This is a genomic window from Streptomyces albidoflavus, from assembly GCF_000719955.1.
GTDB lineage: Bacteria > Actinomycetota > Actinomycetes > Streptomycetales > Streptomycetaceae > Streptomyces > Streptomyces albidoflavus.
The window spans coordinates 1-57,671 of sequence record NZ_JOII01000032.1 but is presented as its reverse complement, the minus strand read 5'-3'; the positions used below and the strand labels follow the sequence as shown (position 1 = coordinate 57,671).

At 72.3% G+C, this 57,671-nt stretch carries 45 protein-coding genes, 4 tRNA genes and 1 pseudogene (1 of these 50 running past the window's edge); 9 read left to right on the top strand and 41 right to left on the bottom strand.

Annotated features, from left to right (window positions below):
- The 5 genes from IF45_RS34460 to IF45_RS0125690 form a co-directional block, all read right to left on the bottom strand.
- Positions 1 to 180 carry the 5' end (the start) of a ComEA family DNA-binding protein gene (locus IF45_RS34460; protein ID WP_030309831.1) on the bottom strand. 471 nt of this gene lie to the left of the window's left edge, so the window shows 180 of its 651 coding nt (coding positions 1-180); its start codon is at positions 178 to 180; its stop codon lies off the left edge, out of view.
- Positions 181 to 849: 669 nt separating this feature from the next.
- Positions 850 to 1,698 carry a DegV family protein gene (locus IF45_RS0125705; RefSeq protein ID WP_030309830.1) on the bottom strand — a complete coding sequence of 283 codons (849 nt, stop codon included), beginning with the start codon at positions 1,696 to 1,698 and terminating at the stop codon, positions 850 to 852.
- Between the two features lie 130 nt (positions 1,699 to 1,828).
- The gene (locus IF45_RS0125700; RefSeq protein ID WP_003948007.1) at positions 1,829 to 2,572 is read right to left on the bottom strand and encodes a hypothetical protein; all 744 of its coding nucleotides are present in this window, start codon (positions 2,570 to 2,572) and stop codon (positions 1,829 to 1,831) included.
- 224 nt (positions 2,573 to 2,796) lie between these two features.
- Positions 2,797 to 5,694 (bottom strand): leucine--tRNA ligase, encoded by a 2,898-nt coding sequence (gene leuS, locus IF45_RS0125695; RefSeq protein ID WP_030309828.1) that lies wholly within the window; start codon positions 5,692 to 5,694, stop codon positions 2,797 to 2,799.
- Positions 5,695 to 6,047: 353 nt separating this feature from the next.
- A tRNA-Ala gene (locus IF45_RS0125690) sits at positions 6,048 to 6,120 on the bottom strand.
- Between the two features lie 131 nt (positions 6,121 to 6,251).
- On the opposite strand from IF45_RS0125690, the gene IF45_RS0125685 reads away from it, so the two are divergent.
- Complete coding sequence (locus IF45_RS0125685; RefSeq protein ID WP_030309827.1) at positions 6,252 to 7,601, top strand: glycosyltransferase 87 family protein; 1,350 nt, start codon at positions 6,252 to 6,254, stop codon at positions 7,599 to 7,601.
- Here the strand turns inward: IF45_RS0125685 and IF45_RS0125680 are convergent.
- From IF45_RS0125680 to IF45_RS33450, 8 genes are all read right to left on the bottom strand, one after another.
- The gene (locus IF45_RS0125680; protein WP_003948010.1) at positions 7,580 to 7,813 is read right to left on the bottom strand and encodes a hypothetical protein; all 234 of its coding nucleotides are present in this window, start codon (positions 7,811 to 7,813) and stop codon (positions 7,580 to 7,582) included. The genes IF45_RS0125685 and IF45_RS0125680 overlap by 22 nt on opposite strands.
- Before the next feature lie 272 nt (positions 7,814 to 8,085).
- A tRNA-Ala gene (locus IF45_RS0125670) sits at positions 8,086 to 8,158 on the bottom strand.
- 105 nt (positions 8,159 to 8,263) lie between these two features.
- Complete coding sequence (locus IF45_RS0125665) at positions 8,264 to 8,911, bottom strand: histidine phosphatase family protein (RefSeq protein ID WP_003948012.1); 648 nt, start codon at positions 8,909 to 8,911, stop codon at positions 8,264 to 8,266.
- Positions 8,908 to 9,339, bottom strand: coding sequence for a ribosome silencing factor (gene rsfS, locus IF45_RS0125660; RefSeq protein ID WP_003948013.1), 432 nt, complete (start codon positions 9,337 to 9,339; stop codon positions 8,908 to 8,910). Before rsfS ends, IF45_RS0125665 begins: the two co-directional genes overlap by 4 nt.
- Positions 9,340 to 9,472: 133 nt before the next feature.
- On the bottom strand, positions 9,473 to 11,254 hold the full coding sequence (locus IF45_RS0125655) for a LytR C-terminal domain-containing protein (protein WP_030309825.1): 1,782 nt from the start codon (positions 11,252 to 11,254) through the stop codon (positions 9,473 to 9,475).
- Positions 11,255 to 11,270: 16 nt separating this feature from the next.
- Entirely contained in the window at positions 11,271 to 11,912 is a 642-nt protein-coding gene (gene nadD, locus IF45_RS0125650) for a nicotinate-nucleotide adenylyltransferase (protein ID WP_003948015.1), read from the bottom strand.
- Between the two features lie 104 nt (positions 11,913 to 12,016).
- Positions 12,017 to 12,178, bottom strand: coding sequence for a hypothetical protein (locus tag IF45_RS33455; protein WP_003948016.1), 162 nt, complete (start codon positions 12,176 to 12,178; stop codon positions 12,017 to 12,019).
- 132 nt (positions 12,179 to 12,310) lie between these two features.
- Positions 12,311 to 12,460 (bottom strand): hypothetical protein, encoded by a 150-nt coding sequence (locus IF45_RS33450; protein WP_008407996.1) that lies wholly within the window; start codon positions 12,458 to 12,460, stop codon positions 12,311 to 12,313.
- Positions 12,461 to 12,663: 203 nt separating this feature from the next.
- Between IF45_RS33450 and IF45_RS0125635 the strand changes: the two genes are divergently transcribed.
- Together IF45_RS0125635 and IF45_RS0125630 are read left to right on the top strand one after the other, a co-directional pair.
- Positions 12,664 to 13,767 carry a M48 family metallopeptidase gene (locus IF45_RS0125635; RefSeq protein WP_030309822.1) on the top strand — a complete coding sequence of 368 codons (1,104 nt, stop codon included), beginning with the start codon at positions 12,664 to 12,666 and terminating at the stop codon, positions 13,765 to 13,767.
- Positions 13,768 to 13,787: 20 nt separating this feature from the next.
- Positions 13,788 to 14,132: pseudogene (locus tag IF45_RS0125630) on the top strand (aminoglycoside phosphotransferase family protein); the annotation flags it as partial.
- 1 nt (position 14,133) lies between these two features.
- Here IF45_RS0125630 and IF45_RS0125625 read toward each other — a convergent pair.
- The 5 genes from IF45_RS0125625 to proB form a co-directional block, all read right to left on the bottom strand.
- The gene (locus IF45_RS0125625; RefSeq protein WP_030309817.1) at positions 14,134 to 15,297 is read right to left on the bottom strand and encodes an SCO2583 family membrane protein; all 1,164 of its coding nucleotides are present in this window, start codon (positions 15,295 to 15,297) and stop codon (positions 14,134 to 14,136) included.
- A 72-nt stretch (positions 15,298 to 15,369) separates the two neighbouring features.
- The gene (locus tag IF45_RS0125620; RefSeq protein WP_008408007.1) at positions 15,370 to 15,894 is read right to left on the bottom strand and encodes an SCO2584 family spore wall biosynthesis protein; all 525 of its coding nucleotides are present in this window, start codon (positions 15,892 to 15,894) and stop codon (positions 15,370 to 15,372) included.
- A 57-nt stretch (positions 15,895 to 15,951) separates the two neighbouring features.
- The gene (locus IF45_RS0125615; protein ID WP_003948021.1) at positions 15,952 to 17,226 is read right to left on the bottom strand and encodes a glutamate-5-semialdehyde dehydrogenase; all 1,275 of its coding nucleotides are present in this window, start codon (positions 17,224 to 17,226) and stop codon (positions 15,952 to 15,954) included.
- 87 nt (positions 17,227 to 17,313) lie between these two features.
- Positions 17,314 to 17,817 (bottom strand): DUF8830 family protein, encoded by a 504-nt coding sequence (locus tag IF45_RS0125610; RefSeq protein ID WP_008408008.1) that lies wholly within the window; start codon positions 17,815 to 17,817, stop codon positions 17,314 to 17,316.
- A 199-nt stretch (positions 17,818 to 18,016) separates the two neighbouring features.
- Positions 18,017 to 19,138 carry a glutamate 5-kinase gene (gene proB / locus IF45_RS0125605; protein WP_003948023.1) on the bottom strand — a complete coding sequence of 374 codons (1,122 nt, stop codon included), beginning with the start codon at positions 19,136 to 19,138 and terminating at the stop codon, positions 18,017 to 18,019.
- A 654-nt stretch (positions 19,139 to 19,792) separates the two neighbouring features.
- On the opposite strand from proB, the gene IF45_RS0125600 reads away from it, so the two are divergent.
- From IF45_RS0125600 to IF45_RS0125590, 3 genes are all read left to right on the top strand, one after another.
- A complete protein-coding gene (locus tag IF45_RS0125600; RefSeq protein ID WP_030309812.1) occupies positions 19,793 to 21,811 on the top strand; it encodes a hypothetical protein in 2,019 nt (672 codons plus the stop codon).
- Positions 21,812 to 22,025: 214 nt separating this feature from the next.
- On the top strand, positions 22,026 to 23,186 hold the full coding sequence (locus tag IF45_RS0125595; protein ID WP_008408011.1) for an acyltransferase family protein: 1,161 nt from the start codon (positions 22,026 to 22,028) through the stop codon (positions 23,184 to 23,186).
- A gap of 279 nt (positions 23,187 to 23,465) precedes the next feature.
- Positions 23,466 to 24,572, top strand: a complete 1,107-nt coding sequence (locus IF45_RS0125590) for a CDP-alcohol phosphatidyltransferase family protein (protein ID WP_030309810.1) — start codon at positions 23,466 to 23,468, stop codon at positions 24,570 to 24,572.
- Between the two features lie 78 nt (positions 24,573 to 24,650).
- Here IF45_RS0125590 and obgE read toward each other — a convergent pair whose 3' ends face one another.
- The 6 genes from obgE to IF45_RS0125560 form a co-directional block, all read right to left on the bottom strand.
- A complete protein-coding gene (gene obgE / locus IF45_RS0125585; protein WP_003948027.1) occupies positions 24,651 to 26,096 on the bottom strand; it encodes a GTPase ObgE in 1,446 nt (481 codons plus the stop codon).
- A 199-nt stretch (positions 26,097 to 26,295) separates the two neighbouring features.
- Positions 26,296 to 26,550, bottom strand: a complete 255-nt coding sequence (gene rpmA, locus IF45_RS0125580; protein ID WP_003948028.1) for a 50S ribosomal protein L27 — start codon at positions 26,548 to 26,550, stop codon at positions 26,296 to 26,298.
- Between the two features lie 14 nt (positions 26,551 to 26,564).
- Positions 26,565 to 26,885, bottom strand: coding sequence for a 50S ribosomal protein L21 (rplU, locus tag IF45_RS0125575; protein WP_003948029.1), 321 nt, complete (start codon positions 26,883 to 26,885; stop codon positions 26,565 to 26,567).
- Positions 26,886 to 27,167: 282 nt separating this feature from the next.
- On the bottom strand, positions 27,168 to 31,538 hold the full coding sequence (locus IF45_RS0125570) for an Rne/Rng family ribonuclease (RefSeq protein ID WP_030309808.1): 4,371 nt from the start codon (positions 31,536 to 31,538) through the stop codon (positions 27,168 to 27,170).
- 237 nt (positions 31,539 to 31,775) lie between these two features.
- Positions 31,776 to 32,567 carry a TIGR03936 family radical SAM-associated protein gene (locus tag IF45_RS0125565; protein WP_003948031.1) on the bottom strand — a complete coding sequence of 264 codons (792 nt, stop codon included), beginning with the start codon at positions 32,565 to 32,567 and terminating at the stop codon, positions 31,776 to 31,778.
- A gap of 242 nt (positions 32,568 to 32,809) precedes the next feature.
- Complete coding sequence (locus IF45_RS0125560) at positions 32,810 to 33,799, bottom strand: tellurite resistance/C4-dicarboxylate transporter family protein (RefSeq protein ID WP_030309806.1); 990 nt, start codon at positions 33,797 to 33,799, stop codon at positions 32,810 to 32,812.
- A 307-nt stretch (positions 33,800 to 34,106) separates the two neighbouring features.
- Between IF45_RS0125560 and IF45_RS31610 the strand changes: the two genes are divergently transcribed.
- The gene (locus tag IF45_RS31610) at positions 34,107 to 34,820 is read left to right on the top strand and encodes a recombinase zinc beta ribbon domain-containing protein (protein ID WP_157846488.1); all 714 of its coding nucleotides are present in this window, start codon (positions 34,107 to 34,109) and stop codon (positions 34,818 to 34,820) included.
- A gap of 48 nt (positions 34,821 to 34,868) precedes the next feature.
- On the opposite strand, the gene IF45_RS0125550 is transcribed toward IF45_RS31610, so the two are convergent.
- From IF45_RS0125550 to IF45_RS0125500, 11 genes are all read right to left on the bottom strand, one after another.
- Positions 34,869 to 36,809 (bottom strand): TIGR03960 family B12-binding radical SAM protein, encoded by a 1,941-nt coding sequence (locus IF45_RS0125550; protein ID WP_008411678.1) that lies wholly within the window; start codon positions 36,807 to 36,809, stop codon positions 34,869 to 34,871.
- Positions 36,810 to 36,878: 69 nt separating this feature from the next.
- Complete coding sequence (locus IF45_RS0125545) at positions 36,879 to 38,462, bottom strand: CYTH and CHAD domain-containing protein (protein ID WP_030309804.1); 1,584 nt, start codon at positions 38,460 to 38,462, stop codon at positions 36,879 to 36,881.
- Between the two features lie 82 nt (positions 38,463 to 38,544).
- Entirely contained in the window at positions 38,545 to 39,735 is a 1,191-nt protein-coding gene (gene rodA / locus IF45_RS0125540) for a rod shape-determining protein RodA (RefSeq protein WP_010637877.1), read from the bottom strand.
- On the bottom strand, positions 39,735 to 41,915 hold the full coding sequence (mrdA, locus tag IF45_RS0125535; RefSeq protein WP_008411898.1) for a penicillin-binding protein 2: 2,181 nt from the start codon (positions 41,913 to 41,915) through the stop codon (positions 39,735 to 39,737). The genes rodA and mrdA overlap by 1 nt, the downstream gene beginning before the upstream one ends.
- 40 nt (positions 41,916 to 41,955) lie before the next feature.
- Positions 41,956 to 42,627 carry a rod shape-determining protein MreD gene (gene mreD / locus IF45_RS0125530; RefSeq protein ID WP_003948038.1) on the bottom strand — a complete coding sequence of 224 codons (672 nt, stop codon included), beginning with the start codon at positions 42,625 to 42,627 and terminating at the stop codon, positions 41,956 to 41,958.
- A gap of 10 nt (positions 42,628 to 42,637) precedes the next feature.
- Positions 42,638 to 43,624 (bottom strand): rod shape-determining protein MreC, encoded by a 987-nt coding sequence (mreC, locus tag IF45_RS0125525; RefSeq protein WP_003948039.1) that lies wholly within the window; start codon positions 43,622 to 43,624, stop codon positions 42,638 to 42,640.
- A gap of 138 nt (positions 43,625 to 43,762) precedes the next feature.
- Entirely contained in the window at positions 43,763 to 44,782 is a 1,020-nt protein-coding gene (locus IF45_RS0125520) for a rod shape-determining protein (protein WP_008411895.1), read from the bottom strand.
- A gap of 399 nt (positions 44,783 to 45,181) precedes the next feature.
- The gene (gene ndk, locus IF45_RS0125515) at positions 45,182 to 45,595 is read right to left on the bottom strand and encodes a nucleoside-diphosphate kinase (protein ID WP_008411894.1); all 414 of its coding nucleotides are present in this window, start codon (positions 45,593 to 45,595) and stop codon (positions 45,182 to 45,184) included.
- Positions 45,596 to 45,709: 114 nt separating this feature from the next.
- The gene (locus IF45_RS0125510) at positions 45,710 to 46,063 is read right to left on the bottom strand and encodes a DUF4233 domain-containing protein (RefSeq protein ID WP_003948042.1); all 354 of its coding nucleotides are present in this window, start codon (positions 46,061 to 46,063) and stop codon (positions 45,710 to 45,712) included.
- A gap of 8 nt (positions 46,064 to 46,071) precedes the next feature.
- A complete protein-coding gene (gene folC / locus IF45_RS0125505) occupies positions 46,072 to 47,598 on the bottom strand; it encodes a bifunctional tetrahydrofolate synthase/dihydrofolate synthase (protein ID WP_008411889.1) in 1,527 nt (508 codons plus the stop codon).
- A 114-nt stretch (positions 47,599 to 47,712) separates the two neighbouring features.
- Positions 47,713 to 50,334, bottom strand: a complete 2,622-nt coding sequence (locus IF45_RS0125500; RefSeq protein WP_008411888.1) for a valine--tRNA ligase — start codon at positions 50,332 to 50,334, stop codon at positions 47,713 to 47,715.
- 137 nt (positions 50,335 to 50,471) lie between these two features.
- On the opposite strand from IF45_RS0125500, the gene IF45_RS0125495 reads away from it, so the two are divergent.
- A complete protein-coding gene (locus tag IF45_RS0125495) occupies positions 50,472 to 51,455 on the top strand; it encodes a hypothetical protein (protein WP_030309801.1) in 984 nt (327 codons plus the stop codon).
- 96 nt (positions 51,456 to 51,551) lie between these two features.
- Here the strand turns inward: IF45_RS0125495 and clpX are convergent, their stop codons facing one another.
- The 5 genes from clpX to IF45_RS0125470 all read right to left on the bottom strand — a co-directional run bounded on the left by clpX (position 51,552) and on the right by IF45_RS0125470 (position 56,307).
- Positions 51,552 to 52,838, bottom strand: a complete 1,287-nt coding sequence (gene clpX / locus IF45_RS0125490) for an ATP-dependent Clp protease ATP-binding subunit ClpX (RefSeq protein WP_003948046.1) — start codon at positions 52,836 to 52,838, stop codon at positions 51,552 to 51,554.
- A gap of 158 nt (positions 52,839 to 52,996) precedes the next feature.
- Complete coding sequence (locus IF45_RS0125485; protein ID WP_023419465.1) at positions 52,997 to 53,668, bottom strand: ATP-dependent Clp protease proteolytic subunit; 672 nt, start codon at positions 53,666 to 53,668, stop codon at positions 52,997 to 52,999.
- A gap of 67 nt (positions 53,669 to 53,735) precedes the next feature.
- Positions 53,736 to 54,353 (bottom strand): ATP-dependent Clp protease proteolytic subunit, encoded by a 618-nt coding sequence (locus IF45_RS0125480; RefSeq protein WP_008411883.1) that lies wholly within the window; start codon positions 54,351 to 54,353, stop codon positions 53,736 to 53,738.
- Positions 54,354 to 54,651: 298 nt separating this feature from the next.
- Positions 54,652 to 56,049, bottom strand: a complete 1,398-nt coding sequence (gene tig / locus IF45_RS0125475) for a trigger factor (RefSeq protein ID WP_003948049.1) — start codon at positions 56,047 to 56,049, stop codon at positions 54,652 to 54,654.
- Positions 56,050 to 56,230: 181 nt separating this feature from the next.
- Positions 56,231 to 56,307, bottom strand: a tRNA-Pro gene (locus IF45_RS0125470).
- Between the two features lie 150 nt (positions 56,308 to 56,457).
- Here IF45_RS0125470 and IF45_RS0125465 point away from each other — a divergent pair.
- A tRNA-Gly gene (locus IF45_RS0125465) sits at positions 56,458 to 56,531 on the top strand.
- A 164-nt stretch (positions 56,532 to 56,695) separates the two neighbouring features.
- Here the strand turns inward: IF45_RS0125465 and IF45_RS0125460 are convergent.
- Positions 56,696 to 56,890, bottom strand: coding sequence for a hypothetical protein (locus IF45_RS0125460; protein WP_003948050.1), 195 nt, complete (start codon positions 56,888 to 56,890; stop codon positions 56,696 to 56,698).
- Positions 56,891 to 57,671 lie beyond the last annotated feature (781 nt).

Here is a 57,671-nt window from a genome sequence, read left to right as displayed (position 1 = left end):
CGGAGAGGGCAGGCCCGTCGCCGCAGGCCCACCGGCCGCCCCCGGGACCTCCGTGGCCCCCTGCGCGACGGCCTCGGGCACCCGCACGGGCTCCGGACGCCCCGTCCAGAAGTGCTGCGCGGCCCACACCACCGCCACGAGGACGACGACCACCAGCGCGGCGACGCTGCGCCACTCCATCCCGCACCGCGCCCGCAGCAGCACCGGCACCCCGCCCCAGCCCCGCCGGGCGGCCGACCGCCGCCGCCCGGCAGCCCTGCCCGGCCGCGCCGCTTCCCCGGCGGGCGCGCGCTCACGGAGTACGCCGGTCTCAACCGACGCGGGGGGCCGCTCCTCGGCGCCGGAGGGCGCCCCTTCCGGCGGGCGCGCCGGCTCGCCCTCTCGTCCCGTGCCGTGTTCCGCCGCACCGGCGCCCGCGTCGGTCACCCCGCCCCGAGCGCCCAGTTCCCCGGCCCCCGTGCCCCACCACGGATGCCCCACGATCCGCCGCTCGTCGTCCCACGCGTGTGCCTCCGTCGCCGCGTCGGGCGACGCTCCCGCCGGCTGCTCCCCGGCGCTCCCGCCCGCCCCCAAAAGGGCCTCGGCACGCGCTCGCACCGCGTCGCCCGTGGCCTCCCCGGCGCGCTCGCCGCCTCTGCCTTGACCATCCCTGACACCCACCCCGAAGAACGAAGATCCCGACACCATGCGGCGACCGTAGACAAGGCCGCCCAGAGAAGTGGATCTTGGTTATTTTCCGGGGAAAAGCCCGCGCTTGTGGATAACTCCGTCACCCACAGGGGGCACTCGAACCCCCTTTGGACCCCTCAGGAACGACGGGCACCACCACGGCCACCACGGCCGGCGTCCCTACCGGGGCGAGACCACGACCCCCACCAGCCCGGGTCCGGTGTGGGCCCCGATCACCGCGCCGACCTCGCTGACGTACAGCTCGCCGCTCGTGCCGAGACGTTCCGCCAGCCGGTCCGCGAGCGCCGTGGCCTTCTCCTCGGCCGCCAGGTGGTGGACGGCCAGATCGACCGGGCCCGCCTGCGCCACCTGCTCGGCGACCAGTTCCTCCAGCCGGGCCAGCGCCTTCCCCGAGGTCCGCACCTTCTCCTTCAACTGAATCGAGCCGTCAGCCAGCTCCAGGATCGGCTTGACGGCGAGGGCCGAGCCGAGCAGGGCCTGGGCGGCGCCGATCCGGCCGCCCCGCCGCAGGTGTTCGAGGGTATCGACGCAGAACAGCGCCGTACTGCCGGCGGCGCGGGCGCGTACCGCCGCCACCGCCTCGTCGGCGCTCGCGCCCTTCGCGGTCGCCTCGGCGGCGGCCAGCGCGCAGAAGCCGAGCGCCATCGCGACCATCCCGGTGTCGACCACCCGGACCGGCACCGGCGCCTCCCGCGCGGCGAGGACGGCCGCGTCGTACGTACCGGACAGCTCGGCGGAGAGGTGGAGCGAGACGATCTCGTCGGCCCCTTCGGCGGCGAGCGCCGCGTAGGTGCGGGCGAACTGCTCGGGGGCGGGCCGGGAGGTGGTCACCGGCAGCCGTTTGCGCATCGCCTGCTCCAGCGCGCGGGCGGAGATCTCGGTGCCCTCCTCCAGTGCCTCGTCGCCGAGGACGACGGTCAGCGGGACGGAGGTGATCCGATGCCGCTCCGACTCCCGGTGGGGCAGGTAGGCCGTGGAATCGGTGACGATCGCGACATGGCGGGACATGGCCTGGAGGTTACCCGCCGCGGGCGTGCCCCGGCAGCCCGGGACCGCCGCCGCAAGATCATCTCCACCTCGGCCACGGAACCCGCACAGGCTCTCGTACCCCCAGCTCAGCGGCGAACCGGAAGGCTCCTCACCGCTCCCGCTCGGCGTCCCGCTGCCCCTGGCGCTCCCACGGGTAGGGCGTGTGCGGGGTGGCCGGGTCGATCGCGGTGGGGGTCGGGCCCGGGTGGGCGCCGGAGCCCTCCGGCCAGGTCTGCACGGGTGTGCCGCCCTCGGTGCGCTCCGGCTCGGGCCAGGGCTCGGGCTTCTGGTGGGCGGCGGGGGCCGGTTCGCTGGTCCAGTGGCGCAGGGCGCCGGACTCGACGCGGATCTGCTCGGCCAGCTCGCCGAGGTCGTCCTCGCTGTCGTGGTGGGCGCGGTCGCGCAGGGCCGAGCGGAGCGAGGTGGCGGCCTCGGTGATCTGCTCGGTACGGCGGCGCAGGTCGGGCAGCCGGTGTCCGATCTCGCCCCGGTCCGGGTCCTGTTCGAGGCGGCGGAGTTCGTCGTCGAGCTGGTGGCCGTGTCCGCTGAGCCGGTCGAAGAGCGCGGCCGTCTCCTTCAGGGAGGCGTCCTCGGCGCGCCGCGCGGCCAGGGCGTCCTGGGTGGCGCGCATCGAGGTGCGCAGCGTGAGCCGGAGCTGGGCCACCTCGCCCGCCGGGCCGGTGCGGCCGAAGGTGCGGGCGCGCAGGGCGGTGTCCTCGTAGGAGCGGCGGGCCTGGTTGATGGTGCGGTCGACGCCGCGCTTGGCGGCCTTGACCGCCTTCACCGAGGCGTAGACCGCGACGACGACCAGCAGAAGGAAGATCAGCGCCATGATGGTGATGGCCGTCTCCATGGGGTGGGTCCTCCAGTGGACGCGCGGGCCGGACTACGGGGTCGCGCGGCCTGCCGTCCGCTCCGGCCGCCCCCTCCCACCGTAAACGCAAACGGCCCCCCGGCGGTTCCTCGGCGACCCCCAACCTGCCCGTAAGGGAGATCCCCGGGGCGGGGAACGGGGAACGGGGAACGCCGGAGCCCGGCCCCTCCCGCGTCGGGAAGGGCCGGGCTTCGGGGTGCCGGTCAGGCCGGGACGATGTTGACCAGCTTGGGGGCGCGAACGATGACCTTGCGGACACCGGCGCCGCCCAGCGCGGCCTGGACCCGCTCGTCGGCGAGGGCGGCCTGCTCCAGGTCGGCCTCGGAGACCGAGGGCGAGACCTCCAGGCGGGCCTTGACCTTGCCCTTGACCTGGACGACGCAGGTGACCGTCTCGTCGACCAGGTACGCGGGGTCGGCGACCGGCAGCTCCTGGTGGACGACGGAGTCCTGGTGGCCCAGGCGCCGCCACAGCTCCTCGGCGATGTGCGGGGCCAGCGGCGCGATCAGCAGCACCAGCGTCTCCGCCACCGGGCGCGGCACCGGCCGGTCGGCCTTGGTCAGGAAGTTGTTCAGCTCCGTGACCTTGGCGATGGCGGTGTTGAAGCGCAGCGCCGCCATGTCCTGGGTGACGCCGTCGACCGCCTTGTTGAGCGCCCGCAGCGTGTCGGTGTCGACCTCTCCCTCAGGGACGTCCACCACCGACACCTCGCCGGTCGCCTCGTCGACGACGTTGCGCCACAGCCGCTGCAGCAGCCGGTACTGGCCGACCACGGCGCGGGTGTCCCACGGCCGGGAGACGTCCAGCGGGCCCATCGCCATCTCGTACAGCCGCAGCGTGTCGGCGCCGTACTCGGCGCAGATCTCGTCCGGGGTGACGGCGTTCTTCAGGGACTTGCCCATCTTGCCCAGCAGCCGGGAGACCTGCTCGCCCTGGTACCAGAAGGTGCCGTCGCGCTCCTCGACCTCGGCGGCCGGGACGGGGATGCCCCGGCTGTCGCGGTAGACGTACGCCTGGATCATGCCCTGGTTGTAGAGCTTGTGGAACGGCTCGGACGAGGAGATGTACCCCAGGTCGAAGAGGACCTTGGACCAGAAGCGCGCGTACAGCAGGTGCAGCACGGCGTGCTCGGAGCCGCCGATGTACAGGTCGACACCGCCGCCGGGCATGCCCTCGCGCGGCCCCATCCAGTACTTCTCGATCTCGGGGTCGACCAGCCGCCGGTCGTTGTGCGGGTCCAGGTAGCGCAGCTCGTACCAGCAGGAACCGGCCCAGTTGGGCATGGTGTTGGTCTCGCGGCGGTACTTCTTCGGGCCGTCGCCCAGGTCCAGGGTGACGTTGACCCAGTCCTCGTTGCGGGAGAGCGGGGTCTCCGGCTGGGTGTCGGCGTCGTCCGGGTCGAAGGTGCGCGGGCTGTAGTCGTCGACCTCGGGCAGCTCCAGCGGCAGCATCGACTCGGGCAGCGCGTGGGCGACGCCGTCCTCGTCGTAGACGATCGGGAAGGGCTCGCCCCAGTACCGCTGGCGGCTGAACAGCCAGTCGCGCAGGCGGAAGTTGACGGTGCCCTCGCCGATGCCGCGCTCCCGCAGCCAGCCGGTGATGCGGGCCTTGGCGGTGGCGACGTCCAGCCCGTCCAGGCTGACCTCGGCGTTGGCGGAGGCCATCAGCTGCGCGTCGTACGCGTTGAAGGCGTCGTCCCAGGTCAGCGGGTCGGTCGAGCGGCCGTCGGTGGGCTCGACGACGCAGCGGATCGGCAGGTCGAAGGCGCGGGCGAAGGCGAAGTCGCGGCTGTCGTGGGCCGGGACGGCCATGATCGCGCCGGTGCCGTACCCCATCAGGACGTAGTCGGCGATGAAGACCGGGACGTGCTCGCCGCTGACCGGGTTGACCGCGTAGGCGCCGGTGAAGACGCCGGTCTTCTCCTTGGCGTCGGCCTGCCGCTCCACGTCGGACTTGCCGGCGGCGAAGGCGCGGTACTTCTCCACGGCCTCGGCCGGGGTGGCGTGGCCCCCGGTCCAGCTCTCGCGGGTGCCGTCGGGCCAGGCGGCCGGGACGATCTCGTCGACCAGCTCGTGCTCGGGCGCCAGCACCATGTAGGTGGCGCCGAACAGGGTGTCCTGGCGGGTGGTGAAGACGGTGACGGCCTTGCCGGTGTGCTCCCCGTCGAAGGGGAAGTCGACGCGGGCGCCCTCGGAGCGGCCGATCCAGTTCCGCTGCTGGAGCTTGATCGCCTCGGGCCAGTCCAGCCCGTCCAGGTCGTCCAGCAGGCGGTCGGCGTAGGCGGTGATGCGCATGTTCCACTGGCGCAGCTTCGCCTTGAAGACGGGGAAGTTGCCGCGCTCGGAGCGGCCCTCGGAGGTGACCTCCTCGTTGGCCAGCACGGTGCCCAGGCCCGGAGCCCAGTTGACCGGCGCGTCGGAGGCGTAGGCCAGCCGGTACCGGCCCAGCACCTCGGCGCGCTCGCGGGCGTCCAGCTCGGCCCAGTCGCGGCCCTCGACGGCGACCCGGTCACCGTTGGCGAACTGGGCGATCAGCTCCTCGATGGGGCGGGCGCGGCCGGCCTCCTCGTCGTACCAGGAGTTGAAGATCTTCAGGAAGATCCACTGCGTCCACTTGTAGTACTCGGGGTCGATCGTGGCGAACGAGCGGCGGTTGTCGTGGCCCAGGCCCAGGCGGCGCAGCTGGCTGCGCATGTTGGCCATGTTGGCCTCGGTGGAGGTGCGCGGGTGCGTGCCGGTCTGCACGGCGTACTGCTCGGCGGGCAGGCCGAAGGCGTCGAAGCCCAGGGTGTGCAGGACGTTGTGGCCGGTCATCCGCTGGAAGCGGGCGTAGACGTCGGTCGCGATGTAGCCGAGCGGGTGGCCGACGTGCAGGCCCGCACCGGAGGGGTACGGGAACATGTCCATGATGAACTTCTTGGGGCGGGCCACCAGCTCCGGGTCCCCGGCCAGCTCACCGGTGGGGTTCGGCGCCTCGTAGGTCCCCTCGGCGTCCCAGAAGTCCTGCCAGCGAGGCTCGATCTCGGCGGCCATCGCCGCCGTGTAGCGGTGCGGCGCGGTGGCGCCCTCCGCGGGGGACGCGGCGGAATTCGTCTCGCTCATGATCCTCAAGCTCCATCGGTCGTCTCTGCTCACGCTTCCGGCGGGGCGGGACCCCGGGGCTCCGCCCGGCGGCCGTGCCCCGGAACCGGAGCCGCCGCCCAATGAAAAAACCCCTCGCACAGGAGGGGGTGGCCGCGCTGGTTCCGGCCCCTTCATCGGGGGTCCGGCTCTTGATCAGCGCGGCTCGGTAAGCAGAAGGCGTACAGCACGCATGGCGTCAGGGTACCGCAGCGGTCACCGGGCCCGCACGGCTCGCGGGACGGGGAGGGGCATACGAAGAAGCGGGCCACCCTGTCCGGGTGGCCCGCTTCACACTTCGGTGGATGAGAGTCCGTTTCCGGATCTCTCTCCTGTGGAGCTAAGGAGAATTGAACTCCTGACCTCCTGCATGCCATGCAGGCGCTCTACCAACTGAGCTATAGCCCCTTGCTGCTGTCTTTCCGGTTCCCCCGGCGACATCGACAACATTAGCGGGCCCCCGGGGTTTCCACCAAATCCGTTCCCGGCCGCGCTCGCCCCCTCTCCCGGAGGGTCCCCGACGGGTAGCCTCGCCGAGCGTGACTGCCGCCTCGCTCTCCCGCCTCCGGCGCACCTTCCCGGTCCGGGCCACCGCGCTCTGCCTGCTCTCCTTCGCCGCGTTCTGGGTGGCCCAGCGACTGGCGGGCGTCACGATGGTGGACCTGATGGTCTACCGCGCGGAGGGCCGGGCGGTCCTCGACGGCGCCGACCTGTACGCGCTGCGGGCCACCGAGAACGACCTGCCGGCCACCTATCCCCCGCTCGCCGCGCTGCTGTTCACCCCGCTCCCGCTGCTGGGCACCGGACTGATGCGCACCCTGGCCACCGCGGGCAACCTCCTGCTCCTCCTCGCGCTGGCCCTGCTGACACTCCGCCTGGTCACCGGCGGCCGCCGGCTCCCCCGCCCCCTGGCCTGGCTCGGCGCCCCCGCGCTGGCCGCCGTCGCGGTCTGGTCGGAGCCGGTCTGGACGACCCTGCGGTACGGGCAGATCAACCTGCTGGTGACGGTCCTGGTGCTGTGGGACATGCGGTACCTGCCGGGCGCAGGGCCCGCGCGGGGGCGCCGCTGGGCGGGGGCGGGGATCGGCCTGGCGGCCGCCGTGAAGCTGACGCCCGGACTGTTCATCGCCTTCCTGCTGCTGGCCGGGGTGGTCGCGGCGGTGCGCGGGGGTGCGGCCCGGCCGTGGCTGGCCCTGGCGCGGAACGCCGTCTGCTGGTTCCTTACGGCCACCGCGCTGGCGGCGGCCGCACTGCCGCGCGACTCCTGGCAGTTCTGGTCCGGCACCTTCCTCGCGGCGGACCGTGCGGGCCATCCCGAGCAGACCGCCAACCAGTCGCTGCGCGGCCTGCTCGCCCGCCTGCTGCACACCGCCGACCCGGGCCTGTGGTGGTTGGCGGCGGCGCTGCTGACCGGAGCGGCCGGGCTCGCCGTGGCGGTCCTCGCCGGGCTGCGCTACCGGCCCGCCTGGGCGGCGACCGCGTGCGGGATGACGGCGCTGCTGGTCAGCCCGGTCTCCTGGTCGCACCACTGGGTCTGGTCCGTCCCCGCGGCGGTCCTGGTCCTGGACGAGGCGGTACGCGCCGGGGGCCGGTGGCGCCGGGCGGGCGCGGCCGTGCTGACCGGCCTCTTCTTCACGTACGCCCTGTGGTGGGTGCCGCACGGTCCCGAGCGGCCCGAACTCCACCAGGGACCGGCCGAGTTCGCGCTCTCCTCGCTCTACCCGCTGGCCGCGCTCGGCTTCCTCGTCGTGGCGTGGCGGGTGGCTCTGCGCTCCGGGGCGAAGGAGGAGGCCGGGGCGGTGCCGCCGGCCGGGCAGGTGCCGGAGCAGCGGGAGCCGGCGGCGGCCGAGCGGGGCCGGGCGGGGCGTCAGGCCGTGGCGAAGGAGTAGAAGCGCTTGAGGGTGCAGTGCTCGTCGAGGAGCCGCCCGTAGATGGGCTCGCCCTCCAGCTCGCGGTAGGTCTCGATGGGGTCGCCTTTTATGATCAGCGCCCTGGCGCACTCCTCGCACCAGTACTGGTAGCGCGGGTTGACCGGCTCCATGTCGCGGACGATGGGCGTGCCACCGCGGCACCAGTCGCACTTCCTCCTGTGCGCGCCCATCGCTCAGCCCCCGTCGTTCGCAGCGGCGGTACGGGCCACGCGGGTCCTCGTGAGCTGGTCCGGCACCTGGCCGAGCAGGTGGTCCGCCTTCTCGGCGATGCGCGCAGGCATCCCTCTCCCTCCCGTCGGGCCGCGTCCCCCTTCCGGCCGTCCGATTCTGCCACGGAGAAGGCCGCCGGTCAGCGGCGCGAAGGTACCGGAAAGGTCTCCGGAACAGCGACCGGACAGACGAAAGATCCCACCCCCCGTGGGGGATGGGATCTTCCGGACTGTGGAGCTAAGGAGAATTGAACTCCTGACCTCCTGCATGCCATGCAGGCGCTCTACCAACTGAGCTATAGCCCCTGGTGTTCTTCCCGCTCACGCGGTGCGAACAAGAAGAACTCTAGCCCGTGACCAGCCGGAAAGTGAAATCCGGGTCCGGGGCCCCGCACGGGTGTCGGGCGGCTGTCAGTCGTCGTCGCCGAGGACCGGCTCCGGCAGGGTGCCGGCGTTGTGCTCCATGAGCCGCCAGCCGCGCGCACCCTCGCCCAGGATCGACCAGCAGCAGTTGCTGAGGCCGCCGAGGCTCTCCCAGTGGCGGGAGTCGAGGCCGAGCAGGCGCCCGATGGTGGTGCGGATGGTGCCGCCGTGCGAGGCGACGACCAGCGTGCCGTTCTCCGGCAGCTTCTCGGCGTGCGCGAGGACCACCGGGGCGGCCCGGTCGGCGACCTCGGTCTCCAGTTCGCCGCCACCGCGCCGGACCGGCTCGCCGCGCTTCCACGCCGCGTACTGCTCGCCGTGGGCGGCGATGATCTCCTCGTGGGTCAGCCCCTGCCAGTCCCCCGCGTACGTCTCGCGCAGCGCGGGGTCGTGGTGGACCTCCAGGCCGGTGAGGGCGGAGAGCTCGGCGGCGGTGTCCCGCGCCCGCTGGAGGTCGGAGGCGATGATCGCGTCCGGTTCCAGGGAGGCGAGGAGCCGCGCGGCCCGGCGGGCCTGGCCGCGGCCGGCCTCGGTCAGGTCGATGTCCGTGGTGCCCTGGAAGCGGCGTTCCAGGTTCCACGAGGTCTGGCCGTGCCGCCACAGGATGAGGCGACGGCCCTGCCGCGGGCTGTTCACATCGCCTCACCGGCCTCGTCGGCCTGCTGCTGGGCGTGGGCCTCGCCCTTGCCGCGGGTCGCCTTGGCGTCCTCGGGCAGCTCGATCTCGGGGCAGTCCTTCCACAGGCGCTCCAGCGCGTAGAAGACGCGCTCCTCGCTGTGCTGGACGTGGACGACGATGTCGACGTAGTCGAGGAGGATCCAGCGCGCGTCGCGGTCGCCCTCGCGGCGGACGGGCTTGGCGCCGAGCTGCTTGTTCAGCCGCTCCTCGATCTCGTCCACGATGGACTTGACCTGGCGGTCGTTGGGGGCCGACGCGAGGAGGAAGGCGTCGGTGATCGACAGCACATCGCTCACGTCGTAGGCGATGATGTCGTGGGCGAGCTTGTCGGCCGCCGCCTGGGCGGCAACGGTGATCAGCTCGGTGGAACGGTCGGTCGCAGTCACTGCGGGGCTTTCGGTAGGCGGACGGGAACCCCCGGTGGGGGCTGTCCCCAGGGTCTCACGGACGGCGCGCCCGGCCGCCGGGAGTTTCGGCCGGGCCGGTGAGGCGCCGCAGCGCCCCCGGCCCGGCCGCCGCTCACTCGCCCGGCTGGTAGTCCCCGCCGAGCACCACCGAGACGTCGACGTTCCCCGGTGTGCTGCCCTGGGTGACGGCGCTGTCCGGCAGCCCCAGGGTGCGGGCCACCTCGACGGCCTCCGCCTTGTCGCCCGCCTTCTCGTACGTCACCGAGGAGGTGGCCCGCGCGGTGTCGCCGCTGCCCCGGCCGACGTAGGCGTAGCCGCCGTTGACCAGCGAGGCCCGGGCCTTCTCGGCGCGGCCCTGGGCGCCGGTGGCGTCCTGGAGGCCGACGCGGGTGGCGTCGCCCTGGGCGCCCTCGCTCACCGAGCCGCCGAGGATCTGCTTGACGATCTTGTCGGTAGCCTCCTGGGCGGGACGCCCGTCCTGGCCGACCGGGAGCAGTTCGGTGGTGTGGTCGCCGCCCTTGGCGCGGTCGGCGAGCCGGGCGAGGAAGGCGCCGAGGTCCTTCTCGTTCAGCGAGGGGTCGAGGATCTGGGCCAGCGTCTCGACGGTCACCGTGGCCGCCTGCGGGTCCGAGGAGAGCTTGCGCAGGACGGCCTGGAAGACCTGGCCGAACCGCTGGAGCTGGGCGGTCTGCGGCTCGCCCTTGGCCTGGTACGTGGCGTAGGCGACGGCCGCGGGCCCGCCGAGGGTGCGGTCGGCGCCCTTGGTGACGAGCGGGGAGTCGCCCTTCTTGGGCGCGGGGACGGTGGCGTCGGCGTCCAGCTCGATGTTGCCGACCAGTTCGACGAGGTTGTTGAGGTACGGGGTGTCGAGCCGCCAGGTTCCCTCGACGCTGGTCCCGAGCAGCTGGTCGACGGCCTCCCGGGTGCCGGTGGAGCCGTCGTCGTCCACGGAGTCGGCGAGGGTGGTGGCGTTGCCGTCCTCGCCGGTCAGGGAGAGGGAGTTGGGGAGCAGCACGGTGGCGCCGCGCTCGCTGGTGGTGTTGTCGACCAGGAGCAGGGTGGAGGTCTTCTCGGTGCGGGTGTCGTGCAGGTGGACCATGACGACGTCGCGCTTCTGGGGTCCGGCCGTGTCCGCCGCGCCGCCGGAGGAGGCCGGGGAGGAGGTGCCGGGGAGCTTGCCCGCGTACCAGAGGTAGCCGACGCCGCCGGCCAGGACCAGGGCCAGAACGACGACCAGCGCGATCATCCGGCTGCGGCCGCGCCGCTTGGCCTCCTCGCGGCGTTCGGTGCGGCTCTCCGTGAAGGCGAGCCAGTCGATGACGTCCTCGGACTCCTCGTCCGGCTCCTCGATGAAGGAGAACTGCTCCGTCTTGTAGTCCGGCGCACCGCCCTCGTCCGGGCCGCCGTACCCCTGGTCCTCGTACCCCTGGTCCCCGTACCCCTCGGGCCCGTCGCCGTCCTGGCGCGTCTGCTGCTGGGGCACGCGCGGCTGCTGGCCCGTACCGGGACCGCCCTGGCCGTACGGGTCGTACCCCTGCTGCTCGTACCCGTACCCCTGCTGCTGCCCCGCGTACGGATCGGCCGGCACCGGCGGCTGCTGACCCGTGCCCGGACCGCCCTGGCCGTACGGGTCGTACCCCTGCTGCTCGTACCCGTACCCCTGCTGCTGACCGGCGTACGGATCGGCCGGCACCGGCGGCTGCTGACCCGTGCCGGGGCCGCCCTGGCCGTACGGGTCGTAGCCGTAGCCCTGCTGCTGTCCGGCGTAGGGGTCGTGGCCCTGCGGGGGCTGCTGGGGGATGGGACGGCCGTACTCGTCGTAGCTCACGGGGCCGTACTGCTCGGACGCGTACTCCCCGCCGTACGGGTCGGACGCGTGTCGTCGGTCGTTCACCGGTGCCCCTCTCGGCTCAGTCGCCGCGGTACAGCTCGCGCTTGTCGATGTAACGCACCACGCCGTCGGGCACCAGGTACCAGACGGGATTTCCCTCGGCGACCCGGGCGCGGCAGTCCGTGGAGGAGATGGCCAGCGCCGGGACCTCGACCAGGGAGACCCGGCCTTCGGGCAGCCCGGGGTTGGCCAGGGTGTGGCCGGGCCGGGTGACGCCGATGAAGTGGGCGAGGGAGAAGAGTTCGTCCGTGTGGCGCCAGGTGAGGATCTGCCCGAGCGCGTCGGCGCCGGTGATGAAGAACAGGTCCGTCTCGGCGTTGAGCACGGCGAGGTCGCGCAGGGTGTCCGTGGTGTAGGTGGGCCCGCCGCGGTCGATGTCGATGCGGCTGACGGAGAACTGCGGGTTCTCGGCGGTCGCGATGACCGTCATCAGATAGCGGTCCTCGGCCGGGGTGACCTCTTTGTGGCTCTTCTGCCAGGGCTCACCGGTCGGGACGAAGACCACCTCGTCGAGGTGGAACTGCGCGGCGACCTCACTGGCGGCGACGAGGTGGCCGTGGTGGATCGGGTCGAACGTGCCGCCCATGACGCCCAGGCGCCTGCGCGGACGCTCGGGTGCCGCCGCGGCGGCCGGGCCCGTAGGCATGTCCTGCTCTCCCATGCGAGCAGAGCCTACTGGCCCGGCGGACCCGCTCCGGACACCCCCTGGCGGGGGACGGCCCTCTGCGGGGCTGGTCAGCGCCGCGTGGTGGTGGGGCGGGGTGCTCAGCGGTCGCGGTTGAAACGCGTGGTGATCCAGAGCAGCAGGAGCAGCACGACGAGCGCACCGCCGCCGGTGAGGTACGGGTTGAGGCTTTCGTGCCCGCCGTGCTCGCCGCCCTCGGAAGCGAGGGTGACCAGCTGGGCAGCGGTGCTGTGGAGGCTCATCGTCGGCAGGACCTATCCGGTGGTGGGGCGGGCGGGTGATCTGCCGACATCGTATGCGGGGGCGTGCGGGAGGCCCACGCCGACTCGGGTGTTCGGGTGCCGGGGGCGCGGTGGAGGGGTGCGGCGCGCGGGTCAGCCGTTGTTGCGGTAACCGCGCAGCAGGAACCAGGCGAGGAGGACGGCGCCGACGACCGAGACGACGATGAAGATCCGGAAGGCGATGCCGTTGGCCGGCGGCTGGTCCGCCGCGAGCAGCAGGGCGAGGTGGGCGGCGTGGTCCATGGGGGGCTCCTTGCGTGCGGTGCCGTCCCACTCTAGGCCCGCCGCCCCGGCCGCCCCGGGGCGGCCCGCCCGCGCCGTGCGGCAGGCAACCAACGCGCCCGGCTCACGGTCCTGTTCACCGGGCGGCCGTAGGCTGGCCCCATCGCGGCCAGCGCGCACCGTCCCCGGGGGACGGCCGGTACGAGGCGAGGCGGAGGAGTCGGATGACCGACCAGGACAGGGACGGCACGTACGGGACCGAGAAGCAGCCGGCGCGCAGCCGGCGCCGCTTCCCGGGGATCTCCTCGCGGGCGTACGAGCATCCCGCGGACCGCTCGGCGCTGGTGGCGCTGCGCAAGCTCAGCGGGTTCGACACGGTCTTCAAGGCGCTCAGCGGGCTGCTGCCCGAGCGGAGCCTGAGGCTGCTCTTCCTCTCGGACTCGGTGCGGGTCTCGGACGCGCAATTCCCCCACCTGCACACGATGCTGCTGGACGCCTGCTACATCCTGGACCTGGAGAAGGTCCCGCCGATGTACGTCACGCAGAACCCGGTCCCCAACGCCATGTGCGTCGGCCTGGACGAGCCGATCATCGTGGTCACCACGGGGCTGGTGGAGCTGCTGGACGAGGAGGAGATGCGGGCGGTCGTCGGCCACGAGGTGGGCCACGCCCTCTCCGGCCACTCCGTCTACCGCACGGTGCTCCTCTTCCTGACCAGCCTGGCCGTGAAGGTCGCCTGGATCCCGCTGGGGAACGTCGCGATCATGGCGATCGTGACGGCGCTGCGCGAGTGGTTCCGCAAGTCGGAGCTGTCCGCGGACCGGGCCGGGCTGCTGGTCGGGCAGGACCTCTCGGCCTCGATGCGCGGCCTGATGAAGATGGCGGGCGGCAACCACCTGCACGAGATGAACACCGACGCGTTCCTCGCCCAGGCCGAGGAGTACGAGGCCGGGGGCGACCTGCGCGACTCGGTGCTGAAGATCCTCAACGTGCTGCCGCGCACCCACCCCTTCACCACGGTCAGGGCGGCCGAGCTGAAGCGGTGGTCCGAGAGCCGCGACCACCAGCGCCTGATGGACGGCCACTACCCGCGACGCGACGAGGACAAGGACACCAAGGTCGGCGAGTCCTTCCGGCAGTCGGCCTCCGGCTACGCCGAGGAGGTCAGGACCAGCAAGGACCCGCTGATGAAGCTGGTCACGGACCTGGCCGACGGCGCCGGCGACCTCGGCGGCAGGCTCCGCGACCGCTTCACGGGCGGCACCCGGCCGAACGGGAACCCGGAGGCGGGGGCGGAGGGCCCGTCCGACGGGGGCGGGCGCAGCTGAGCGGGGCGTCCGCCCCCCCCGGCACCGGTGCCGGGCTGCGGGTCACCGGGGTCGTCGACTGGGTGGAGACCTCCTGGGGCCCGGCCGATCTGGACGTGGCCCACTGCTCGACCGCGCTCGCCCTGCTGCACGGGGTCCTGGCGGGCATGCGGTTCGCGGACCGCTACGTCGCGGCCGGGGGAACCGTGGACGAGGACGACGCCGCCCATCTGCACTGGCGGCTGCTGGACGCGCTCGGCCATGCCCCGGACGCGGAGAAGGTGGCGGTTCCCTGGCGGTGGCTGGGCCGGTCCGACCTGACGCCCGAGGTGCTCACCCGGAGGCTGGAGGAGTACCTGGCGGCCCTCTTCGACCGGTACGGCTGACTCAGCGCACCGCTCCCGGGTCGCCCGCGGTCGCGCTCGGCCCGGCCCCGCCCGAGGCGTCGGCGCGCCGCCCCGCTCCCCCGCTCCCGGCGGGCCGGGGTTCCGCGAGGGTGCCGCAGACGGCTCCGCCGCTCTCGCGGGCGTACGGGTCGGTGGCGGGCGGGCGGCCGGCGGGGGCCTTCTCGCCGGCGAGGAGGGGGCGGAGGTGGGCGGAGGCGGCGGTGCCGCACGCCAGGGGGCCGGCCTCGGTGCGGGAGTTGAGGAGTTCGAGCTGGCGGGCCCTGAGGGCGTCGCGGTCGAAGCTGAGGCGCAGGGCGCGGCGGACCACCATCAGCGAGGGGTCGCCCTCCGGGTCGGCGGCGGGCCGGACCGCGTAGACGAAGGTGTGGTCGGTGGTGATCTCCAGGGTGCCGGGGCCGGTCTCGGCGTAGTCGAGGACGCCCTGGACGCGGATGTCGGGGACGGCGAGCACGGCGTGGGCGGGGTCCAGGCGGACCAGCCAGCCCGTGGCGGCGTGCAGGCCGTCGGCAGCCGGGCGGCGCAGGGCGGCGTCGAACTGGTCGGCCTGGGCCGGGTCGACCAGGAGGCGGACGGCGCGCTCCTCCCGCCCGGCGAGGACCTCCGGCGAGAGCGAGGAGTGGACCAGGTACTCCTTGGCGGTGCTGAGGGCGGCGATCACCTGCCCCTCGTCGAAGTGCGGGGTGGCGTGCGCGCCGGGCAGGTTGATCCCGGCGGCCCCGGTGGCGTACTGGGCGGCGGGGGTGGCGTCGAAGGGCCGGTCCGGGTCGGCGGGGCGGACCGCCTGCGCGGGGGCGAGCGGGACCAGGCTCATCCGGGCGGGCCGGGGCGGCGGTCCTGACTGGGTCTGGCCGGGCGGGCTGATGCCGAGGTAGACGGCGACCAGGAAGGCGACGGTGAGCAGGGCGGCCAGCACCAGTACCTGCCGGGTCAGGCGGGGGCCGGTGCGCTCGGCGGCGAGGGGCGGGCGGTCGCGGACGGCGGGGGCGTGCTCGGCCGCGCCGCGTTCGCTGGCCGAGTACTCCTGGATCGAGGCGGCGCGGACGAACGAGTCGTCGAAGACGTACCCGTAGTCGTCGTCACTGCCGGACGGGCCGTCCCCGGGGTTGTCGGGGGGTCCGTCGGGCGGCTGCCCGGGCCTGTTCATATCTTCAGGTTGGGTCGTGCGGGCCGCCGGTAAACGCCCCCGTTGGGGCGCGCGTCGGCGCGGCCGCCCGCCTCACGGGTCCAGGGGTGCCGCCGATGCCGCCGGACGGGTGAACCCGGCGTCCGCGGTGGGGTCGGCGCCGGTGGTGGCGGGCGGCGGGGTGGAGCGGTCGCCGGAGGCGGCGGAGCCCCGGTAGACGGCGCTGAAGGCGAGCGCGATCATGCCGACGCCCATCAGCAGGGCGAGGAGCCAGGCGATGGGCCGGTGCCAGCTGACCCGGGTGGGGTGCAGCGCGGCGTCGTCGGCCTCGCTCGGGTCGTAGTCCTCGTTCACCGCCGGGTCGGGGCCGAAGGGCTGGGCGGCCTCGTAGTAGGCGTCACGGGTCCTGGTGCGGGCGCGGCGCGCCTCGGCCTCCGCCCGGGCGTGGGCGGCGGCGACCAGCCGCTCCACGGCACTGGCTTCGTGGAACTCGGCGGCCCTGATGAAGTCCTCGTCGAAGACCACGGAGGCGAACGCGTCGTCCGCGCCTCCGCGGTCGTGGTCGTCGTCGGGCTGTCGGCCGTCCGGAAACGGCGAGCCCCCCACGTCCTCCGGCACGGGACCAGAGTAGACCTGGGGGGCGTTTTTGGGCAGACCGTGGGGCAAGTCAGGGCATCAGCGGATGTGCCCGTCCCCGGTGAGGATGTACTTGGTGCTGGTCAGCTCCGGAAGCCCCATCGGGCCCCGCGCGTGCAGCTTCTGCGTGGAGATGCCGATCTCGGCGCCGAAGCCGAATTCGCCCCCGTCGGTGAAGCGGGTGGAGGCGTTCACGGCGACGGTGGTCGAATCCACCCTCTGGGTGAACCGGCGGGCCGCCGCCTGCGAGGTGGTGACGATCGCCTCGGTGTGGCCGGAGCTCCAGCGGCGGATGTGGGCGACGGCGTCGTCGAGGCTGTCGACCACGGCGGCGGCCAGGTCGTAGGAGAGGTACTCGGTCGCCCAGTCCTCGTCGGTGGCCTCGACCACGGTGGCCTTGGAGTCCTCGGCCAGCTCCCGCACCCGCGCGTCCCCGTGCACGGTGACCTGCGCCTCGGCGAGGGCGTCGAGGGCGCGGGGCAGGAAGGCGGCGGCGATCTCGCGGTGGACCAGGACGGTCTCGGCGCTGTTGCAGACGCTGGGGCGCTGGGCCTTGGAGTTGACCAGGATGTCGACGGCGGTGTCGAGGTCGGCCTCGGCGTCGACGTAGACGTGGCAGTTGCCGGTGCCGGTCTCGATGACCGGAACGGTGGACTCCTCGACGGTGCGGCGGATCAGGGCGGCGCCGCCGCGCGGGATCAGCACGTCGACCAGGCCGCGGGCGCGCATCAGCTCGCGGACCGACTCGTGGGTGTCGCCGGGGACCAGCTGCACGGCGTCGGCGGGCAGCCCGGCGGCGGCCACGGCGTCGCGCAGGACGGCGACGAGGGCGGTGTTGGACTCCTTGGCGGAGGAGGAGCCGCGCAGCAGGACGGCGTTGCCGGACTTGAGGCAGAGGGCGGCGGCGTCGACGGTGACGTTGGGCCGGGCCTCGTAGATGATGCCGACCACGCCGAGCGGGACGCGGACCTGGCGCAGGTCGATGCCGTTCGGCAGGGTCGAGCCGCGCACCACCTCGCCGACCGGGTCGGGCAGGGTGACGATGTGGCGCACGTCGGCCGCGATGGCGCGGACCCGGTCGGCGGTGAGGGTGAGGCGGTCCACCACGGAGGCGGCGGTGCCGGCCTCCTCCGCGCGCCGGACGTCGCCCGCGTTGGCGGCGACGATCTCCTCGCTCCGCGCCTGAAGCGCATCGGCGACGGCGCGCAGGGCGTCGTCCTTGACCGCACGCGGCAGCGCGGCGAGGTCGGCGGCGGCTTCCTGGGCGCGGCGCCCCGCGAGGGTGACGGGGCTGGTGGCGTCATACGTCGTCATGGCCGCGAGCCTACGTCGCCGCGCACCCCGCCCCGGAGCGCGTTTCAGGATGCGAGAGGCGCCCTGGACGGCGGGCGGGGCCGGGGTTCAGTACGGGTGGACGCCGATCGGCCTGGCCGGGGGCGGGCCGTACCCCTCGGCGATGCGCTGGTGGTAGGTCTCCCGGTCGATGACCTCCAGGCCGACGATCTCCCAGGGCGGGAGTCCGGCGGTCTGCCGGTGCTCGCCCCACAGGCGCAGGGCGACGGCGGCGGCGTCGTGGAGGTCGCGGGCCTCCTCCCAGTACCGGATCTCGGCGTGGTCCTCGGCGTAGCGGCTGGTCAGCAGGAAGGGGTGATCGTGGGCGAGCTGTTCGAGCCCGGCCCGCACCTCGGCCAGCGGGGTGGTCTCCCCGGCGGCGCTGAGGGTGACGTGCCAGAGCCGGGGGCGTGGCCTGCCGTCCTGCTCGTCGGCGCCGGGCACGGCGCGGTCGCCGGGCCGGACGCTGCTGAGCGCGCGCTGGTCCCCGGCTCCCCGGCGGGTCGGGGAGGTGCTGCTCGCGCGGGACCCCGGCCCCGGGCGCCCTCGTCTCACGGCGGCCTCCTGCCACATCGACGTCCCGACCGACTCTCCGCTCCGGGGCGAGGTCGGCCCGCCGCGGAGTCTGTCCGCTTCAAAGTGGAACAGGCGTGGTGGTCCCGTGTGGCGGTTTTGCGGAACCTCCCCGCACGCGGGCACGCGTTTCGGCCGCCCCCGTCCTCCGTACGGCGGAGCGCGTGCGCCGTGTGTGCCGGGGCGCCCCGGGGGCGTTCTAGAGGAGAACCAGGTCGTCGCGGTGGACGATCTCGCGTTCGTAAGCGGGTCCCAGTTCCCGGGCGAGGTCGCGGGTGGAGCGGCCGAGCAGACGGGGGATCTCGGTGGCGTCGAAGTTGACGAGGCCGCGGGCGACGGCGCGTCCGGTGGCGTCGCGCAGCTCGACCGGGTCGCCGGCGGTGAACTCCCCCTCGACCGCCTCGACCCCGGCGGGCAGCAGCGAGGTGCGCCGCTCGACGACGGCGCGGACGGCCCCGTCGTCGAGGATGAGGGCGCCCTTGGGGGTGGAGGCGTGCTGGAGCCAGAGGAGGCGCCCGGCCGAGCGGCGGCCGCGCTGGTGGAAGTGGGTGCCGGTGGGGTGTCCGGCGAGGGCGTCGGCGGCCTGGCTGGCGGAGGTGAGGACGACGTCGATGCCGGCGTTGGCGGCGATCTGGGCCGCCTCGACCTTGGTGACCATGCCGCCGGTGCCGACCCCGGCCTTGCCCGCGCTGCCGATCTCGACGCCTTCGAGGTCCTCGGGCCCGTGCACGTTCTGGATGCGGGAGCTGGTGGGGCGCGCGGGGTCGCCGTCGTAGAGGCCGTCCACGTCGGAGAGGAGGACCAGCAGGTCGGCGCGGACCAGGTGGGCGACGAGGGCGGCGAGCCGGTCGTTGTCGCCGAAGCGGATCTCGTCGGTGGCGACGGTGTCGTTCTCGTTGACGACGGGGAGCGCGCCGAGGGTGAGCAGCTGGTCGAGGGTGCGGTAGGCGTTGCGGTAGTGGGCGCGGCGGCTGGTGTCGTCGCCGGTGAGCAGCACCTGGCCCACGCGGACGCCGTACCGCGCGAAGGAGGCGGTGTAGCGGGCGACGAGCAGGCCCTGGCCGACGCTGGCGGCGGCCTGCTGGCGGGCGAGGTCGCGGGGGCGGCGCGGGAAGCCGAGCGGGGCGAGGCCGGCGGCGATGGCGCCGGAGGAGACGAGGACGATCTCGCGGGTGCCGCCGGAGCGGGCCTTCGCGAGGACGTCGACCAGGGCGTCGACGCGGTCGGCGTCGAGCCCTCCTGACGCGGTGGTCAGCGAGGAGGAGCCGACCTTCACCACGATCCTGCGGGCCTGAGCCACACCTTGCCTTGCCGCTGACACGCGCTTTCCCCAATGGTCTTGAGCTGCCCGGTACCCGGACGGTGCGCAATCTACGCGAGAGCCCCGCCGGGCCGCCTCCGCATTCCGAGGGGCGGGACCGCGCGGCCCGGCGCGCGGAACCGCTCCCAGCACGCCGGGGCGGCACCCCCAGGTGTGATCTTCATCAAACCTCCACATGTACGTTCCGTGACCGGCGGGCAGCACCCGCTCGCCCGCGCACCGTCACCCACCCTTCACCCCATCCCAGGTCGCACGGTGACCGGGGCCACAGGCGGAAGCCTCAAAATGCCCACAAAACACCCCATGGCGACGGCTCACACCAACTCCTTCACAGACGACGGAGTGTGACCACGCCACGTCGTGCACACCATCCGGTCACGACACCCACAACAAACAGTCAGCTTTCTCTCACATCGTCTTCACGTATAACGCACAGGTATGCCGCACGCGGGCCGTAGCGTGGTCTGATCCGAGCCCATTACCGAGGACTCACCCTCGCCGTTGACCAGCAAGCCCAGGCCACGCCGACATCCCCCACTCCCGCCGTCGCGTGCCGGACCTGACTGGAGAGAGTGCACCTTGTCTACGATCCCCCCTGCCGCCCCGCGTGCGGCTGCCGCTCTGCGGAAGTCGGTCCGGCTGCTGCCGCCCGCCGTGCTGGCCGGCGCCTTCGTCGCCCAGGTCGTCGGAGCCCTGCTCCCCAACACCCTGCTGCTGGCCGTCGCCACCGCGATCGGCCTGGCCACCGACGCCGCCCTGCACCGCTGGCAGCGCCGCACGGTGACCCTGATGGCGAAGGCCCACGCCGACGTCACCGTCCGCCAGCTGCTGCGCGACCTGCTCCTGGTGGTCGGCCTGCTGCGGATAGAGCAGCAGAGCCAGGAGTCGGTCTTCCTGCCCGTGGTGATCGGCCTGCTGGTCCTCTACGCCCTGCACTTCACCGTCCAGGCGGTGTCGGTCAAGGTCCGCCGGAGCCGCACGCTTCCGTTCGTCACCCGCAACATCGACGCCTCGGCCCTGCGTCTCAGCTCCGCCCCGCCGAGCCTGCTGACCCGCCGCGCCGGCCACCGGCTGCTCGCCTTCGGCGCGCCCGCGACGCTCAGCCTGCTGGTGACCGCCATCGTCGACGACGGCTTGCCCTCCGCCGTCGGCGTGGCCGTCTCGGTGGCGCTGATGGCCGTCGGCCTGGTGCGGCTGACGCTGCACCTGCTGCCCTCGCGCCGCCCGGTCTCCGAGGAGGAGGCGCTGGCATGGCTGGACGCCTGGCTCGCGGAGTACCGGCCCACCGTCGGCATGTACTTCTCCGGCGGCACCACCTCGGCGTACCAGGCCAACATGTGGCTGGAACCGCTGGCCGCGCTGGACGGCCGGCCGGTGATCGTGCTGCGTGAGCGCTTCATGGTGCAGAAGATCGCCGCCACCGACATCCCGGTGATCTGCCTGCCCAAGGTAGCCACCCTGATGCGGCTGGAGCACTCGACCCTGCGGATGATGATCCACCCGGCCAACTCCGGGAAGACCTCGCAGATCCTGCGCGTGCCCACCATCAAGCACGCCTTCGTCAACCACGGCGAGAGCGACAAGCTCTCCTCCTGCAACCCCTACGCCAAGGCGTACGACGAGGTCTGGGTGGCGGGCCCGGCCGCCCGCGAGCGGTACGCCCTCGCCGACGTCGGCATCGACGACCGGGACGTCGTCGAGGTGGGCCGCCCCCAGCTCGACCCGGTCCTGCCCTACGCGGGCCCGCCCACCGGCACGTACACCACCGTGCTGTACGCCCCCACCTGGGAGGGCTGGGACGGCAACCCGGGCAACACCTCGGTGGTCCTGGCCGGCGAGAACATCGTCCGCGCGCTGCTCGCCGACCCGGGGGTGCGGCTCCTCTACAAGCCGCACCCGATGACCGGCTCGGTCGACCCGCGCGCCGGCGCCGCCAACGAGCGCATCCAGGCCATGATCCGCGAGGCCAACCGGCGCCGCCCTGCCACCACCGCGCCCACGGTCGACGCCGCCGAACTGGCCCGCCGCACCGCCGAGCTGGAGCGGGCCACCAGCTCCTCCTTCCGCGACGCCGCCGACGACGTGGAGCGGATGCTCGCCCAGGGCGAGCCGGACTCCGGCCAGGCCGCCGAGGTCGAGCGGGCCACCGCCGCCTGGGACGCCGCGTACTGGGGCTCCTTCGACGAGGGACAGCACCAGATCATCACCGCCGCCCGCCCCGGCATCTTCTCCTGCTTCAACCAGGCCGACGTCCTCATCAGCGACGTCTCCTCGGTCGTCTCCGACTGGCTCGCCAGCGAGAAGCCGTACGCCGTGGCCAACACCAGCGGGATGACCGAGGACGAGTTCCGCGCCGCCTTCACCACGGTGCGCGCGGCCACCATCCTCGCCCCGGCCGGCGACGGCGTCCCGGGGCTGCTCGCCGCGGTGCGCGACCCCGGCCAGGACACCCTGGTGAAGGACCGCGCCGAGCTGAAGCTGCATCTGCTCGGCCCCTCCGACCCGCCCTCGGTCAGCCGGCTGCGGGACGCGGCGCGGGCGCTGGAGCAGAAGACGCTGCTGCGCGGCACGGCCCGCCCGGAGGCCCCCGCCTCCGGCATCCCCACCCAGCGCGACCACCTGGCGGCCGCCGACACGGCCGACCCGGCGGAGGCGGCACCCTCGCCGTCCTGAACGAAAGCGGTACAGCACACCCCCGGAGGGGCCCGGTGAGAACCGGGCCCCTCCGGGCTTTTTCCGGCCACTTTCCCACCGTCCGGGACCACTTCGGCACCGGCCGGGCGAGACGGCCGCATTTGCGAGCGCCGGGCGGCTCCGCTCACACTGACGTCCTCGCGGACGGCGCACCCGGCGCCGGGCCCTCGACAACAGAACGGAGGGAGCCCCCGTGCCCCCCACCTCCCTCGGCACGGTCCCCGGCGCCACCACCCCGGCCGACGGCGCCGCTCCCGCGGCCAAGTCCCCGGCCGCCGCCCGCGACCCCTTCTTCGACAACGCGAAGTTCCTCGCGATCGTGCTCGTCGTGGTCGGCCACTCCTGGGAGGCGCTGCGCGACGACAACCACGTCCTGGCCGCCGGCTACCTCCTGCTCTACGCCTTCCACATGCCGGCCTTCACCCTCATATCCGGCTACTTCTCGCGGAGTTTCCGCCACGAGCCGCGCCAGCTCAAGCGCCTGGTCGGCAGCGTGCTGGTGCCGTACGCGGTCTTCGAGATCGCCCTCAACGTCTTCCGGGCCTGGGCGGAGGGCGAGGAGCTGAAGATCAGCCTCCTGCACCCCTGGTACCTGACCTGGTTCCTGATGGCCCTGTTCATCTGGCGGCTGACCGCGCCGCTCTGGCAGCAGGTCCGCCACCCGTTCCTGCTCTCCACCGCCATCGCCGCGCTCGCCTCGATCGACCCGTGGATCGGCCCGGACCTCGGCCTCCAGCGCGTCCTGCAGTTCCTGCCCTTCTTCGTCCTCGGCCTGAAGATGCGCCCCGAGCACTTCACGCGGCTGCGGGAGCGCCGCGTGCGGATCGCCGCCGTCCCCGTCCTGGCGGGTGGCGCGCTGGTCGCGTACTGGGCCGTGCTGCGCATGAACCCGGACTGGTTCTACCGACGTGACGCCGCCCAGGACCTCAACGCCCCCTGGTGGGCGGGGGTTTCGATGACGGTCGGGATGCTCGTCTGCTCGCTCGTGCTGAGCTTCGCCTTCCTCGCCCTGGTCCCTGGCCGCCGCACCTGGTTCACCGCGCTCGGCGCCGGCACCCTCTACGCGTACCTCCTGCACGGCTTCCTGGCGAAGGGCGCGCACTTCTGGGGCTGGTACGACAACGCGTTCTCGGGCACCGTCCTCGGCGCGGTCACCATCAGCACCCTGGCGGCCGTCCTCGCGGTCGTCCTCACCACGGCACCGGTGCGCCGGGTCTTCCGGTGCGTGATGGAACCGAAGCTCGACTGGCTCTTCCACGACCCCGCGCGCCCCTCGGGTGCTCCCAATACCCCAAGCGGTGGGGGGTCGTCCACTTCCACCGGCCGACGGGACGGTGAACAATCAGCGATATGACTTATGTCACGCGAGGTCAAACGCAACCTGAGTGGAAGCCAACAGTCCATTCAGGACAAAGAGCCGCATAAATCGGCGACCGTGATCCGTAGCGGTCCCAGGGCGTCAACTCGGCGCCCGCGCGGGCGATCACGGCTGGGCTAGTCTTTCGGCGGCCTTCTCCACTGAGAGACGCCGGTCCCGATGCCCCTGCGCCGTCCGCCGCAGCCGCACGGCCTCCGGCACGACCACGGCCGCAGGCATTGTCTGGACCCACCCCACGGGAAGATTGCTGACTCCATGGAAATACCTCCGCTCTCCGAAGTGCGTCGCCTGACCGAGAAGAAGCGCGACGCCTGGTGGACGGTGCTGCTGGTCGACCCGGTCGCCACCCCGCTGGTCCGCTGGACGGCCAAGTACGCCCGCTGGGTGACGCCCAACCAGATCACCTGGGCGGCCCTCTTCCTCGGACTCGGCGCGGCGGCCTGCTTCGCGCAGGCCGACTGGATGTGGCTGATCATCGGCGCCGTCCTGTACCACGTCAGCTTCATCCTCGACTGCATGGACGGCAAGCTCGCCCGGCTCACCGGCCGGGGCTCGGAGTTCGGCGGCTGGCTCGACTACGTCTTCGACCGCATCCGCGTGCTGGCCTGCGCCGTCGCCCTGATGGGCGGCCAGTACGCGCGCACCGGTGACGTCGTCTACGTCTGGCTCGCCCTGGTCGTGGTCTTCCTCGACATGCTGCGCTACATCGACGCGCTCCAGATCTTCAAGGTGCGCCACAGCATGCGCAAGAAGATCAAGGCCCGCGCCCGCGCCGCCCGCCGCAGCATGGAGAACCAGCACCCCGACGCCGTCGAGCAGGAGCAGCGCGACGAGCTGCACTTCATGGAGGACCTGCTCCGCGACAACCCCGCGGCCGACATCGACAACACCCACGACGAGCTGGCCGAGCAGGTCGCCACCGGCCAGGTCTCCGCCGCCGCGGACGAGCCGGAGAACGCCGACGGCACCACCGCCCCGGCCCGCGAGAAGGTCGTCGTCGACCTCCACCAGGAGTTCAAGAGCCGCTTCCCCTGGTACGGCAAGTTCCGCAGCCTGCTGCTGCGCCACCGCATCCGCGCCCACCTCATCAGCGGCATCGAGTTCCAGATGGGCGTCTTCATCGTCGGCCCGCTCTTCGGCGCCGTCCTGCCCGTCACCATCGGCAGCGGTGTCCTGCTGATGGTCTTCGAGCTGGCCATCATCTACAAGCTGCTGCTCTCCACCCGGGACTTCGAGCGCACCCTCGCCAAGTACCCGGTGCCCGAGCCGGTGGCCGTCCCCGCCGAGGTGAGCGTCCCGGCCCAGGCCGAGGCCCCCGCCGCCGAGCAGAACCAGAAGCAGGGCGACGACGCCCGCATCTGACCCGCCACCGCGCGGTACGCACGCCGAAGGGGCGGACCCCAGCTGGGGTCCGCCCCTTCGGCGTACTGCTGTCCGGGCTCAGCCTCCCGCGAAGGGGTGGAAGCCCTCGTACTCGTCCTGCGCCTCGTCGCGTGCGGCCTGCTTGTCGCGGCGGCGCTGGGCGGCGGGACGCTCGCCCTCCAGGCGGTGGTCCTCGCCACGGCGGCCGAGCATCTCGGCGCCGGCCAGCATGGTCGGCTCCCAGTCGAAGACCACGGCGTTGTCCTCGGGGCCGATGGCGACGCCGTCGCCCGCGCGGGCACCGGCCTTCATCAGCTCCTCCTCGACACCGAGGCGGTTGAGGCGGTCGGCGAGGTAGCCCACCGCCTCGTCGTTGTTGAAGTCGGTCTGCCGCACCCAGCGCTCCGGCTTCTCGCCGCGCACCCGGTACAGCGACTCCTCCTCGCGGGTCACGGTGAACCCGGAGTCGTCCACGGCCTTCGGGCGGATGACGACCCGGGTCGCCTCCTCCTTCGGACGGGCCGCGCGGGCCTCGCCGACCAGTTCGGCCAGCGCGAACGACAGCTCCTTGAGTCCCTTGTGGGCGACGGCGGAGACCTCGAAGACGCGGTAGCCGCGTGCCTCCAGGTCGGGGCGGACCATCTCGGCGAGGTCCTGGCCGTCGGTCACGTCGATCTTGTTGAGGACGACGACGCGCGGACGGCCGTCCAGGCCGCCGTAGCTCCTCAGCTCCTCCTCGATCACGTCGAGGTCGGAGACCGGGTCGCGGTCCGACTCCAGCGTCGCCGTGTCCAGCACGTGCACCAGCACCGAGCACCGCTCGACGTGCCGCAGGAACTCCAGGCCGAGGCCCTTGCCCTGGCTGGCGCCGGGGATGAGGCCGGGCACGTCCGCCACCGTGTAGACGGTCGAACCGGCGGTGACCACACCGAGGTTGGGGACCAGCGTGGTGAACGGGTAGTCGGCGATCTTCGGGCGGGCCGCGGAGAGCACCGAGATCAGCGAGGACTTGCCCGCGCTCGGGTAGCCGACCAGCGCCACGTCGGCGACGGTCTTCAGCTCCAGCACCACGTCACCGGCGTCACCGGGCTCGCCGAGCAGCGCGAAGCCGGGTGCCTTGCGGCGGGCCGAGGCCAGCGCCGCGTTGCCCAGACCCCCACGGCCGCCGCTGGCGGCGACGTAGGTGGTGCCCTCACCGATCAGGTCGGCGAGGACCTCGCCGTTGCGGTCGAGGACGACGGTGCCGTCCGGCACCGGCAGGACCAGGTCCTGGCCGTCCTTGCCGGAGCGGTTGCCGCCCTCACCGGGCTTGCCGTTGGTCGCCTTGCGGTGCGGGCTGTAGTGGTACTCGAGCAGGGTGGTCACGGACTGGTCGACGACGAGGACGACGTCCCCGCCCCGGCCGCCGTTGCCGCCGTCCGGGCCGCCGAGCGGCTTGAACTTCTCACGGTGGACGGAGGCACAGCCGTGGCCTCCGTTACCCGCGGCGACATGCAGTTCGACGCGGTCCACGAAGGTGGTCATGGAAGGTGCCTCCGATACGCACAGGGGAAAACAGGGGTACTGATGGTGCTGCTGGTACTGCTGGTGGTGCTGCGGAGCACGGCGGAAAGCCGTCCTCCTCTTCAATTGTCCACAACAAGCGAAGGGCGGACCCCCTTCCCGTTCGGGGAAGTGAGGTCCGCCCTCGCGAAAAACCGCTGTCAGCTGCCTGGGAAGAAGATCAGGCGGCCGGAACGATGTTCACGACCTTGCGGCCGCGGTGGGTACCGAACTCCACCGCGCCGGCGTTCAGCGCGAACAGCGTGTCGTCCTTGCCACGGCCGACGCCCGCGCCGGGGTGGAAGTGGGTGCCGCGCTGGCGGACCAGGATCTCACCGGCGTTGACGACCTGACCGCCGAAGCGCTTCACGCCGAGCCGCTGAGCATTGGAATCGCGACCGTTCCGAGTGGACGATGCGCCCTTCTTGTGTGCCATGTCTCCTCAGTCCCTTACTTCGCAGCCGTGGGGATGCCGGTGACCTTGACCGCCGTGTACTGCTGGCGGTGGCCCTGGCGACGGCGGTAACCGGTCTTGTTCTTGTAGCGAAGGATGTCGATCTTCGCACCCTTGTGGTGGTCGACGACCTCGGCCTGGACCTTGATGCCGTCCAGCACCCACGGGTCGCTGGTGACCGACTCGCCGTCCACGAGCAGCAGGGTCGAGAGCTCGACCGTGTCGCCGACCTTGGCGGTGGAAATCTTGTCAACCTCAACGATGTCACCGACAGCAACCTTGTGCTGGCGGCCACCGCTGCGCACGATGGCGTACACGCGGATCTCACTCTCTGTCACTCAGAAACGGACCTCTGAAGCCAGCCGCCCACACGGGCCCGCGAGGGACCCGGGGAATCCTGGGAGGGACGAGCGGCCTCTCCCTGACAGGCGCTGCGAGCGCCGCATCGCGGGAGGAAGGTGCTCAGAGGGTGGCGCACAAACGCCGAGGGTAAAGGCTACGGGACCGCTGTCCCGAGGGTCAAACCGGGTCCCACCGGCTCACCCCGGCCCGCGCGGGCGGGCCGGGACGCACCCGGCCCGCCCGCGCGGCCACGCTGCTCAGTCCTCGTCGGACTGGGCGGTGGCGGCCGTCTTCTTGGCCGCCGCCTTCTTGGTCGTGGCCTTCTTCGCCGGAGCCTTCTTGGCCGTGGCGGCCTTCTTCGCCGGGGCCTTCTTGGCGGCCGTCTTACGGGCCGTCGTCTTCTTGGCGGGAGCCTCCTCAGGCGCCGCCTTGTCCGAGGCCGCCTCCTTCGGAGCCGTCTCCCCGGCCGCCGCCGACTTGGCCGTGGCCTTCTTGGCCGTCGTCTTCTTCGTCGCGGCCTTCTTCGTGGTGGCCTTCTTCGCCGTCTTACGGGCCGCCGTCTTCTTGGCGGGCGCCGCCTCGGCCTCCTCCCCCGCGGGAGTCTCGGCCGGGGCCTCGGCGGGGGCCGCCTCGGGCGCGGGCTCCGGACGGTCGGCGGCGACGACCACCACGGCCGCCTCGGCCGACGCGGTCGGCGCCGACGCCTTGCGGACGGCACGCCGGCGCGGCCGGGCCGGGGCCGCGGTGGCCGGAGCGGGCTCCGGCTGCGGCTCGGCCTCGGGCTCCGGGGCCACCGGCGTGGCCTGGGGCGCCTCGGCGACCTCGGCGGCCGGGGCGGGAGCCTCGGCGACCGGCTCGGCCGCGGCCGGCGCACCGGCGGGCGCGGAGGCCCGGCGGACGGCACGGCGACGGCCACGCTTGGGCGCCTCGTCCTCCTTCGGCACCTCGGCGGCCGGGGCCTCGGCGACGGGCGCCTCGACGACGGGCGCCTCGACGACCGGCTCCGGCGCGGCGGCCGGCTCCTCGGCGACCGGCACGGTCTGCTCCGGCTCGGCGGCCGGGGCCTGCTCGCGGCGCGGCGTACCGGCGGGCGCGGAGGCCCGGCGGGTGGCGCGGCGGCGGTTGCGGCGGCCCGAACCGGCGGCGGCCTCGGCCTCGGCGGCGCTGCTGTACAGCTCCTCGTCCGGGACGAACTCCGGCGCCGGCAGCGCCGCGGGCTCGGCCGTCTCGGCGGCGACCTCGGCCTCGGTCTCGACCTCGAAGCTCTCCGGCTCCGTCTCCTGGTCGTGGCCGTGGTCGTGCGTGTGGGCGGTGTCCTCCTGGCCGCCCTTGCCGCGCTTCTTGCGCTTGCCGCCCCCGCCGTTGCCGGCGGCCGGCTGGTCGAGGTGGACGATGACACCCCGGCCGTTGCAGTGGACGCAGGTCTCCGAGAACGACTCCAGCAGCCCCTGGCCGACCCGCTTACGGGTCATCTGGACCAGGCCCAACGAGGTCACCTCGGCCACCTGGTGCTTGGTCCGGTCCCGGCCCAGGCACTCCAGCAGACGGCGCAGGACCAGGTCGCGGTTGGACTCCAGGACCATGTCGATGAAGTCGATGACGACGATCCCGCCGAGGTCGCGCAGCCGCAGCTGGCGCACGATCTCCTCGGCCGCCTCCAGGTTGTTCCTGGTGACGGTCTCCTCGAGGTTGCCGCCCTGCCCGGTGAACTTGCCGGTGTTGACGTCGACGACGATCATCGCCTCGGTCTTGTCGATCACCAGCGAACCGCCCGAGGGCAGCCACACCTTGCGGTCCAGCGCCTTGGCGAGCCCCTCGTCGATCCGGTACGTCGCGAAGACGTCCGTCTCCGAGGTCCACCGCTGGAGGCGGTCGACCAGGTCGGGGGCGACCTTGCTGACGTAGCCGTGGACGGTCTTCCACGCCTCGTCGCCGCTGACGATGACCTTGGAGAAGTCCTCGTTGAAGATGTCGCGGACGACGCGGACCGTCATGTCCGGCTCGCCGTAGAGCAGGCTCGGCGAGCTGGCGTTGCTCGCGTTGGCCTTCTTCTGGATCTCCTGCCACTGGCCGTGCAGCCGCTCCACGTCGCGGCGCAGCTCCTCCTCGCTCGCCCCCTCGGCGGCGGTGCGCACGATGACGCCCGCGTCCTCGGGGACGATCTTCTTGAGGATGCCCTTGAGGCGGGCCCGCTCGGTGTCGGGCAGCTTGCGGCTGATGCCCGTCATCGACCCCTCGGGGACGTAGACGAGGTACCGGCCGGGCAGCGAGACCTGGCTGGTCAGGCGGGCGCCCTTGTGGCCGATCGGGTCCTTGGTGACCTGCACCAGGACCGACTGGCCGGACTTGAGCGCCGACTCGATGCGGCGCGGGCCGTGGGCCATGCCGAGCGCGGCGAAGTTGACCTCACCGGCGTACAGCACGGCGTTGCGGCCCTTGCCGATGTCGATGAAGGCGGCCTCCATCGACGGCAGGACGTTCTGGACCTTGCCCAGGTAGACGTTGCCGACGTAGGAGGTGGCCTGCTCCTTGTTGACGTAGTGCTCGACGAGGACGTCGTCCTCCAGCACGCCGATCTGGGTGCGCTCGCCGCTCTGGCGGACGACCATCACGCGCTCGACGGCCTCGCGGCGCGCCAGGAACTCCGCCTCGGTGATGATCGGCACCCGGCGGCGGCCCTGCTCGCGGCCCTCCCGGCGGCGCTGCTTCTTCGCCTCCAGGCGGGTCGAGCCCTTGATGGACTGGACCTCGTCGGGACCGGTGCCCGGCTCGTCCTTCTTCCGCTCGCGCGGCTCGCGGACCTTGACGACGGTGCGCTCCGGGTCGTCCCCGGAGGCGGCCTGCTCCGGCTCGCCCCCGCCGTCCCCGGCACGGCGACGACGCCGCCGGCGCCGGCGGCTGCTGCTGGAGCCCGAGCCGTTGTCGGCGTCCTCGTCCCGCTGCTCGTCGCGGCCCTCGTCCTCGGCCTGGTCGTCCTTCTCGTCCTCGGCGGCGCTGTCCTCGCCACCGGTACGCGCGTCGGAGCCCTGCTCCTGCTGCTCGTCCTGCTCGTGGTCGGCGTCGCCCGACTCACCGCGACGGCGGCGACGGCCACCCCGGCGGCGACGGCGCGAGGGGCGCTCGCCGTTCTCGTGCTCCTCGTCGTCCCGGGCGCCGTGGTGCTCGTCCTCGGCCTCGTCCCCGGCGGCCTCGGGCTCGGGGGCCCGCTCGGCCGGCTTCTCCTGGACCGGCGCGGCCTCCTGCGCCGGGGCGTCCTCACCGCGGCGGCGACGGCGCTTGCGCGGCGTCTGCTCCTCGGCCTCCGGCTCGGGCGCGGCGGTGTCGGCGGCGGCCGAGGAGGCGGCCTCGGCGGCGGCGCGCTCCGGCGTCTGGAACATGGGCTCGGAGAAGACCGGCGCCTGGAAGACGGCGACCGCCGGACGACGGCGCGAACCCCGCCCGCCCGACTCCTTCTCCTGGCGCTCCTCGCGGTCGCCCTTCGGCTGGTCGGGCTCGCTGAACAGCCCGCCCTTGCGGACCGGCTTGCGACGGGCGCGGCGTGGGCCGGACTCCTCGGCGGTGTCGCCGCTGCTCGCTTCGGTGCTGCTGTCCTCGGCCACGGTGGGCTCCTCCGGCGTGCCTTCGGCCTCGGCAGCCACGGGGCTGGAGACGGGTGCGGAAACGCGACGAGTGGCACGACGGCGCGTACGGGTGGGGGCGGCCTCCTCGGCCGGCGCGGCGGACTCCGCCTCGGCGGCGGCGGGCTCCTCGGCCGCCTCCTCCTCGACGGGCGCGGGCGCGGCGGCCTCGGCGGGCCGGGTGGCACGGCGACGCTTACGGGCCGGAGCGGCGCTCTCCTCGGCGGGAGCGGCCTGCTCGGCGGGGGCGGCCGACTCGGCGGGGGCGGTCTGCTCGGCCTGCTCCACGACCTCGGCGGTCCCGGGGGTACCGGCGGGCGCGGAGGCCCGGCGCGAGGCGCGGCGGCGCGGACGGGCGGGGGCGGCCTCCTCGGCCGGCTCCTCCGCCAGGGCCGCGACCGGGGCGGACTGCGGTTCCGCCGGGGTCGGGGCGGTGGTCTCCGCCTCGGCGGCGGGGGTTCCGGCGGGCGCGGTGGCGCGCCGGGTGGCACGGCGACGGGGCCGCGCGGGGGCGGCCTCGTCGGTCTCGGCCGGGGTCTCGGGGGCCTGCGGCTCGGCGGGCTCGGCCGCCTCGGCGGCGGGCGCGTCCGGCGTACCGGCGGGCGCCCCGGCCGGTGCCGAGGCACGGCGGGTGGCACGGCGGCGCGGGCGGGCCGGGGCGGCCTCGGCCGGCTCCTCCGGCTGAGCGGCGGCGGGCTGCGGTTCCGCCGGGCTCTCCACGGTGGTCTCCGCCTCGGCGGCGGGGGTTCCGGCGGGCGCGGTGGCCCGTCGGGAGGCGCGGCTGCGCGGGCGCGCGGCCGGCTCGTCGCCGGAGGGCGCCTCGGCGGCGGGCGCCTCGGTCTCAGCCGCTACCGGAGCCGGTATGGCCACGGCCTCGGCCTCGCTCCCGGCCGCCACGGGCGGTCCGGCGGGCCGGGAGGCGGCCCGCCGTCGCCGGCGCGGCGGCAGGGTGTCGCTGGGGCTGTCGTTGTCCACGTCCACGCCTTCGGCGGGATCGTTCGATCCGAGCATGCGGGGGTATCTCCCGTCACGCTCCCGGGCGCCGCGTCGAATCCGGTGGCGGTCGCCTTCGCGCGAAAGGTGCGCGGGACCGTCCTCCGGGGCGCGGGCGCCGCACGGGAGCTTCTCTGTCCTGTTCTCGCCGGTTCCGTACGCGTCTCGCGGGCGGCCTGGCGAAAGTCTTCTGGTCGGTGCGCTGCCCGACCCAGGTGGCTCCCGGATTCGAGGGCGGCGCTGCGGCGAGCGTCCCTACGCGGGACCCACCGCTGTGGTTGCCTGCGCGGCGGCGTGCGGGGCGCCCTCGGAGGGGGCGGCCTCGACTGCCTCGCGGTCGGGCGCGAGCGGATCGGTCACCGTGCCGGTCTCGTCGTCGAAAGGCCCCTGCGCCAGCCTGGTCACCGCAGCGGGGACCGGCGGCGCCAGGTCGGCCACTACTCGGAGACCGGACAGGACGTCGTCGGGTCGTACGGCGGGTGTCTCGTGCCGCACAACCAGCCGCAGTATCGCACAGGGCCGCGCCGACGGCCTATCACCCGGCTCGTCCGGGGCATCGGCGACCTCCAGCGCGACCACGGCGGCGCGGGCGTCGAAGGTCCGCATGCCGTTCTTGGTGCGCCGCTGGACCTCGACCGTCTCCGCCGCCTCGAAGGCGGCGACGGCGGCCCGGGCCGCCTCCGGCTCGACCTGGTCGAGCCGGAGTTCCCAGACGGAGGCCTGGAGCCGGTCGGCGAGACCGGAGGTACGCGCCTCGACGGCGTCGGTGATGTCGAGCCCGTCGGGCATCGAGGCGTCGAGCAGTTCCCGCAGCGTGGCGGGGTCGCGGGGCGCGGAGAGCCCGATCTCCAGGTACTCCGCCTCACTGCCCGTACCGGTGGGCGCGGCGTTGGCGTAACTCACCTTCGGGTGGGGCGTGAAGCCCGCCGAGTAGGCCATCGGCACCTCGGCGCGGCGCAGGGCCCGCTCGAAGGCGCGCTGGAAGTCTCGGTGGCTGGTGAACCGCAGGCGGCCGCGCTTGGTGTAGCGCAGACGGATCCGCTGCACCGTCGGCGCGGGCGGAGGCCCTACGGGCTGTCGCTTACCCAGTGTCGTTCAGTCCCTCGTGAGTGCGGTCGTACCACTACCTAGGGTACGCGCCACGCCGCCGGGAGGTTCCCGGGCCCGGCGCCTTCCCACGGCGGCAGGGGCAAGCGGGCGGTCCGCTCCGGCAGAGTGGCGTCGTCAGGAGCGCCGGACCGCCCGCTCACCCCCATGCTCGGCCCCGTCCCCGCCCTCCGCTCCCCCGGTTACGGCGTACGGCGCAACGCCCCTCCCGCCAGCCGCCTCGCCAGCCCCGCCGCCACCAGCGCCCAGACCGCCACGGCCACCCAGAGCAGCACCCGCCCGAGGGGTTCGAGCCAGCCGGAGGTGGCGGGCCCGACCTCCCCGGCGGCGGTCAGCGCGGCCACCGCCGTCATCCCCAGCGGGAAGACGGTGGCCCACCGCCTGGGGTCGTAGCCCAGCCGTGGCCAGCGCAGCTCGGCCACGGCGATCACCGCGTACCAGGCGAGGGCCGCCAGCAGCAGCACGAGGGTGACCGCCAGCAGCCAGGGCCGCAACGGCTCGGCCCACTTGAGCGGCGCCCCGCTCGCCGCCGTCAGCTTGCCCGCGGCCAGCGCCGAGATGGCCAGCGCCCCACAGGCCACCCAGTGGTCCCCCGCGCCCTCCTTGAGCTGGTGGAAGTCGAAGTGCAGCAGCACCAGCACGTACAGCCCGAACCCCACGACCAGCAGCACCACCGCGACCGGCAGCGGCCAGGTCACCCCGGTGGCGGCGGCCAGCGTCGCCCCCAGCACCCCGAGCGACTGCGTCGCGACACAGGTCAGATACGCCGACCCCGGCACCCGCCGCCCCAGCCGCCGCACCACCTGCGGCAACAACCCCACCCAGCTCACCGCCGCCACCCCCAGCAACACCCACCCCACCTCCGTCCACCCCAGCAACACCGACCGCGTCCCCACCACCGCCGTCCCCGCCACCCCGGTCAACGAGGCCGCCGTCCGCGACTCCGCCCACCACTGCTCCCGCTCCCCGAAGAAGTGCCCCAGAAAAACCCCCACGAGCACCACCCACCCGACAGCCGCCACCCCGAGCAGCACCCGCGACAACACCTCGGCTCCCACCAGATGACAGCCGACGGAAACGATCCCGGTGGCCATCACGGCGGCGCCGGCCACGGGTCCGATCGCCATGAGGGGCCCCTTACGCCTGGCGGCCGTCGCTACGGGAGATGCCATGAAGCCACCTTCAGCCCGCCGCGACCCAGGTGCCACTCAGCCGCATCCTCCGTGCTGAGCGGCAACATCACGTCTCCGCTCCGCCGAGAACTCGATCTGCCGGTGGCGGCGAAGGAACACGAGTACCGCGTGGTTGGGTCGCGTCGGACCGTCATGTCCCGGGCACTGAAGTCCCACTGCGTAAAGAACGACCCCATCGGCCTCGGCACCGAGTCCGGCCGGTCGAGGGTGGCCGTCCGTCCGGAGGCCGCCAAGGCTCTGCCACTGGGCCCGGCGGATGGCCGTCTGCCTCAGACGCTCCGGCCTGATGTCCGACGGTCTGACCACCGCCACCCTGCTGCGGCGCCTGCGCAATCCCGCCCTGCTGGGCCATCGCGTGGAGGAGGACAAGACGTGTGAAGGGCGCCGGTCCAGGTCCGTGCTGGATGCTTCGGGAAAGCCGATACGCGTAGCCCCCGCGATCTTCACGGACGAGGAGTTCGCCGGCCTTCAGGAGGCTCTCGACCGCAGAGCGAAGCGGCAGCCGCCCCGCCGCCGGGGCGGGACCACCCAGTTCGCGGGCGTGCTCGTCTGCGCCGACTGCTCGGGCAACATGACGGTGCAGACGACGAGGAACAAGGGGCGCGTCTACACGTACCTACGCTGCGCAAGGTGCAGGAATGGGGGGATGGGTGCTCCAGATCCCGAGTCGGTGTACCGGCGGCTGGCGGAGGGCGTTCTGAAGGCGCTCGGGGAGCTGCCCGTACAGACGCGAAGGTACGTTCCGGCGCCCGGTTCGGCCCAGGGATCCCGGTCCAGGTGGGAAGTGGTCGGCCAGGGAAGGAACCACCGTCAGCTCTGGGAGGAGGGCGGCCGGGAGGCGATGGCCGAAGACCTGCTGCGTGCGGGCGTCACCTGCGCGGTGCGGCGGACGCGGGCTCGCGGCACACGGGCACCCTCCGTGGATCTGGAACTCAGAGTCCCCGCCGACGCACCCGCGCGACTGGTTGTACGGGCCGAGGAGTTCCCGTCCACCCCCTGACGACGAGCGGGCCCTGCGGTCGGCATCGACGACCGCAGGGCCCGTTTCCTACTTGTTGACCACCGTCAACGGCAACAGCTTCTTGCCCGTCGGCCCGATCTGGATGTCGAGGTCGAGCTGCGGACACACCCCGCAGTCGAAGCAAGGCGTCCAGCGGCAGTCCTCGACCTCGGTCTCGTCGAGGGCGTCCTGCCAGTCCTCCCAGAGCCATTCCTTGTCGAGGCCGGAGTCGAGGTGGTCCCAGGGGAGGACTTCCTCGTAGGTGCGCTCGCGGGTGGTGTACCAGTCGACGTCGACGCCCTGTGCGGGGAGGGTCTTCTCGGCGCAGGCCATCCAGCGGTCGTAGCTGAAGTACTCGCGCCAGCCGTCGAAGCGGCCGCCGTCCTCGTAGACGGCGCGGATGACCGAGCCGATGCGGCGGTCGCCGCGGGAGAGGAGGCCCTCGACGATGCCGGGCTTGCCGTCGTGGTAGCGGAAGCCGATGGAGCGGCCGTACTTCTTGTCGCCGCGGATCTTGTCGCGGAGCTTCTCCAGGCGGGCGTCGGTCTGCTCGGCGGAGAGCTGCGGGGCCCACTGGAAGGGGGTGTGCGGCTTGGGGACGAAACCGCCGATGGAGACGGTGCAGCGGATGTCCTGGGAGCCGGAGACCTGGCGGCCCTTGGCGATGACGTTGGTCGCCATGTCGGCGATCTGGAGGACGTCCTCGTCGGTCTCGGTGGGCAGGCCGCACATGAAGTACAGCTTCACCTGGCGCCAGCCGTTGCCGTAGGCGGTGGCGACGGTGCGGATCAGGTCCTCCTCGGAGACCATCTTGTTGATGACCTTCCGCATCCGCTCGGAGCCGCCCTCGGGGGCGAAGGTGAGGCCGGAACGGCGGCCGTTGCGGGTCAGCTCGTTGGCGAGGTCGACGTTGAAGGCGTCGACGCGGGTCGAGGGGAGGGACAGGCCGATCTTGTCCTCCTCGTACCGGTCGGCGAGGCCCTTGGCGACGTCGCCGATCTCGCTGTGGTCGGCGGAGGAGAGGGAGAGCAGGCCGACCTCCTCGAAGCCGGTGGCCTTGAGCCCCTTGTCGACCATCTCGCCGATGCCGGTGATGGAGCGCTCGCGGACCGGGCGGGTGATCATGCCGGCCTGGCAGAAGCGGCAGCCGCGGGTGCAGCCGCGGAAGATCTCCACCGACATCCGCTCGTGGACCGTCTCGGCGAGCGGGACCAGCGGCTGCTTGGGGTAGGGCCACTCGTCGAGGTCCATGACGGTGTGCTTGGAGACGCGCCACGGGACGCCGGAGCGGTTGGGCACGACGCGGGCGATGCGGCCGTCGGGCAGGTACTCGACGTCGTAGAAGGCGGGGACGTAGACGCCGCCGGTGCGGGCGAGGCGGAAGAGGACCTCCTCGCGTCCGCCGGGGCGGCCCTCGGCCTTCCAGGCCCGGATGATGTCGGTGATCTCCAGGACGGCCTGCTCGCCGTCGCCGACGACGGCGCAGTCGATGAACTCGGCGATCGGCTCCGGGTTGAAGGCCGCGTGGCCGCCGGCGAGGACGATCGGGTCGTCGACGGTGCGGTCGGCGGCGTTCAGCGGGATGCCCGCGAGGTCGAGCGCGGTGAGCATGTTGGTGTAGCCCAGCTCGGTGGAGAAGCTGAGGCCGAAGACGTCGAAGGCGCCCACGGGCCGGTGGCTGTCCACGGTGAACTGCGGTACGCGGTGCTCGCGCATCAGCTCCTCGAGGTCGGGCCAGACACTGTAGGTGCGCTCGGCGAGGACGCCCTCGCGCTCGTTGAGCACCTCGTAGAGGATCATGACGCCCTGGTTGGGCAGGCCGACCTCGTACGCGTCGGGGTACATCAGGGCCCAGCGGACGTCGCAGGACTCCCACGGCTTGACGGTGGAGTTCAGCTCACCGCCGACGTACTGGATGGGCTTCTGTACGTGCGGGAGCAGCGCTTCGAGCTGGGGGAAGACCGACTCCGCAGTCGACTGGTCAGTCATCGGGAACCTTCGTGAGCGGGCAGGGCTGATCCTCAAGCCTAGCGTGGGCCGGACCGGCCCTTGACACCGTCAGCCGCCCGGCCCCGGAGGCCCCTCCTCGCGGACCTTCTCCCACAGCTCGGGCAGCTCCCGTTCGGCGGCTTCGGCGCGGCTCTGCTCGGTGCCGTACAGCAGCCCCCAGGTGAAGGCGGACTCCCCCGCTCCGTGCGCCTCGACGGCGAGCTGTCGCAGGGCCTCGCGGGCGACGACGCTGTCCTGGTGGACGCCGAGGAGCTGCTGGACGGCCTTGACGCGCTTGCGGTGGCGCTTGGCCGGCTTGCCGAGGGCGGGGCGGGCGGCCTCGGCGGCGTAACGGGCGCGCTTGGCGGCCTTGCGGGCCTGGTGGAGGGCGTGGTCGCGGCCGGGGCCCGGCGGCAGGGCCAGGGCGTGGTCGAGGCGGGCGGCCAGGCGGCGGTGGTCGCGGGCGAGGGCGGCGGGCAGGACCTCGCGGGCGGGCCGGTGGGCGGCCGGGCGCAGCGGCGGGTCGGTGGCGAGGCGGGCCAGGGCGGTGAGCAGGGCGAGGTGGCGCGGGCTGTCGAGGGCGGCGCGTACGCGGTCGCGGGCCTCGGCGGCGCGGGGCGTGGAGTGGAGCCGGAGCCGGGCGGGGGCGGGGCCGAGGACGAGGGCGGGGTCGGTGGTGTCGAGGAGGTGGGCGAGGCGGGCGGTGAGGACCTCGTTGTCGCGGGCCGGGGCGAGTTCCCCGGCGAGCCACTTCAGCTCCTCGCCGACCGGATCGGTGACGACCCGGTCGAGGACCTTGCGGTACGTCTTGAAGGCGCCGCGCAGGCGGCGGGTGGCGACGCGGAGCTGGTGGACGGAGTCGGGCAGGTCGCGGCGGACGTCGGTGTCGAGCGCGACCAGGGCGCGGTGCCACCGGGCGACGTGGGCAAGGACCTCGGCGCCGGCGGTGCCGGGTGCGGGGGCCGGGTCGGGGGCGGGCCAGGTCTCGGGCGGCGGGCCGGTGTCGGTGAGGGCGCGGGCGAACTTGGAGCGGTCCTTCGAGCGGTGGATGCCGGCGGCGGTGAGGCGTTCCTCGATCCGGTCGAGGAGGGAGGCGGGGGCGCCTGCGGCGCGTTCGATCTCGATCTCGCGCCAGGCGGTGGTGGCTCCGGCGAGGCCGCCGGGGGCGCCGTCGAGGCGTTCGGCGCGGACGGTGTCGGTGGCGGCCTCGGCGAGGAGGGTGCCGTCGGCTCCGTGCAGGGTGTGGCGGCGGCGGATGGTGCGCAGCCGCAGGACGGGGCCGAGGGGCGCGTCCCGGGTGCGGGAGCGGAGCAGGCGGGCGAGGTCGGCGGGGAGGGTGTCGGCGAGCGGGGCGTGGAGTTCGTCGCGGGCGTCGCCGTCGGTGGGGACGGGGAGTTTGAGGTGCCAGCCGGCGTCGTGGCCGCCGGTGCGGCGGCGCAGGGTGGTGCGGGCGGCGGCGAGGCGGCCGTCGTCGGTGTCGAAGTAGGTGGCGTCGAGTTCTTCCACGCCCCGGCCGGTGACGCGGGCGACGCCCTCGGTGCGGGCCAGCGCGTCGAGGAGGGCGCCGGAGGCGGCGGCGTCCGGGCCGCCGGTCTCCTCGGCTGCGGCGGGGGCTTCGTACTTCCGCTCGGTCTCGCGGGTGACAGAGGCCATGGACCGACATTAACGGCGATACGGGCGCCGGGGCAGTCCCTGTGCGGGTACTGCTCCGGCGCCCGTACGGCGCTCCGGCGGGTCAGCCGGCGGAGAGGGGGCGTTGCAGCTTGATCGACTGGAGGAGCCCTATGGCGATCCAGGCCGCGAACATGGCGGTACCGCCGTAACTGACGAAGGGCAGGGGCAGACCGGCGACGGGCATGATGCCGAGGGTCATGCCGATGTTCTCGAAGGACTGGAAGGCGAACCAGGCGATGATGCCGCCGGCGACGATGGTGCCGTACAGCTCGGTGGTGGCGCGGGCGATGCGGCAGGCGCGCCAGAGGACGACGCCGAGCAGGGCGATGATGAGGCCGGCGCCGAGGAAGCCGAGTTCCTCACCGGCGACGGTGAAGACGAAGTCGGTCTGCTGCTCGGGGACGAACTGGCCGGTGGTCTGGGTGCCCTGGAAGAGGCCGGTGCCGGTGAGCCCGCCGGAGCCGATGGCGATGCGGGCCTGGTTGGTGTTGTAGCCGACGCCCGCGGGGTCGAGCTGGGGGTTGGCGAAGGCGGCGAACCGGTTGATCTGGTACTCGTCCAGGATGCCGAGCTGCCAGACCAGGATCGCCCCGCCGGCCCCCGCGCCGATGAGGCCGAGGATCCAGCGGTTGGAGGCGCCGGAGGTGAGGAGCACGCCGAGCACGATCATCACCATGACCATCACGGAGCCGAGGTCCGGCATCAGCATGACGATGAGCATCGGCACGGTGGCGAGGGCCAGGGCGAGCAGGACGGTGCGGTGGTCGGGATGTTCCCGGTCGCCGGCGTCGACGCGGGCGGCGAGCAGCATCGCCATGCCGAGGATGATGGTGATCTTGACGAACTCGGAGGGCTGGAGGCTGAAACCGCCGACGACCAGCCAGGCGTGGGCGCCGTTGATGGTGGCGCCCAGCGGGGTGAGGACCAGCAGGATCAGCAGCACCGAGATGCCGTAGAGGACCGGGACCGCGGTCCGGAGGGTGCGGTGGCCCAGCCAGATGGTGCCCGCCATCAGCGCGATGCCGATGCCGGTGTTGAGCAGGTGGCGGACGAAGAAGAAGTACGGGTCGCCCTGGTTGAGCCCCATGCGGTTGCGGGTGGCGGAGTACACGAGGACGACGCCGACCAGGGAGAGGGCGAGCGCGCTCAGCAGCATCGGCCAGTCGAGCCGGCGCACCACGGAGTCGCGGGCGAACGCCTTGGTCCAAGAGGTGCGTTCGGGCCCGTAGCCGGGGACGGAGAAGCCGGCCATCAGTCGCGCCTCCAGAGAAGGGGGCCTCCGCCGGCGGTGGCGAGGTCCTGGGTGTCGGCGGGCGGGGAGGGCTTCACGGGCAGGTAGGGCTTGACGGTCGGGGCGTGGATCGAGCCGTCGGGCTCGACCTTGGGCAGCGCCGACTGCGGCTTGGGCAGCAGCGCCTTCTTGACGTCCTGCTCGCCGTCCTCGGTGAGCCCGTACATCGCCTCGTAGATCTTGCGGACCGCGGGGCCGGAGGCGCCGGAGCCGGTGCCGCCCTGGGAGATCGTCATGACGATGGTGTAGTCGGGGGTGTAGCTGGCGAACCAGGAGGTCGTCTGCTTGCCGTAGACCTCGGCGGTGCCGGTCTTGGCGTGCATCGGGATCTTGTCCTGCGGCCAGCCGCCGAAGCGCCAGGCGGCGGAGCCGGTGGTCGCGACGCCCGCGAGTGCCTGCTCTATCTGCTTCCTGGTCTTCTGGTTCATCGGGAGCTTGCCGTGGGCCTTGGGCTCGATCTCGGTGGTCTTCTTGCCGTCGGCGCTGATGACGGCCTTGCCGACGGTCGGGTCGTAGAGGGTGCCGCCGTTGGCGATGGCCGCGTAGATGGTGGCCATCTGGATGGGGGTGACGAGGGTGTCGCCCTGGCCGATGGAGTAGTTGACCGAGTCACCGGCGCGCATCCGCATGCCTTCGAGGCAGTTCTCGTAGGCGATCTGCTCGGCGTACTCGCCGCCCTTCTTGCCGGTCTTGCACCAGCCGTCCTTGTTGGCCTCCCAGTAGTCCTTCTTCCACTGGCGGTCGGGGACGCGGCCGGTGACCTCGTTGGGGAGGTCGATGCCGGTCTCCTTGCCGAGGCCGAACTGGTGGGCGGTCTTGTAGAACCAGTCCTTGGGCTTCTTGGGGCTGTTGCCGCCGTCCTTCTTCCACTGCTCGTGGGCGAGGTGGTAGAAGACCGTGTCGCAGGAGACCTCCAGGGCGCGGCCGAGGTTGATGGAGCCGTATCCCTGGGACTCGAAGTTCTTGAAGACCTGCCCGCCGATCGAGTACGAGCTGGGGCACGGGTAGTTGCCGTTGAAGTCGTACCCGGCGTTGACGGCGGCGGTGGAGGAGATCACCTTGAAGATCGAGCCCGGTGCGGCCTGGCCCTGGATGGCCCGGTTGAGCAGCGGGTAGTTCGACTTCTTGCTGGTGAACTTGGCGTAGTCCTTGCCGGAGATGCCGCCGACCCAGGAGTTCGGGTCGTAGTCGGGCAGCGAGGCCATGGCGACGACGCGGCCGGTCTTGTTCTCCATGACGACGGCGGCGCCCGCGTCGGCCTCGTAGAGCTTGTTGGTGTTGCGGTCCATCTCCTTGCGGGCGGCCTTCATCGCCTCGTTCAGCTCGTACTCGGTGACCGCCTGGACGCGGGAGTCGATGCTGGTGACGACGTTGGCGCCGGCCTCGGCGGGGTCGGACTCGGCCTCGCCGATGACGCGGCCGAGGTTGTCGACCTCGTAGCGGGTGACGCCGGCCTTGCCGCGCAGCTCCTTGTCGTAGGTGCGCTCGAGGCCCGAGCGGCCGACCTGGTCGGAGCGGAGGTAGGGCGAGTCGGTGTTCTCGGCCTTCTTGATCTCCTCGTCGGTGACCGGGGAGAGGTAGCCGAGGACCTGGGAGGTCTGGGACTTGCCGGGGGCCGGGTAGCGGCGGACGGCGGTCGGCTCGGCGGTGATGCCGGGGAACTCCTCGGTCCGCTCGCGGATCTGGAGGGCCTGCTTGGCGGTGGCCTCGTCGGTGATGGGGATGGGCTGGTACGGGGAGCCGTTCCAGCAGGGCTGCGGGGTCTCGGCGTCGCAGAGGCGGACCTTCTCGGCGACCTCCTTCGCCGTCATGCCGAGGACGCCGGCGAGCCGGGCGAGGACGGCCTTCCCGTCGTCCTTCATCTTCATCAGCTCGGTGCGCGAGGCGGAGACGACGAGGCGGGTCTCGTTGTCGGCGATGGGCACACCGCGGGCGTCGAGGATGGCGCCGCGCACGGCGGGCTTGACGACCTGCTGGACGTGGTTGCCGGAGGCCTTGGCGGCGTACTCGTCGCCCTGGCGGATCTGGAGGTACCAGAGCCGCCCGCCGAGGGTCAGCAGCAGGGAGACGACGAGGACCTGGATGACGATGAGCCGGATCTGCACGCGGGGGGTGCGGCCGGTCTCGGGGATGTTGCTCACGGGCGGGGCCTCCTCGCGCGAGGTGCGGCGGGAGTTGCGGTCACAGGCGCTTGACCCCCTTGATGCGTCCGGCCCGGGCGACCCGGGACTTCATGGCTCTGGCCCGCAGGCCGCGCTGGCGGCCGATGGCGAGGCCCTTGGCGCCGCCGGAGGTGAGCCAGCCGGCGGCGACGTCGCCCCCGGCGCCGCCGGAGGCGTCGGCGACCGGGTCGTGCTCGCCGCGCCGGGCCAGCGCCATGATCCACGGCACCGTGAACGGCGCGAGGAGCAGGTCGTACAGGGAGGCGGTGAAGAGGAGCCCGCCGAGGCCGACGTCGCGGGCGGCGGTGTCACCGACGAGGGCGCCGACGCCCGCGTAGAGCAGGGTGGAGCTGATGGCGGCGCCGACCACGACGACCAGCGGGCCGGTGGCGGAGCGGAGCTTGCCGCCCTCGGGCTTGGCGAGTCCGGCGAGGTAGCCCATGACGCAGAGGACCAGGGCGTAGCGGCCCACCGCGTGGTCGGCCGGCGGTGCGAGGTCGGCGAGGAGTCCGGCGCCGAAGCCCACCAGGCTGCCGCCGGTGGGCCCGTAGACCATGGCCAGGGCGAGGACGGTGAGCAGCAGCAGGTCGGGGACGGCGCCGGGCAGCTGGAGCCGGGCGAGGATGCTGACCTGGACGACGAGGGCGACGACGATCAGCGAGGCGGAGAGCAGAATCCGGTTGAGGCGCATGGCAGCAGCTCTACTCCTGGTCGGTTCCGGGCTCGGGCTGCCCCGCCACGGGGGCGCCGGCCTCTTCGGCGTCGCCCTCGGGATTCTCGCCGGGCGGAGGGGCGGTGACCGTCACGGTGGGGGTGGGGACCGGCTTCGACTTGGGCGGCAGCACGGTGTCGCGGGGGTCCTCGCGCGGGGCCTGGACGACGATGCCGACGATGTCGAGCTTGGTGAAGCCGACGTACGGCTTGAGGTGGACGGTGCGGGTCAGGTCGCCGCCGAGGGGGTCGACGCGGACCACCTCGCCGATGGGGACGCCGGGCACGAAGGGCCGGTCGGCGTGGGAGCCGAAGGTGACCATGCGGTCGCCCTTCTTCACCTTGGACTTGCCGTTGAGCAGCTGCACGGCGAGCGGGCGGTCGCCCTGGCCGGTGGCGAAGCCGAGTTCGTCGGAGCCCTCCATGCGGGTGCCGACGGTGAAGTCGGGGTCGCTGGCGAGGAGGACGGTGGCGGTGTGCGGGCCGACGGTGGTGATGCGGCCGACGAGGCCGTCGCCGTTGATGACGGTCATGTCGCGGGCGACGCCGTCCTTGCTGCCCGCGTCGATGGTGATGGTCCAGGAGAAGCCCTGGGCGGGGCCGATGGCGACGACCTCGGCGCCGCGGATGCCGTACTGTCCGGCGCCGGCCTTCTTCAGCATGGCGTCGAGCTGGCGGACGCGGCTCTGGTTGCGCGCGTCACTTCCCAGGCGCGTCTTGAGTGCGGCGTTCTCGCGCTCCAGGGCGGCGATGCGGTCGTGGCGGCTGCCGGAGTCGCGGACGGCTCCGACGGCGTTGCCGATCGGGTCGACCGCGCCGGCGACGCCGCTCTCCACCGGTCCGAGGACGGTGGCCGCGGCCTTGCGGGCGCCGTCGATCGGCGAGTCCTCGCCGCCGCGGATGTCCACCGTGATCAGTGCGAACGCGATGACGATCAGCAGCACCAGGAGCAGCCGGCTCTCTCGTGTGTCCCTCACGTGCGGCGGCCGTGCCTTCCTCGTCGGAATGGGTTCTGGCTTCGGGTCGTGCAAGGGGGCGGCGGGCCGGGCCCGGGGAGATGACCGGTGCCGGGGGCCGGGTCACCGGGCGGGCCGCGTGGGCCCGCCCGGGAGGATTCAGCGGCGCGGGGAGGCGTCCAGGACCTGCTGGAGGGCCTCGAACTCCTCGACGCACTTGCCGGAGCCGAGCGCGACGGAGTCGAGCGGGTCCTCGGCGATGTGGATCGGCATGCCCGTCTCGCGGCGGAGCCGCTCGTCCAGGCCGCGGAGCAGGGCGCCGCCGCCGGTGAGGACGATGCCGCGGTCCATGACGTCGCCGGAGAGCTCGGGCGGGCACTTGTCGAGGGTGGTCTTGACCGCGTCGACGATGGCGTTGACCGGCTCCTCGATCGCCTTGCGGACCTCGGCGGCCGAGATCACGACGGTCTTGGGAAGCCCGCTGACCAGGTCGCGGCCGCGGATCTCGGTGTGCTCGTCGGTGTCCAGGTCGTAGGCGGAGCCGATGGTGAGCTTGATCTGCTCCGCGGTCCGCTCGCCGAGGAGGAGGCTGTACTCCTTCTTGACGTGCTGGATGATCGCGTTGTCCAGCTCGTCGCCGGCCACCCGGATGGACTGGGCGGTGACGATGCCGCCGAGCGAGATGACGGCGACCTCGGTGGTGCCGCCGCCGATGTCCACGACCATGTTGCCGGTGGCCTCGTGGACGGGCAGGCCCGAGCCGATGGCGGCGGCCATGGGCTCCTCGATGATGTGCACCTGGCGGGCGCCGGCCTGCGTGGACGCCTCGATGACGGCGCGGCGTTCGACCCCGGTGATACCGGAGGGGACGCAGACGACGACCCGGGGGCGGGCGAGGTAGCGCCGCTTGTGGATCTTGAGGATGAAGTAGCGGAGCATCCGCTCGGTGATCTCGAAGTCGGCGATGACGCCGTCCTTCAGTGGCCGCACGGCGACGATGTTGCCGGGTGTGCGGCCGATCATCTTCTTGGCTTCGGCACCTACCGCGAGGATGCCGCCGGTGTTGGTGTTGATGGCGACGACGGACGGTTCGTTGAGAACGATCCCTCGGCCCCTGACGTACACCAGCGTGTTGGCGGTCCCGAGGTCGACAGCCATGTCACGGCCGATGAACGACATTGTGTTCCCCATCAGGATTCGTCTGGCCTTCCCAAAGTGGAGCGTTGACGGCTTTTCAGGATGGCGAGGGTGGGTGCTGTGGCGTGGAGGCTTCCATCGTAGTCTCGCCCGCACGGGCACGGCGCAAGGGTCTTCGCCATTGTCAGCAGATGACGGGCCGCCTCGCCCTGGGAGACGTGCCATCCGGGCCATGGGTTCCCCCGAACAGCCCGCATATGCGAAAGGCGGCCGACTCCCGCCGGCCGCCGCGCGTCGGCACGTCGTCGTGCTGACCCGACGTCACCGGCCGGGGCGGACCCCGGCGCGCCGCGCGGCCGTCCGCACAGTCTGGTGCGGACGGGCCCGCTGCGCAATCCACGAAACGGAATGTCTAACTCCCCGGTCGCTCGGGGACGGGGCTCAGGCGCGGCCCGGGAAGAAAAGCTTGACCTCGCGCTCGGCCGACTCGGGCGAGTCGGAGGCGTGGATGAGGTTCTCACGGACGATGGTGCCGAAGTCGCCGCGGATGGAGCCGGGGGCGGCGGCGATCGGGTCGGTCGGGCCGGCCAGCTGGCGGACACCCTCGACGACACGCTCACCCTCGACGATCAGGGCGACGACCGGGCCGGACTGCATGAAGCCCATCAGCGGCTCGTAGAAGGGCTTGCCCTGGTGCTCGCCGTAGTGCTGCTCCAGCGTCCCGGCGTCCAGCGTGCGCAGCTCCAGCGCGGTGATCTCCCAGTTCGCCTTGCGCTCGATGCGGCCGATGATCTCGCCGATCAGGCCACGGCGGTGGGCATCGGGCTTGAGCAGGACGAGGGTGCGCTCGGTCATGTACGGCTCCTTGGGCGGCCGGGGGTGTGCGGTTGGGCCGAGATTACCGGGTGTGACCGGCGAGGCCACAGCCGGACCCCCACCGGTGCGCTCCCCCGCCCGGCCCGTCCCCTTTTAGGCCGCCTCGGGCTCGGCGGCCGCCTGCTCTGCCCACCGCGCCTTGGCCTCGTCGATCTTCCGGCCGAAGTGGATCGAGGCCCACCACAACCCGGCGAAGCAGGCCCCCAGCACGAACATGACCGGCACGAAGAAGCCACTGAGGACCAGCGCGCCCTGGAGCGCCCAGCCCAGCCAGACACCGGCCTGCCGGGAGAGCAGCCCGCAGAGCAGGACACTGACGGCCATCAGGATGCCGCAGACCGTCCAGACGGTGCCCATGGCCAGGTCGGGGTCCTTCATCGCGACCAGGCCGGCGAAGCCGATGACGAAGAACTCACCGATGAGCGTCGAAGCGCAGAGCATCCGCATGGCGTCGCTCAGCCCCTTCCCAGAAGCAGCCGGGCCTCGCCGACCGTGATGACGGAGCCGGTGACGAGGACGCCACCGCCGGAGTACTCGCCCTCTTCCTCGGCGAGGGTGACCGCCGCCTCCAGGGCGTCGTCGAGCCGCGGCTCGACCTGGACGCGGTCCTCGCCGAAGACCTCGACGGCGAGCGCCGCCAGCGCGTCGGCGTCCATCGCCCGCTCGCTGGAGTTGCGGGTGACGACGACCTCGGCGAGGAGCGGCTCGAAGGCTTCGAGGAGCCCCTTGGCGTCCTTGCCGTCGCTCACCCCGACCACGCCGATCAGGCGGCTGAAGTCGAACGCCTCGGTGACGGCGGTCGCGGTGGCGCGGGCGCCCGAGGGGTTGTGGGCGGCGTCCAGGACGACCGTCGGCGACTTGCGGACGATCTCCAGGCGGCCCGGCGAGGTCACCGAGGCGAACCCCTTGCGCAGGGTGTCGATGTCCAGCTCGCGGGCGTGCTCGGAGCCGATGCCGAAGAACGCCTCGACGGCGGCGAGCGCGACCGCCGCGTTGTGCGCCTGGTAGGGCCCGTGCAGCGGCAGGTAGATGTCCTCGTACTCGCCGCCGAGCCCGCGCAGGGTGACCAGCTGGCCGTCGACGGCGATCTGCCGGGAGACCACGCCGAACTCCATGCCCTCGCGGGCCACCGTCGCGTCGGCCTCCACGGCCTTCTTGAGGATGACCTGGGCGGCGTCGACGGGCTGCTGCGCCATGATCACGGTGGCGTCGGGCTTGATGATCCCGGCCTTCTCACCGGCGATCTCGCCGGGCGTGTTGCCGAGCCGGTCGGTGTGGTCCAGGTCGATCGGGGTGATGACCGCGACCTGGCCGTCGATGACGTTGGTCGCGTCCCAGCTGCCGCCCATGCCGACCTCGACCACGGCGACGTCCACCGGCGCGTCCGCGAAGGCCGCGTAGGCCATCCCGGTGAGCACCTCGAAGAAGGAGAGCCGGTACTCGCCCTGGTTGTCGATCATCTCGACGTAGGGCTTGAGGTCCTGGTAGGTCTCGACGAACCGGTCGGGGGCGATCGGCGCGCCGTCCAGGCTGATCCGCTCGGTGATCGACTGGACGTGCGGCGAGGTGTACCGCCCGGTGCGCAGCTCGAAGGCGCCGAGCAGCGCCTCGATCATGCGGGCCGTGGAGGTCTTGCCGTTGGTCCCGGTGATGTGGATCGAGGGGTACGCGCGCTGCGGGTCGCCCAGCACGTCCATCAGCCCCTGGATACGGGTGACGGAGGGCTCCAGCTTGGTCTCGCCCCAGCGGCCGGCCAGTTCCGTCTCGACCTCGCGCAGCGCGGCGGCGGTCTCGGGGTCGGCGGGGCGGACCGGCTCGTCCTGCGGCGGAGCGGTGTGGGTGCGCAGGGTGCGGCTGCCCGCCTCGATCACGGCGAGGTCGGGGTCGCGGTCCTGTTCTGCGTCGACGATCTCCTGGAAGGCTTCGTCATCGGGTCCGGGCTGCTCGGGCTCGCCGCTGTCGTGCGGGGGGTGGTCGCTCACGCGCCCCAGTCTACGGAGAGCGTGCGGAAGCTCCCGCAGGGCCCGGGTATGTCGCGAGGAGGCCGCCACCGGGGTTCCGGTGGCGGCCTCCTCGCTCCTGCGCGGTGCCGGGGGTCAGCCGGTGGGCAGTCCGGCGAGCTGCGCGGTGATGCGCTCGATGTCGGCCTCGGCCTTGGTGAGCCGGCCGCGGATCTTGTCCACGACCTTGTCGGGGGCCTTGGCGAGGAACGCCTCGTTGCCCAGCTTGGCCTCGGCGGCGGCCTTCTCCTTCTCGGCGTTCTGGAGGTCCTTGGTCAGGCGCTTGCGCTCGGCCTCGACGTCGATGGTGCCGGAGAGGTCGAGGGCCACGGTGGCGCCGGAGACCGGGAGGCTCGCGGTGGCCTGGAAGGCGTCGCCCTCCGGGGTCAGCCGGAGCAGCTGGCGGATGGCCGCCTCGTGCGGGGCGAAGGCGGTGCCCTCCAGGGTGAGGCGGGCCGGGACCTTCTGGCCGGGCTGGAGGCCCTGGTCGGAGCGGAACCGGCGGACCTCGGTGATGACCTGCTGGACCTGCTCGATCTCGGCCTCGGCGGCCTTGTCGCGGAAGCCGCTGTCCGCCGGCCAGTCGGCGATGACCAGCGACTCCTGGCCGGTGAGGGTGGTCCAGAGGGTCTCGGTGACGAACGGCATGACCGGGTGGAGCAGCCGCAGCGTCGTGTCGAGGACCTCGCCGAGGACACGCGCGGAGACCTCGGCGGGGCGCCCGCCGCCCATGAAGGTGGTCTTGGACAGCTCGACGTACCAGTCGAAGACCTCGTCCCACGCGAAGTGGAAGAGGGCGTCGGAGACCTTCGCGAACTGGTAGTCCTCGTAGTACGCGTCGACCTCGGCGACCACCGTGTTGAGGCGGGAGAGGATCCACCGGTCGGTGGCGGACAGCTCCTCGGCGGCGGGCAGTTCGCCCTCGACCGTGGCGCCGTTCATCAGGGCGAAGCGGGTGGCGTTCCAGATCTTGTTGGCGAAGTTGCGCGAACCCTGGACCCAGTCCTCGCCGATCGGGACGTCGACGCCCGGGTTGGCGCCGCGCGCCAGGGTGAAGCGCAGGGCGTCGGAGCCGTAGGCGTCCATCCAGTCGAGCGGGTTGACCGCGTTGCCGAAGGACTTCGACATCTTCTTGCCGAACTGGTCGCGGACCATGCCGTGCAGGGCGATGGTGTGGAACGGCGGGGTGCCGTCCATCGCGTAGAGGCCGAACATCATCATCCGGGCGACCCAGAAGAAGAGGATGTCGTAGCCGGTGACCAGGACGGAGTTCGGGTAGAACTTCGCGAGGCTGTCGGTCTGCTCGGGCCAGCCGAGGGTGGAGAAGGGCCACAGGCCCGACGAGAACCAGGTGTCGAGGACGTCGGTCTCCTGGTGCCAGCCCTCGCCGCCCGGCGGCTCCTCGTCGGGGCCGACGCAGACGATCTCCCCGTCGGGGCCGTACCAGATCGGGATGCGGTGGCCCCACCACAGCTGCCGGGAGATGCACCAGTCGCGCAGGTCGTCGACCCAGTCGAAGTAGCGCTTCTCCATCTCCTGCGGGTGGATCTTGACCTGGCCGTCGCGGACAGCGTCACCGGCGGCCTGGGCGAGCGGGCCGACCTTGACCCACCACTGCATGGACAGGCGCGGCTCGACGGTGGTCTTGCACCGCGAGCAGTGGCCGACGGAGTGGACGTACGGGCGCTTCTCCGCGACGATCCGGCCCTCGGCGCGCAGCGCGGCGACGATCGCCGAGCGGGCCTCCAGCCGGTCCAGGCCCTCGAAGGGGCCGGGGACGGTGATGACCGCGCGCTCGTCCATGACGGTGAGCGAGGGCAGGTCGTGGCGGCGGCCGATCTCGAAGTCGTTCGGGTCGTGGGCCGGGGTGACCTTGACCGCGCCGGTGCCGAACTCCGGGTCGACGTGGGTGTCGGCGACGACCGGGATGGTCCGGTCGGTCAGCGGCAGCTTGATCCGCTTGCCGACGAGGTGCCGGTACCGCTCGTCGTCCGGGTGGACGGCGACCGCGGTGTCCCCGAGCATCGTCTCGGCGCGGGTGGTGGCGACGACGAGGCTCTCCTCGCCCTCGCCGTACGTCATCGAGACCAGCTCGCCGTCGTCGTCGCTGTACTCGACCTCGATGTCGGAGATGGCCGTCAGACAGCGCGGGCACCAGTTGATGATGCGCTCGGCGCGGTAGATCAGCTCGTCCTCGTACATCTTCTTGAAGACGGTCTGGACGGCGCGGGAGAGCCCCTCGTCCATGGTGAACCGCTCGCGGGACCAGGCGACGCCGTCGCCGAGGCGGCGCATCTGGCCGGAGATCTGGCCGCCCGACTCGTTCTTCCACTTCCAGACGCGCTCGATGAACGCCTCACGGCCGAGGTCGTGGCGGGACTTGCCCTCCTTGGCCAGCTCGCGCTCGACGACGTTCTGCGTGGCGATGCCGGCGTGGTCCATGCCGGGCTGCCACAGCGTCTCGTACCCCTGCATCCGCTTGCGGCGGGTGAGGGCGTCGATCAGCGTGTGCTCGAAGGCGTGGCCCAGGTGGAGCGAGCCGGTGACGTTCGGCGGCGGGATGACGATGGTGTACGGCGGCTTCTCGCTGTGCTCGTCGGCCTCGAAATAGCCCCGTTCTACCCAGCGCTCATACAGCTTCCCCTCTACGTCGGCCGGCACGTACTGGGTCGGCAGTTCGGGGGTGGCTGCTTGCTGATGCTGAGTGTTGTCGGTCACGAGGCACAGTTTACGGGCGTCACCACCTGGTCCCGAAACCGGATTCTTCGGTAACGGAGCCGCCCCGGTTTCCCCATGACGCGGTCATGTCCGTCAGGATGAGCGCAACGCATGTACGACGGAGGGGAACCACGCCCATGAGCTACAACCAGCCCGGCCCGTACGGAGGCCAGCCCCAGCAGCCCGGCCCCTACGGCCAGCAGCCGCCCCAGGGCCCGCCCCCCGGCGGCCAGCCCGGTTACGGCTACCCCCAGCAGGGCGGGGCGCCCCAGCAGCAGCCCGGGTACGGGTACCCGCAGCAGGGCCAGCAGCCCGGCCCCTACGGCCAGGTCCCGCCGCAGCAGCCCGGCCAGCCCGGCGGCCCCTACGGCCAGGTCCCCCCGCCGCCCTCGGGGGGCGGCGGGAAGAAGACCGGGCTGATCGTGGCGGCGAGCGTGGTCGCGGTGGCCGTCCTGGCGGGCGGCGCCTGGCTGCTGACCTCGGGCGGCGACGACGACAAGCCCGGTGGCGGCGGCGGTGGGGACAGCGTCGCCTCCGGCGGCCTGAAGGACGACGGCCCGCACAAGCTGACCACCCCGGACAAGGTCCTCGGCGGCCAGTACACCCGTGGTACGCCCGACACCCCGGCCAAGGACGCCTCGTCCTCGGACGCCAAGTCGCTGGCCACCGCGGGCATCACCAACGCCAAGGGCCTCGGCACGATCTACTCGACGATCGACCTGACCACGCTCGACCCGAACGACGCCCAGACCGCGGAGAAGGTCGCGGCCGCCAAGAACGTCACGTTCTTCGGCGTCTTCGGCAAGGTGGCGGATCCGCAGGCGACGCTCGACAAGACCTTCGCGGAGTTCACCAAGAGCGCCGAGCAGAACGGCACGACGCTCTCCGGCGAGGCCGAGGCGGTCACCCCGGACGGGCTCGACGGGGCGGTCATGAAGTGCCAGGGCGCCGAGACCAAGAACCCGACCACCGGTCTCCAGCAGAAGACCAACATGTGCATGTGGGCGGATTACAGCACTATCGGCCTGGTCGAGCCGGTGCAGGGCGCCACCGGCACCACCATGGACGAGGCCGCGGAGATCGCCGCCAAGCTCCGCTCCGAGGTGCGGGTGCCGCAGTAGGACCGGGCGGGGTACGGCAGTCCCCGCGCGTACACGACGGAAGGGCCCCACCGCGCCGGTGGGGCCCTTCCGCGTGCGTCTGCCGGGTGCCGGCCCTCAGGCCGACTTCTGCTCGCCGTTCCCCCGGCCCCGGGCGTCCCGGGGGATCAGGGTCGGGTTGACGTTGGACTGGACGACCTCGGCGGTGATGACGACGCGGGCGACGTCCTTGCGGGACGGCACCTCGTACATCACCGACATGAGGACCTCCTCCATGATGGCGCGCAGGCCGCGGGCGCCGGTCTGGCGCAGGATCGCCTGGTCGGCGATGGCCTCCAGCGCCTCACGCTCGAAGTCCAGCTCCACACCGTCGAGTTCGAAGAGGCGCTGGTACTGCTTGACCAGCGCGTTGCGCGGCTCGATGAGGATCTGGAGGAGCGCCTCGCGGTCGAGGTTGTGGACCGAGGTGATGACCGGCAGACGGCCGATGAACTCGGGGATCATCCCGAACTTCACCAGGTCCTCCGGCATGACCTCCTGGAACTGGTCCTTCTCCTCGATCTCCCGCTTGGAGCGGATCGTGGCGCCGAACCCGATGCCCTTGGCACCGGCCCGCGACTCGATGATCTTCTCCAGGCCCGAGAAGGCGCCGCCCACGATGAACAGCACGTTCGTCGTGTCGATCTGGATGAACTCCTGGTGGGGGTGTTTCCGCCCGCCCTGCGGCGGCACCGAGGCGGTGGTGCCCTCCAGGATCTTCAGCAGCGCCTGCTGCACGCCCTCGCCGGAGACGTCACGGGTGATCGACGGGTTCTCGCTCTTGCGGGCGACCTTGTCGATCTCATCGATGTAGATGATCCCGGTCTCGGCCTTCTTGACGTCGTAGTCGGCGGCCTGGATGAGCTTGAGGAGGATGTTCTCGACATCCTCGCCGACGTAGCCGGCCTCGGTCAGCGCCGTGGCGTCCGCGATGGCGAACGGCACGTTGAGCATCCGGGCCAGCGTCTGCGCGAGCAGGGTCTTGCCGGAGCCGGTCGGGCCCAGCAGCAGGATGTTGGACTTGCCCAGCTCGATGGCGTCCTCACGCCCGCCGGGTGCGCCGTTCTGCCCCGCCTGCACGCGCTTGTAGTGGTTGTACACCGCGACGGAGAGCGCCTTCTTCGCGGGCTCCTGGCCCACGACGTAGCTCTCCAGGAACTCGTAGATCTCGCGCGGCTTGGGCAGTTCGTCCCAGCGCACTTCCGAGGTCTCGGCGAGCTCCTCCTCGATGATCTCGTTGCAGAGGTCGATGCACTCGTCGCAGATGTACACACCGGGGCCTGCGATGAGCTTCTTGACCTGCTTCTGACTCTTGCCGCAGAACGAGCACTTGAGCAGATCGCCGCCGTCACCGATGCGTGCCACGAGGTACTTCCCCTTCGCCTGGGAGGCGCTCGTGCGAGCCCCTCCTGGTGCCTCATATTCGACGGTACCTTGCCGGGGCCCTCGTCCGGGCCCCCCTTGGCAGGGTCCGCTGTGGGGCGAAACCCGCCAAGGGGAGACAAAGCCGCTGCCTGGTCGGGTCAGACTCCGGCGTTGAGCTTCCGGGTCGACACGATCTGGTCGATCAGACCGTAGGCGAGGGCGTCCTCGGCCGTGAGGATCTTGTCGCGCTCGATGTCGTCGCGGATCTTGTCCAGCGGCGTCGTCGAGTGCTTGGCCAGCATCTCCTCCAACTGCGAACGCATGCGGAGGATTTCGTTGGCCGCGATCTCCAGGTCGGAGACCTGACCGCGCCCCGTCTCACTGTACGGCTGGTGGATCAGGACGCGGGCGTTGGGCAGCGCCATGCGCTTGCCGGGCGAGCCGGCGGCCAGCAGCACGGCGGCGGCGGAGGCCGCCTGGCCCATGCAGACCGTCTGGATGTCGGGCTTCACGAACTGCATCGTGTCGTAGATCGCGGTCAGCGCCGTGAAGGAGCCGCCCGGGCTGTTGATGTAGATCGAGATGTCCCGGTCGGGGTCGATCGACTCCAGGCACAGCAGCTGCGCCATCACGTCGTTGGCCGACGCGTCGTCGATCTGCACGCCGAGGAAGATCACGCGCTCCTCGAAGAGCTTCGCGTACGGGTCGTACTCCCGCACGCCCTGCGAGGTGCGCTCGACGAACCGCGGAACGATGTAACGGGATTCGGCACGCGGGCCCGCGTATTCGCCGTCGGCGCCGAGTGCGCCGCTGCCGGGGAAGTTGTTCATCTGGGTGTTCACCGTCCTGGTGATGAGCAGTGGTCTGGAATCGGCCTGGGTACCGGTAAAGGTCTGGTCAGGCGCCGGTGCCGCCGCCGCCGGGCACGTTGGCCGCGGAGGCGATGACCTCGTCGATCAGGCCGTACTCCTTGGCCTCGTCGGCGGAGAACCAGCGGTCGCGGTCCGAGTCCCGGGTGATCTGCTCGACGCTCTGACCGGTGTGGAACGCGGTCAGCTCGGCCATCCGCTTCTTGGTGTGCAGCAGCCGCTCCGCGTGGATCTTGATGTCCGAGGCGGAACCGGCCAGACCGGCGGACGGCTGGTGGATCAGGATTTCGGCGTTCGGCAGGGCGAAGCGCTTGCCGGGGGTGCCGGCGCTCAGCAGGAACTGGCCCATCGAGGCGGCCAGCCCCATGGCGATGGTGACCACGTCGTTCTTGATGAACTGCATGGTGTCGTAGATCGCCATGCCGGCGCTGATCGAACCGCCGGGGCTGTTGATGTAGAGGTTGATGTCCTTGTCAGGGTCGCTGGCAAGGAGCAGCAGCTGCGCGGTGATCTTGTTGGCGATGTCGTCGTCCACGGGCTGGCCGAGGAAGATGATCCGCTCACCGAGCAGCCGGTTGTAGACCTGGTCGCCGAGGCCACCACCGATGGAGGGGTCGCCGGCGGCGGAGGGCATCAGATTCGTCACGTATCCACCTGCTCGTCTTACGACGGCGCCGGGCCGTCTCACGTCTTCTGACGGGGCGCGGGGGTCCGCGCCCGCCGTTTGGGCGGCGATATGAGGGGACTCCCCAGCCCTCGTTATTCATGGACCCTAACGCGCGGGCCGTCGCGGGCCATCCCGCATTCGGAACTGTTCGCTGTGAGCGCAGGTCCGGTGCCCCGGGGGCCTCTTCGGGCCGGGAACACGAGCGCCGGACCGGCTGAGGGATCAGCCGGTCCGGCGCTCGGTGACGGCGGTGCGGGGCCGTCCGGCCCGAAGGTGCTTACTTGTCGCTGTCGGCCTTGGCCTCGGCGGCGTCGCCCTCGGTCTGCCCGGCGGCGGCCTCGGTGGCCTCGGCCGCCTCGTCCTCGTCGTCCGAGAGGTCGACGACCTCACCGTTGGTGTCCTTGACGGTGACGGCCTCGACGACGACGGCCAGCGCCTTGCCGCGGGCGACCTCGCCGACCAGCATCGGGACCTGGCCGCCTTCGACGACGGCCTGGGCGAACTGGTCGGGGGACATGCCGGAGGAGGCGGCGCGACGCATGAGGTGCTCGGTGAGCTCCTCCTGGTCGACGTTGAGCTTCTCCTTGTTGACCAGCTCGTCGAGGATGAACTGGGTCTTGATGCCCTTGATCGCCTGCTCGCGCGTCTCGGCGTCGAACTCCTCGGCGGTCTTGCCCTGGATCTCCAGGTACTTCGCGAGGTCGAGGCCCATCTGGCCGAGCTGGTGGTGCTCCAGGTTGTGCTTGCGGGTGTTGACCTCGTCCTCGAGCAGCTTCTCGGGGATCGGGACCTCCGCCAGCTCCAGCAGGGCGTCCAGGACGCGCTCCTGGGCCTGGGTGGCCTGGTCGTACTGCTTCATGTTCTCCAGGCGCTTGCGGCTGTCCGCGCGCACCTCCTCCAGCGTGTCGAACTCGCTGGCGAGCTGGGCGAAGTCGTCGTCCAGCTCGGGGAGTTCACGCTTGGCGACCTTGGAGACCTTGACCGTGATCTCGGCCTCCTTGCCGGCCGCCGAGCCGCCCTTCAGCTCGGAGGTGAAGGTGGCCTCGCCACCGGCCTCCAGGCCCTTCACGGCGTCGTCGATACCGTCCAGCAGCTCACCGGAGCCGATGGTGTAGGAGACGTCGGACGCGAGCCCGTCCTCCAGCACCTCTCCGTCGACCTTGGCCTCGAGGTCCAGGGTGACGACGTCGCCGTCCTCCGCCGGGCGCTCGACCGGGGCGGTGGAGGCGAAGCGCTCACGCAGCTCCTCCACGGCCTTGTCGACGTCCTCGTCGGTGACCTCGACCGGGTCCACCTCGACCTCGATGCCGGAGTAGTCCGGGATCTCGATCTCGGGGCGGATGTCGACCTCGGCGGTGAAGGCCAGCAGCTCGCCGTCCTTCAGCTCGGTGATGTCGACCTCGGGCTGGCCGAGGACGTTCAGCTCACCCTCGTTGACCGCTTCGGTGTAGAACTTCGGGAGCGCGTCGTTGACGGCCTCCTCCAGCACGGCGCCGCGGCCGAACCGCTGGTCGATGACGCGGGCCGGGATCTTGCCCTTGCGGAAGCCCTTCACCGTGACCTGCTGGTTGATCTTCTTGTACGCCGCGTCGAGGCTGTCCTTGAGCTCCTCGAAGGGCACCTCGACAGTGAGCCGAACCCGGGTCGGGTTCAGGGTCTCCACGGCGCTCTTCACGGTTCGGTCTCCTTGATGGCTGACTTCTGGGGGTTCTGCCGGACACCGCACACACAGGGGTGGCGGGGGATACCGGCGGATCGAGCCCGCCGCGGACACGCACAGAGGCACGCGGACACACGGGCTCGCACTTTGCATAGTAACCGTGTGGCGGAGGAGACCCCCAACGCGATCTTGCAGGTGGTCGGGGTGGCCGGATTCGAACCGACGACCTTCCGCTCCCAAAGCGGACGCGCTACCAAGCTGCGCCACACCCCGTCGGTGCGACACGTAGGGTACATGCCCCGTGGCCCGTCGGCGCCCGGAAATGCGGGGCGCGGGCTGCCCGGCGCCGGGGTGTGCGCGCCGGCCCGGTGACCGGCTAACATGCTCTGCGTACCCCGGTCGGTGACCGGCGGTGCGCGATGTGCGGGCGTAGCTCAATGGTAGAGCCCTAGTCTTCCAAACTAGCTACGCGGGTTCGATTCCCGTCGCCCGCTCCAGTGAGACCGAAGGGCCCGGCAGCCGAGCTGCCGGGCCCTTCGGTGTGTCCGTGCGCCGGCGCCGGGCGGGCGGTGGCGGCCGGAGGCGTTCCTGAGGCGCGGGGAGCGTGCGGGCGCGCGGCCGGTGGGCGGGGTGGCCGGACGCGCGCCGGGGCGCCCGTGGGTCAGAAGCTGATGCCGCTGACGGTCTGCGCTATCGAGTCGAGGACGCGCTGGATCGCGGGGGCCATGCCGCTGGAGGCGAGGAAGAAGCCGAACAGGATGGCCACCACGGCGGGGCCCGCCTTGAGTGAGCCGCCCCGGATGAGGACGACCATGACGATCGCCAACAGCACCACCACGGACAGTGAAATGGCCACAACTGATCACACCTTCGCGTCGGTCCGCTCTCCCGGCCCGGGTGACACACACCGCGCGCACCCCTCGCCAGGACCATCGTGCCACCAACAACCCCTCTTCATGCGGCCGGTGACGCAACGTCGGCCATGGCCTGGGCCACACCCGTGGGCCCGGAGCCGCGACCTGCGCGGAGAGTGCGCCGGTGGCGGGGCGTGACCCCACCGGACCGGCGTACCGGTCCCGGGTGCCCAGCCCATTACCCGGGCACCGAATTCGGCTTGATCGTTTCCCTGTCCCCACGCGCGCTCACGAGCCCTCCGCAAGGAATTCGAATTACGCACCCGATCGCTCACCCGGCGAACACACTCTGTGAAATAGGCGACAGATAGCGGCGGTCCGCCCGGTGAATTGCCGCATTGCGGCACCGAGTGCCACCCGGCACCCACCGGCCGGCGTCAACCTCGCGCCCCACGACGCCCGTCCACCCGTGAGCCCGCCTCCCAGACGCAGGTCAGAGCGGTGCGCGGAAGGCGCGAGCGGGACGAATCCGCCCTTTACATCTGGACACTCCGGCACCTTTCACCTTGTCCTGTGCCCCGCTGTGCGGTATCGGGACGGGGAGGCAGACTTCGCCGTATCGGGGGTACACGAGAGCCACACCACGAATGAACCACGTGGTTTTACGAACCCGTTCCGCCGACGCTAAGGGCTGTCCCGTAACTGCTGGTCACAGATGAGATGATCTTGGCGTGGCTGGTGTGATCACTGCGTCGGAGCCGTCCTGGATTGCCCCGTTCAGCG

Bases quoted from the DNA above. Each gene is read 5' to 3' on its own strand.
- IF45_RS0125705 (WP_030309830.1), bottom strand. From the start codon at position 1,698: ATGTCCCGCCATGTCGCGATCGTCACCGATTCCACGGCCTACCTGCCC.
- IF45_RS0125700 (WP_003948007.1), bottom strand. From the start codon at position 2,572: ATGGAGACGGCCATCACCATCATGGCGCTGATCTTCCTTCTGCTGGTC.
- leuS (WP_030309828.1), bottom strand. From the start codon at position 5,694: ATGAGCGAGACGAATTCCGCCGCGTCCCCCGCGGAGGGCGCCACCGCG.
- IF45_RS0125680 (WP_003948010.1), bottom strand. From the start codon at position 7,813: ATGGGCGCGCACAGGAGGAAGTGCGACTGGTGCCGCGGTGGCACGCCC.
- nadD (WP_003948015.1), bottom strand. From the start codon at position 11,912: ATGGGAGAGCAGGACATGCCTACGGGCCCGGCCGCCGCGGCGGCACCC.
- IF45_RS33455 (WP_003948016.1), bottom strand. From the start codon at position 12,178: ATGAGCCTCCACAGCACCGCTGCCCAGCTGGTCACCCTCGCTTCCGAG.
- IF45_RS33450 (WP_008407996.1), bottom strand. From the start codon at position 12,460: ATGGACCACGCCGCCCACCTCGCCCTGCTGCTCGCGGCGGACCAGCCG.
- IF45_RS0125635 (WP_030309822.1), top strand. From the start codon at position 12,664: ATGACCGACCAGGACAGGGACGGCACGTACGGGACCGAGAAGCAGCCG.
- IF45_RS0125625 (WP_030309817.1), bottom strand. From the start codon at position 15,297: ATGAACAGGCCCGGGCAGCCGCCCGACGGACCCCCCGACAACCCCGGG.
- IF45_RS0125615 (WP_003948021.1), bottom strand. From the start codon at position 17,226: ATGACGACGTATGACGCCACCAGCCCCGTCACCCTCGCGGGGCGCCGC.
- IF45_RS0125610 (WP_008408008.1), bottom strand. From the start codon at position 17,817: ATGTGGCAGGAGGCCGCCGTGAGACGAGGGCGCCCGGGGCCGGGGTCC.
- IF45_RS0125590 (WP_030309810.1), top strand. From the start codon at position 23,466: ATGGAAATACCTCCGCTCTCCGAAGTGCGTCGCCTGACCGAGAAGAAG.
- obgE (WP_003948027.1), bottom strand. From the start codon at position 26,096: ATGACCACCTTCGTGGACCGCGTCGAACTGCATGTCGCCGCGGGTAAC.
- rpmA (WP_003948028.1), bottom strand. From the start codon at position 26,550: ATGGCACACAAGAAGGGCGCATCGTCCACTCGGAACGGTCGCGATTCC.
- IF45_RS0125570 (WP_030309808.1), bottom strand. From the start codon at position 31,538: ATGCTCGGATCGAACGATCCCGCCGAAGGCGTGGACGTGGACAACGAC.
- IF45_RS0125560 (WP_030309806.1), bottom strand. From the start codon at position 33,799: ATGGCATCTCCCGTAGCGACGGCCGCCAGGCGTAAGGGGCCCCTCATG.
- IF45_RS31610 (WP_157846488.1), top strand. From the start codon at position 34,107: ATGTCCGACGGTCTGACCACCGCCACCCTGCTGCGGCGCCTGCGCAAT.
- IF45_RS0125550 (WP_008411678.1), bottom strand. From the start codon at position 36,809: ATGACTGACCAGTCGACTGCGGAGTCGGTCTTCCCCCAGCTCGAAGCG.
- IF45_RS0125545 (WP_030309804.1), bottom strand. From the start codon at position 38,462: ATGGCCTCTGTCACCCGCGAGACCGAGCGGAAGTACGAAGCCCCCGCC.
- rodA (WP_010637877.1), bottom strand. From the start codon at position 39,735: ATGGCCGGCTTCTCCGTCCCCGGCTACGGGCCCGAACGCACCTCTTGG.
- mreD (WP_003948038.1), bottom strand. From the start codon at position 42,627: ATGCGCCTCAACCGGATTCTGCTCTCCGCCTCGCTGATCGTCGTCGCC.
- IF45_RS0125520 (WP_008411895.1), bottom strand. From the start codon at position 44,782: ATGTCGTTCATCGGCCGTGACATGGCTGTCGACCTCGGGACCGCCAAC.
- ndk (WP_008411894.1), bottom strand. From the start codon at position 45,595: ATGACCGAGCGCACCCTCGTCCTGCTCAAGCCCGATGCCCACCGCCGT.
- IF45_RS0125510 (WP_003948042.1), bottom strand. From the start codon at position 46,063: ATGCGGATGCTCTGCGCTTCGACGCTCATCGGTGAGTTCTTCGTCATC.
- IF45_RS0125495 (WP_030309801.1), top strand. From the start codon at position 50,472: ATGAGCTACAACCAGCCCGGCCCGTACGGAGGCCAGCCCCAGCAGCCC.
- IF45_RS0125485 (WP_023419465.1), bottom strand. From the start codon at position 53,668: ATGAACAACTTCCCCGGCAGCGGCGCACTCGGCGCCGACGGCGAATAC.